Annotated in this window: 47 protein-coding genes; 36 read left to right on the forward strand and 11 right to left on the reverse strand. The window is 63.3% G+C overall.

Features of this window, described 5'->3' with window-relative positions; all coding sequences use genetic code 11:
• The first annotated feature begins 249 nt into the window (after nt 1-249).
• A complete protein-coding gene (locus ABDW57_RS00005) occupies nt 250-1,500 on the forward strand; it encodes a tetratricopeptide repeat protein (protein WP_343728152.1) in 1,251 nt (416 codons plus the stop codon).
• Nucleotides 1,500-2,723: a L,D-transpeptidase family protein gene (locus ABDW57_RS00010; protein ID WP_343728153.1), complete on the forward strand. Its 1,224-nt coding sequence runs from the start codon at nt 1,500-1,502 to the stop codon at nt 2,721-2,723. The genes ABDW57_RS00005 and ABDW57_RS00010 overlap by 1 nt, the downstream gene beginning before the upstream one ends.
• 45 nt (nt 2,724-2,768) lie before the next feature.
• Here ABDW57_RS00010 and ABDW57_RS00015 read toward each other — a convergent pair whose 3' ends face one another.
• A complete protein-coding gene (locus ABDW57_RS00015; protein WP_343728154.1) occupies nt 2,769-3,314 on the reverse strand; it encodes an acyloxyacyl hydrolase in 546 nt (181 codons plus the stop codon).
• 106 nt (nt 3,315-3,420) lie between these two features.
• Here ABDW57_RS00015 and ABDW57_RS00020 point away from each other — a divergent pair, with 106 nt between their 5' ends.
• Nucleotides 3,421-4,305: an NAD(P)-dependent oxidoreductase gene (locus ABDW57_RS00020; protein ID WP_343729094.1), complete on the forward strand. Its 885-nt coding sequence runs from the start codon at nt 3,421-3,423 to the stop codon at nt 4,303-4,305.
• Here ABDW57_RS00020 and ABDW57_RS00025 read toward each other — a convergent pair.
• Nucleotides 4,297-5,490, reverse strand: a complete 1,194-nt coding sequence (locus tag ABDW57_RS00025; protein ID WP_343728155.1) for a M20 aminoacylase family protein — start codon at nt 5,488-5,490, stop codon at nt 4,297-4,299. The genes ABDW57_RS00020 and ABDW57_RS00025 overlap by 9 nt on opposite strands.
• 125 nt (nt 5,491-5,615) lie before the next feature.
• Here ABDW57_RS00025 and ABDW57_RS00030 point away from each other — a divergent pair, with 125 nt between their 5' ends.
• The 4 genes from ABDW57_RS00030 (at nt 5,616) to ABDW57_RS00045 (ending at nt 12,361) form a co-directional block, all read left to right on the forward strand.
• Nucleotides 5,616-7,694 carry a molybdopterin oxidoreductase family protein gene (locus ABDW57_RS00030; RefSeq protein WP_343728156.1) on the forward strand — a complete coding sequence of 693 codons (2,079 nt, stop codon included), beginning with the start codon at nt 5,616-5,618 and terminating at the stop codon, nt 7,692-7,694.
• A 9-nt stretch (nt 7,695-7,703) separates the two neighbouring features.
• Nucleotides 7,704-8,831 carry an aminopeptidase gene (locus tag ABDW57_RS00035; RefSeq protein ID WP_343728157.1) on the forward strand — a complete coding sequence of 376 codons (1,128 nt, stop codon included), beginning with the start codon at nt 7,704-7,706 and terminating at the stop codon, nt 8,829-8,831.
• Nucleotides 8,832-8,996: 165 nt separating this feature from the next.
• The gene (locus tag ABDW57_RS00040) at nt 8,997-10,688 is read left to right on the forward strand and encodes a long-chain fatty acid--CoA ligase (protein WP_343728158.1); all 1,692 of its coding nucleotides are present in this window, start codon (nt 8,997-8,999) and stop codon (nt 10,686-10,688) included.
• A 2-nt stretch (nt 10,689-10,690) separates the two neighbouring features.
• A complete protein-coding gene (locus tag ABDW57_RS00045; protein WP_343728159.1) occupies nt 10,691-12,361 on the forward strand; it encodes a long-chain-fatty-acid--CoA ligase in 1,671 nt (556 codons plus the stop codon).
• Here the strand turns inward: ABDW57_RS00045 and ABDW57_RS00050 are convergent.
• Genes ABDW57_RS00050 through ABDW57_RS00060 form a run of 3 tightly spaced genes read right to left on the reverse strand, consistent with a single transcriptional unit; the run spans nt 12,358 to nt 14,729 of the window.
• Complete coding sequence (locus tag ABDW57_RS00050; protein WP_343728160.1) at nt 12,358-12,636, reverse strand: hypothetical protein; 279 nt, start codon at nt 12,634-12,636, stop codon at nt 12,358-12,360. The two genes, ABDW57_RS00045 and ABDW57_RS00050, sit on opposite strands and share 4 nt — an antisense overlap.
• 43 nt (nt 12,637-12,679) lie before the next feature.
• Nucleotides 12,680-14,269 carry an alkaline phosphatase D family protein gene (locus tag ABDW57_RS00055; RefSeq protein ID WP_343728161.1) on the reverse strand — a complete coding sequence of 530 codons (1,590 nt, stop codon included), beginning with the start codon at nt 14,267-14,269 and terminating at the stop codon, nt 12,680-12,682.
• Nucleotides 14,270-14,282: 13 nt separating this feature from the next.
• Entirely contained in the window at nt 14,283-14,729 is a 447-nt protein-coding gene (locus ABDW57_RS00060) for an acyl-CoA thioesterase (protein WP_343728162.1), read from the reverse strand.
• Nucleotides 14,730-14,790: 61 nt separating this feature from the next.
• On the opposite strand from ABDW57_RS00060, the gene ABDW57_RS00065 reads away from it, so the two are divergent.
• Nucleotides 14,791-16,623, forward strand: coding sequence for an ABC transporter ATP-binding protein/permease (locus tag ABDW57_RS00065; RefSeq protein ID WP_343728163.1), 1,833 nt, complete (start codon nt 14,791-14,793; stop codon nt 16,621-16,623).
• An 18-nt stretch (nt 16,624-16,641) separates the two neighbouring features.
• Nucleotides 16,642-18,063 (forward strand): M20/M25/M40 family metallo-hydrolase, encoded by a 1,422-nt coding sequence (locus tag ABDW57_RS00070; protein WP_343728164.1) that lies wholly within the window; start codon nt 16,642-16,644, stop codon nt 18,061-18,063.
• On the opposite strand, the gene ABDW57_RS00075 is transcribed toward ABDW57_RS00070, so the two are convergent.
• The gene (locus ABDW57_RS00075) at nt 18,060-19,631 is read right to left on the reverse strand and encodes a family 43 glycosylhydrolase (RefSeq protein WP_343728165.1); all 1,572 of its coding nucleotides are present in this window, start codon (nt 19,629-19,631) and stop codon (nt 18,060-18,062) included. The two genes, ABDW57_RS00070 and ABDW57_RS00075, sit on opposite strands and share 4 nt — an antisense overlap.
• 195 nt (nt 19,632-19,826) lie before the next feature.
• On the opposite strand from ABDW57_RS00075, the gene ABDW57_RS00080 reads away from it, so the two are divergent.
• On the forward strand, nt 19,827-20,027 hold the full coding sequence (locus tag ABDW57_RS00080; protein ID WP_343728166.1) for a hypothetical protein: 201 nt from the start codon (nt 19,827-19,829) through the stop codon (nt 20,025-20,027).
• 118 nt (nt 20,028-20,145) lie between these two features.
• A complete protein-coding gene (locus ABDW57_RS00085) occupies nt 20,146-20,340 on the forward strand; it encodes a YqaE/Pmp3 family membrane protein (protein WP_176650061.1) in 195 nt (64 codons plus the stop codon).
• A gap of 67 nt (nt 20,341-20,407) precedes the next feature.
• On the opposite strand, the gene ABDW57_RS00090 is transcribed toward ABDW57_RS00085, so the two are convergent.
• Nucleotides 20,408-21,649 carry a dicarboxylate/amino acid:cation symporter gene (locus ABDW57_RS00090; protein WP_343728167.1) on the reverse strand — a complete coding sequence of 414 codons (1,242 nt, stop codon included), beginning with the start codon at nt 21,647-21,649 and terminating at the stop codon, nt 20,408-20,410.
• 189 nt (nt 21,650-21,838) lie between these two features.
• On the opposite strand from ABDW57_RS00090, the gene ABDW57_RS00095 reads away from it, so the two are divergent.
• The 7 genes from ABDW57_RS00095 to ABDW57_RS00125 are packed head-to-tail and all read left to right on the forward strand — an operon-like array spanning nt 21,839 to nt 29,589.
• On the forward strand, nt 21,839-22,564 hold the full coding sequence (locus ABDW57_RS00095) for an amino acid ABC transporter ATP-binding protein (RefSeq protein WP_343728168.1): 726 nt from the start codon (nt 21,839-21,841) through the stop codon (nt 22,562-22,564).
• Nucleotides 22,564-24,012: an amidohydrolase family protein gene (locus ABDW57_RS00100; protein ID WP_343728169.1), complete on the forward strand. Its 1,449-nt coding sequence runs from the start codon at nt 22,564-22,566 to the stop codon at nt 24,010-24,012. Before ABDW57_RS00095 ends, ABDW57_RS00100 begins: the two co-directional genes overlap by 1 nt.
• 12 nt (nt 24,013-24,024) lie before the next feature.
• Nucleotides 24,025-25,368 carry a DUF2314 domain-containing protein gene (locus ABDW57_RS00105; RefSeq protein WP_343728170.1) on the forward strand — a complete coding sequence of 448 codons (1,344 nt, stop codon included), beginning with the start codon at nt 24,025-24,027 and terminating at the stop codon, nt 25,366-25,368.
• A gap of 46 nt (nt 25,369-25,414) precedes the next feature.
• Nucleotides 25,415-26,467 carry a dihydroorotase gene (gene pyrC, locus ABDW57_RS00110; protein ID WP_343728171.1) on the forward strand — a complete coding sequence of 351 codons (1,053 nt, stop codon included), beginning with the start codon at nt 25,415-25,417 and terminating at the stop codon, nt 26,465-26,467.
• A gap of 3 nt (nt 26,468-26,470) precedes the next feature.
• Complete coding sequence (locus ABDW57_RS00115) at nt 26,471-27,271, forward strand: DUF3025 domain-containing protein (protein WP_343728172.1); 801 nt, start codon at nt 26,471-26,473, stop codon at nt 27,269-27,271.
• Between the two features lie 50 nt (nt 27,272-27,321).
• On the forward strand, nt 27,322-28,317 hold the full coding sequence (locus ABDW57_RS00120) for a Gfo/Idh/MocA family oxidoreductase (protein ID WP_343728173.1): 996 nt from the start codon (nt 27,322-27,324) through the stop codon (nt 28,315-28,317).
• Nucleotides 28,318-28,377: 60 nt separating this feature from the next.
• Nucleotides 28,378-29,589, forward strand: coding sequence for an MFS transporter (locus ABDW57_RS00125; protein ID WP_343728174.1), 1,212 nt, complete (start codon nt 28,378-28,380; stop codon nt 29,587-29,589).
• Nucleotides 29,590-29,761: 172 nt separating this feature from the next.
• Here ABDW57_RS00125 and recG read toward each other — a convergent pair whose 3' ends face one another.
• Complete coding sequence (gene recG / locus ABDW57_RS00130) at nt 29,762-31,828, reverse strand: ATP-dependent DNA helicase RecG (RefSeq protein WP_343728175.1); 2,067 nt, start codon at nt 31,826-31,828, stop codon at nt 29,762-29,764.
• 71 nt (nt 31,829-31,899) lie between these two features.
• On the opposite strand from recG, the gene queA reads away from it, so the two are divergent.
• The 7 genes from queA to ABDW57_RS00165 all read left to right on the forward strand — a co-directional run bounded on the left by queA (nt 31,900) and on the right by ABDW57_RS00165 (nt 39,075).
• Nucleotides 31,900-32,925: a tRNA preQ1(34) S-adenosylmethionine ribosyltransferase-isomerase QueA gene (gene queA / locus ABDW57_RS00135; protein WP_343728176.1), complete on the forward strand. Its 1,026-nt coding sequence runs from the start codon at nt 31,900-31,902 to the stop codon at nt 32,923-32,925.
• A gap of 2 nt (nt 32,926-32,927) precedes the next feature.
• Nucleotides 32,928-34,067 (forward strand): tRNA guanosine(34) transglycosylase Tgt, encoded by a 1,140-nt coding sequence (gene tgt / locus ABDW57_RS00140; RefSeq protein ID WP_343728177.1) that lies wholly within the window; start codon nt 32,928-32,930, stop codon nt 34,065-34,067.
• A 71-nt stretch (nt 34,068-34,138) separates the two neighbouring features.
• Nucleotides 34,139-34,471 (forward strand): preprotein translocase subunit YajC, encoded by a 333-nt coding sequence (gene yajC / locus ABDW57_RS00145; RefSeq protein WP_343728178.1) that lies wholly within the window; start codon nt 34,139-34,141, stop codon nt 34,469-34,471.
• A gap of 60 nt (nt 34,472-34,531) precedes the next feature.
• A complete protein-coding gene (gene secD / locus ABDW57_RS00150) occupies nt 34,532-36,394 on the forward strand; it encodes a protein translocase subunit SecD (RefSeq protein ID WP_343728179.1) in 1,863 nt (620 codons plus the stop codon).
• A gap of 15 nt (nt 36,395-36,409) precedes the next feature.
• The gene (gene secF, locus ABDW57_RS00155) at nt 36,410-37,432 is read left to right on the forward strand and encodes a protein translocase subunit SecF (protein ID WP_343728180.1); all 1,023 of its coding nucleotides are present in this window, start codon (nt 36,410-36,412) and stop codon (nt 37,430-37,432) included.
• 272 nt (nt 37,433-37,704) lie between these two features.
• A complete protein-coding gene (locus ABDW57_RS00160; protein ID WP_343728181.1) occupies nt 37,705-38,400 on the forward strand; it encodes a YafY family protein in 696 nt (231 codons plus the stop codon).
• Between the two features lie 57 nt (nt 38,401-38,457).
• Complete coding sequence (locus ABDW57_RS00165) at nt 38,458-39,075, forward strand: glutathione S-transferase family protein (RefSeq protein ID WP_343728182.1); 618 nt, start codon at nt 38,458-38,460, stop codon at nt 39,073-39,075.
• A gap of 129 nt (nt 39,076-39,204) precedes the next feature.
• On the opposite strand, the gene ABDW57_RS00170 is transcribed toward ABDW57_RS00165, so the two are convergent.
• The 3 genes from ABDW57_RS00170 to ABDW57_RS00180 form a co-directional block, all read right to left on the reverse strand.
• Nucleotides 39,205-40,041, reverse strand: coding sequence for an HDOD domain-containing protein (locus tag ABDW57_RS00170; RefSeq protein WP_343728183.1), 837 nt, complete (start codon nt 40,039-40,041; stop codon nt 39,205-39,207).
• 97 nt (nt 40,042-40,138) lie between these two features.
• Nucleotides 40,139-40,420 carry a hypothetical protein gene (locus ABDW57_RS00175; RefSeq protein WP_343728184.1) on the reverse strand — a complete coding sequence of 94 codons (282 nt, stop codon included), beginning with the start codon at nt 40,418-40,420 and terminating at the stop codon, nt 40,139-40,141.
• Nucleotides 40,421-40,438: 18 nt separating this feature from the next.
• On the reverse strand, nt 40,439-40,900 hold the full coding sequence (locus tag ABDW57_RS00180; RefSeq protein WP_343728185.1) for a MarR family transcriptional regulator: 462 nt from the start codon (nt 40,898-40,900) through the stop codon (nt 40,439-40,441).
• A gap of 75 nt (nt 40,901-40,975) precedes the next feature.
• On the opposite strand from ABDW57_RS00180, the gene ABDW57_RS00185 reads away from it, so the two are divergent.
• The 11 genes from ABDW57_RS00185 (at nt 40,976) to ABDW57_RS00235 (ending at nt 57,657) form a co-directional block, all read left to right on the forward strand.
• Nucleotides 40,976-41,869 (forward strand): DMT family transporter, encoded by an 894-nt coding sequence (locus tag ABDW57_RS00185; protein ID WP_343728186.1) that lies wholly within the window; start codon nt 40,976-40,978, stop codon nt 41,867-41,869.
• A gap of 5 nt (nt 41,870-41,874) precedes the next feature.
• Nucleotides 41,875-42,828 (forward strand): helix-turn-helix domain-containing protein, encoded by a 954-nt coding sequence (locus ABDW57_RS00190; RefSeq protein WP_343728187.1) that lies wholly within the window; start codon nt 41,875-41,877, stop codon nt 42,826-42,828.
• Between the two features lie 239 nt (nt 42,829-43,067).
• Nucleotides 43,068-44,312: an acetylornithine/succinyldiaminopimelate transaminase gene (locus tag ABDW57_RS00195; RefSeq protein WP_343728188.1), complete on the forward strand. Its 1,245-nt coding sequence runs from the start codon at nt 43,068-43,070 to the stop codon at nt 44,310-44,312.
• 149 nt (nt 44,313-44,461) lie between these two features.
• Entirely contained in the window at nt 44,462-45,499 is a 1,038-nt protein-coding gene (locus ABDW57_RS00200; RefSeq protein WP_343728189.1) for an arginine N-succinyltransferase, read from the forward strand.
• A gap of 14 nt (nt 45,500-45,513) precedes the next feature.
• Complete coding sequence (gene astA / locus ABDW57_RS00205) at nt 45,514-46,569, forward strand: arginine N-succinyltransferase (RefSeq protein ID WP_343728190.1); 1,056 nt, start codon at nt 45,514-45,516, stop codon at nt 46,567-46,569.
• The gene (gene astD, locus ABDW57_RS00210) at nt 46,562-48,043 is read left to right on the forward strand and encodes a succinylglutamate-semialdehyde dehydrogenase (protein WP_343728191.1); all 1,482 of its coding nucleotides are present in this window, start codon (nt 46,562-46,564) and stop codon (nt 48,041-48,043) included. The genes astA and astD overlap by 8 nt, the downstream gene beginning before the upstream one ends.
• Before the next feature lie 12 nt (nt 48,044-48,055).
• Complete coding sequence (gene astB, locus ABDW57_RS00215; RefSeq protein WP_343728192.1) at nt 48,056-49,393, forward strand: N-succinylarginine dihydrolase; 1,338 nt, start codon at nt 48,056-48,058, stop codon at nt 49,391-49,393.
• Between the two features lie 70 nt (nt 49,394-49,463).
• Nucleotides 49,464-54,167 (forward strand): NAD-glutamate dehydrogenase domain-containing protein, encoded by a 4,704-nt coding sequence (locus tag ABDW57_RS00220; protein WP_343728193.1) that lies wholly within the window; start codon nt 49,464-49,466, stop codon nt 54,165-54,167.
• 4 nt (nt 54,168-54,171) lie between these two features.
• Nucleotides 54,172-55,206, forward strand: coding sequence for a succinylglutamate desuccinylase (locus ABDW57_RS00225; protein WP_343728194.1), 1,035 nt, complete (start codon nt 54,172-54,174; stop codon nt 55,204-55,206).
• A gap of 92 nt (nt 55,207-55,298) precedes the next feature.
• Entirely contained in the window at nt 55,299-55,814 is a 516-nt protein-coding gene (locus tag ABDW57_RS00230) for an EF-hand domain-containing protein (protein ID WP_343728195.1), read from the forward strand.
• A 382-nt stretch (nt 55,815-56,196) separates the two neighbouring features.
• Nucleotides 56,197-57,657: an amino acid permease gene (locus ABDW57_RS00235; RefSeq protein WP_343728196.1), complete on the forward strand. Its 1,461-nt coding sequence runs from the start codon at nt 56,197-56,199 to the stop codon at nt 57,655-57,657.
• Nucleotides 57,658-57,671: the final 14 nt, after the last annotated feature.

Below are 57,671 nucleotides of genomic sequence, written 5' to 3' on the forward strand. Positions count from 1 at the left end.
GAACAGGACCGTGAAACGACTCTACGCCGATGATAGTGCTGCAACCAGTGTGAAAGTAGGTTATCGTCAAGCTAGTTATTTAGAAAAAGCCCCGTCAGGATAAAATCCGGCGGGGCTTTTTTGCGTTCGGCGCAACAAGCGATTTTGATATGCGGAAACGAAGGTGTACCATGTGTCCTTTCGCGCCAGCTTCAAAACTCAATGAAAAATAAGACAGCCCAAACAATGCTGTATTGCGCATTGGCGTTGATGGCCTGGGGGCCTGCCCGTGCGGATGATTATGCCGATGTCAGCAAGCTGGCCAAGGCCGGCAAGATCGTCGAAGCCCTGAACAAGACCAATGAATACCTGAGCAAACGTCCCAACGATCCGCAGATGCGGTTCATGAAAGGCGTGCTGCTGACTGAGCAGAACAAGTCGGAAGAGGCGATCGCCGTCTTCACCAAGCTAACCGAAGATTACAAGGATCTGCCGGAGCCGTACAACAATCTTGCTGTGCTGTACGCCGCCAATGGTCAGTACGACAAGGCGCGCGTGGCGCTGGAAAAGGCCATCCGCACCAACCCCAGCTATCAGACTGCCTATGAAAATCTGGGCGATATTTACGGCAAGATGGCCAGCCAGGCGTATGACAAGGCGCTGGCATTGGGCTCGACCACGGCGGTGCCGGCCAAGTCCAAGCTGACCATGTTGCGCACGTTCTCGACCAGTACCGGCGGCAAGTTCGTTGGCGGCGAGACTGCGCTCGCGCAAGCGCCCGTTCCAGCGCCAGCACCGGCTGCTGCGCCGGCACGTCCGGCTGCCAGCACGCAGCCGCCTTTGATTTCGCCACTGCCGCCGCAGAATGTTGCGCCGGCTAATGCGCCGCAGCGGATTCCCGCTCTGTCGGTGTCGCCTCCAGCGGCTGCGGCACCTAAAGTCGCGGCTGCGGTGGGACCGATTCCAGTAACGCCGCCGGCGCCAGCGAAGCCTGCCCCGGCCCCTGTCGTTGCGGCCGCGCCGGCGCCGGCCAAGGCTGTACCTGCGGTTGCCGCAGCGGCACCAGTGAAAGTGGCGGCTGTGCCAGCGCCAGCGCCGGTTGCACCGGCGCCGGTCAAGCCGGAACCGCCCAAGCCTGCCAAGCCGGAGCCGGAAAAGGTTGCCGCCAAGCCGGATGCGTCCGAGCATGATGCCGTGATGGCGCAGGTGAATGGCTGGGCCAAGGCCTGGGCCTCGCAGAACGTGGACTCCTACCTCGGCTACTATGCCCAGCAGTTTGAGCCGCCGAAAGGCGTCAGCCGCAAGGCGTGGGCGGACGAGCGCCGCGCCCGTATTGAAGGCAAAGGCCGCATCCGCGTGGAAGTGGCTGCGCCGGAGGTCTCGGTCAACGGTAACACGGCCAGGGTCACTTTCCGCCAGACCTATGAATCCGATCGTTTAACCGCACGCAGCCGCAAGACGCTGGTGATGGTTAAAAATGGCGGAAAATGGCAGATCAAGCAGGAAATTTCGGGTAACTGATGTCACACTCATTTTTGCGTAAATGGCGCACGGGCAGCGTGCTTGGCGCGCTTATCCTCAGCCTGGCGGGAGGGGAGTTCAGCCACGCCGCAAAAAAGCCGGCGCGGGCGCCGGTCGCCCGTAAAGCCAATCCGGAAGAGCTGCTTAACGATATCTATAAAGATCTGGCAGCACATGATCTCGGCGCCGCGCAGAAAAAGGCCGATGCGCTGGTCGAAGCCTATCCCAATTTCCGCCTCGGTCATCTGATCCGCGGCGATATCCTGTTGATGCATACGCGCGCGGTGACCAATCTGGGCGCTGCTGTACCGCCCGGCTCTGAAGCCAGACTGGCCGACCTGCGCCGTGAAGCGGCGGTGCGCCTGCAGGCCGAGCGTCCGGCGCCGACCTTGCTGCCGCGCGCGCTGCTGCAGATGCGCAAGGACCAGAAACATGCGCTGATTGTCGATGCCAGGCATTCGCGCCTGTACCTGTATGAGAACACCAACGCCGGCCTGCGCCTGATGCAGGACTTCTATGTCAGCCAGGGCAAGCTCGGCATCAACAAGCTGAAGGAAGGCGATATGCGCACGCCGGTGGGCGTGTATTACCTGATCGGCCGTCTGCCAGGCGTGAAGCTGCCGGATATGTATGGCAAGGGCGCGCTGCCGCTTGATTATCCGAATGACTGGGACAAGATCAATGGCCGCAGCGGTTCCGGCATCTGGGTGCATGGCACGCCGCCGGAGACGTTCAGCCGGCCGCCGCTGTCGACCGATGGCTGTGTGGTGGTCAGCAATGATGATCTGAATTTCCTGACGCGCACGGTGGAAATCGGCAAGACGCCGATTCTGATTGGCGATCAGGTGGAGTTTGTCAGCAAGGAGCAGCTGGACCAGGATCTGCGTCAGGCGGCCTCGCTGGTGGAGGCATGGCGGCGTGATGTGGAGAACCGCGATGACGCCAGTCTGAAGTCGCTGTATTCGGCGCGCTTCAGGTCAGCGGCGGATGAGGATATCAATACCTGGCTGGACAAGAACCGCTATCTGCCAGGGGCGAAGAAGATCAGTGTGACGGTCAGCGATCCGAGCTACTTCCGCCAGCCCAGCCAGGAAGAGGTCATTGTCAGCAACTTCACCCAGCAGATCGTGATCGGCAAGTTCCGTCACGCGGTGCGCAAGAAGCAATACTGGGCCAAGGAAGGCAAGAACTGGAAGATTGTGGCTGAGTCGAACGTATCGTAACGCCGACTCAGCATGGATTCCGGCTTGCGCCGGAAGGACGTCTTATCAGAAGTGGTATGCCGCCTTGAGTTCGACGAAGTTCACACCCGAGTTCGGCTTCTTGTAGCCGCCGTTCGAGAAGTGTTGCAGCTTCACGCCCACCTCCCAGTTGTTGTCGAACACGTAGCCAGCAGCGATGTGGTCACCGAACTGGAAGTGGGTCGACAGGCGGTTGTCGCTGTTGTTGTACAGCTTCGAGAACATGTGCACGCCGATGCCGCCTTCGTAGTACATGCCCTTCTTGTTGTCGTTCTGGAAGCGGAACACTGGAGTGAAGCCGATATCCCACAGTTTCTGTTCAGCGCCGACCACGTTCTTGTAGCGGTTTTCCTGCCAGATGCCGGTGCTCAGTTCCCAGTAGCCACCCAGGTGGGTGCCGTTCGACTGGAACCATTTGTTGTCCCAATCCTTGGCGGCGTTGAAGCGCACCATTTGTACGTGCTCGCCGGCACCTACGTCGACCGACACGGAGTCGATCAGTTTGTCATCTGCATACGCGCTTTGCGCGGCGATCAGCGCGGCGGCAACCGCGATCATTTTTTTGGTGAACATAGTATCCTTGCAATTATGGAGTGCTGTATCTCAGATTGTTATACGGCTAACCCGTGATTGTACCGGGGTTCGGAAAATAATTCTTGGAGCGAAATTGTCTACGCAAATTACTTTCTTAGGCATAGGCTTGATGGGGGAGCCGATGGTGCGCCGCCTGCTGGCGGCCGGCCACCAGGTCACGGTCTGGAACCGCACGCACGCCAAGGCGCAGGCGCTGGCCGAGGCTGGCGCGCGGCCGGTGGCGCAGCTGGCGGCCGCGGTGCAGGGCGCGCCGATGGTGATTTCCATGCTGGAAGCCGGTCCCACCGTGCAGCTGGTGCTGGACGCCGCTCTGCCAGCGCTGGCGCCGAACGCGCTGTGGATCGACATGAGTTCGACCCAGCAGGCTGAAGCCCAAGGCTTCCACGCGCAGCTGACGGCGGCGGGGCGGCGCTTCCTCGATGCGCCGGTGTCGGGCGGCGTCGGTGGCGCGGCGGCCGGCACGCTGGCCATCATGGCGGGCGGCGCGGTGCAGGATTTTGCCGAGGCCGAACCGGCGTTGTCGGCCATGGGGCGCGCCACGCTGGTCGGTCCGGCCGGCAGCGGTCAGGTCGCCAAGCTGTGCAATCAGCTGATCGTTGGTGCAACCATCAATATCGTTGCGGAAGCCATGTTGCTGGCGCAGGCGGCCGGCGCCGATCCGGCGGCGATGCGCGCGGCCATCCGTGGCGGTTTTGCCGAGTCGAAGATACTGGAGGTGCATGGCCAGCGCATGCTGGAGCGGAATTTTGTCGCCGGCGGCAAGGTCGCCACCCAGCTGAAGGATCAGCGCAATATCCTGGCGGCAGCGGAAGCGGCCGGCATTGTGCTGCCGCTGACCGAGCTGGTCACGGCACGCTATATCACGCTGTCCAGGACCATCCCGCAGGCCGATCACTCAGCCGCGCTGATCGGCCTGGAGCAGCTGAATCCGGGGCAACGCGTCGGCACCGCGCCCGACCAATTAGGCTAGCGGCAGGCTGGCTTCCACCAGCTTGACCCAGAAGCTGGCGCCCACCGGCAGCAGGTTGTCGTTGAAGTCATAGCTGCCGTTGTGCAGCACGCACGGGCCGAGGCCGTGACCGCCGGCGCGGTGGTCACCTTCGCCATTGCCGATGAAGATGTAGCAGCCCGGCCTGGCTTGCAGGAAGTAAGCGAAGTCTTCCGCCGCCATCGATGGTTCGGTCTGGTCGTCCACCTTGTCGGCGCCGACCACGGATTTCATCACTTCCACCGCAAAGCGGGTCGCTTCCGGATGGTTGATCAGCGGCGGGTAGTTGCGGCGGAACTTGAATTCCACTTCCGCATCAAACGCGGCGGCCGTGTTGACGGCGATCTGTTCCATTTTCTTTTCCAGCATGTCCAGCACGTCCCACGACAGGGTGCGCACGGTGCCGGCCATTTTGGCTTCGTCCGGAATGACGTTGGTGGCGGTGCCTGCCTGGATCTGCGTCAGCGACAGTACGGCCGTATCCAGCGGGCTGGTGCGGCGGCTGATGATGGTTTGCCAGCCTTGCGCGATCTGCACCGCGATCATCACCGGGTCGATGCATTTGTGTGGCTGAGCCGCATGCCCGCCCTTGCCCTTGACGGTCACGTAGAACTCGTTACTGGACGCCATCAGCGGGCCTTCGCACACGCTCATGTGGCCGGCGGGGATGCCGGGCCAGTTGTGCATGCCGTAGATGGCATCCATCGGGCATTGCTCGAACAGGCCGTCTTCGATCATGCGCCTGGCGCCGGCGCCGCCTTCTTCGGCAGGCTGAAACACCAGATACACGGTGCCGTCGAAGTTGCGATGCTCGGCCAGGTGCTTGGCCGCGCCCAGCAGCATGGCGGTGTGGCCGTCATGGCCGCAGGCGTGCATCTTGCCGGGGTGAACCGAGGCGTGCGGGAAGGTATTCACTTCCTGCATCGGCAGGGCGTCCATGTCGGCGCGCAGGCCGATGGAACGGCCGGAGCTGCCGTTCTTGATGACGCCGACCACGCCGGTGATGCCCAGGCCGCGAATTACCGGGATGCCCCATGCGGTCAGCCTGGCGGCCACCACGTCCGAGGTGCGTTGTTCTTCATAGCAGAGCTCAGGATGGGCGTGCAGGTCGCGCCGGATCTCCTGTAGCTCGGATTGAAATGCAATGATGGGATCAACCAGTTTCATGCTACTTCTCCACTATTCCGCTATTTCCATTTTTCCAATTGTAGCCCTTGTCCGCGGAGTTAAGCCAGAGCGCACGCAATGGTTTACGATACTGCTTTGAACCAACGCTTTTTGGATTTTCAGACATGACAAGCACACAAGTCCGCGCAGCCTGCCCGCTCGACTGCCCCGACACCTGCGCCCTGCTGGTGACGGTGGAAGACGGCGTCGCCACCGCGGTCAAGGGCGATCCCGACCACCCGACCACGGCCGGCGTGCTGTGCACCAAGGTATCGCGCTATACCGAGCGCACCTATCACGAAGACCGCCTGCTGCATCCGCTGAAACGCGTGGGCAGGAAGGGCGAGGGCAAGTTTGAGCGCATCAGCTGGGACGAGGCGCTGGACACCATCGCAGCCCGCCTCAAGCCGATCGCCGCCCGCGCGCCGGAAGCCATCCTGCCGTACAGCTACTGCGGCACCATGGGGCTGGTGCAGGGCGAGTCCATGTCTTCGCGCTTTTTCAACAAGATCGGCGCGTCGCTGCTGGATCGGACCATTTGCGCGACGGCCGGCTTCACCGGCTACAAGTACACCATCGGCGCTTCGGTCGGCACCGACATGGAGCAGTTCCAGAATGCCAAGCTGCTGATCATCTGGGGCGGCAATCCGATTGCATCCAACCTGCACTTCTGGACCCGCGCGCAGGAAGCCAAGCGCCATGGCGCGAAGCTGATCGCCATTGACCCCTACCGCTCGCTGACGGCGGAGAAGTGCCACCAGCACATCGCCCTGCTGCCAGGCACCGATGCCGCGCTGGCCTTGGGCCTGATGCATGTGCTGATCAAGGAAGACTTGCTGGATCACGATTACATCGCGCAGTACACGCTGGGCTTTGAAGAACTGAAGCAGCGCGCGGCGGAATGGACGCCGGAGCGCGTGGCCGACACTTGCGGCATCACGGTGGATGAAGTGGTCGATCTGGCGCGCCTGTACGGCAGCATGGCCAAGGCCGGCGAGCCGGTGGCGATCCGCACCAACTATGGCGTGCAGCGCGTGCGCGGCGGCGGCATGGCGGTGCGGAACATCGCCTGCCTGCCGGCGCTGGTGGGCGCGTGGCGTCATCCGGCGGGCGGCGTGCAGCTGTCGTCCAGCGGCTCCTTCCCGACCAACAAGCCGAAGCTGCAGCGCCCGGATTTGTTGAAGAAGATCCCGCGCACCATCAACATGACCACCATTGGCGACGACCTGCTGCGGCCTGCTTCGCCAGCGTTTGGGCCACAGGTGGAAGCGGTCATCGTGTACAACTCGAATCCGCTGGCGATTGCGCCTGATTCGGACAAGGTGATGCGCGGCTTTATGCGCGAGGATTTGTTCACGGTGGTGCTGGAGCAGTTCCAGACCGACACCGCGGACTACGCCGACATCGTGCTGCCGGCCACCACGCAACTGGAGCATATTGACGCCCACACGTCCTACGGCCACCTGTACATGATGGCAAATAACGCCGCCATCGCGCCGATGGGCGAGGCCAAGCCGAACACCGAGATCTTCCGCCTGCTGGCGGCGCGCATGGGCTTTGACGACGACTGCTTCAAGGAGTCTGACGATGAATTGGCGGCGCAATCCTTCAACGCCCAGGACGTGCGCGCCATCGGCTTTGACTGGGACGCCTTGAAACAGAAGGGCTGGCAGAAATTGAATATGCCGGCGGCACCGTTTGCGCAGGGCGGCTTCTACACGCCGTCCGGCAAGTGCGAATTCTATTCCGCGCAGATGGCAAAGGACGGTCTCGATCCGCTGCCAACTTATCTGCCGCCATATGAATCGGTGGCCAGCAACCCGGAGTTGGCAAAGCGCTATCCGCTGGCGATGATTTCGCCGCCGGCGCGCAACTTCCTCAACTCCACGTTCGTCAACGTGAAAAGCCTGCGTTCGGCCGAAGGCGAGCCGCATCTGGACATCCATCCGGACGACAGCGCGGCACGCGGCATCGCCGACGGCGACATGGTACGCATCTTCAATGACCGCGGCTCCTTTGTGGCCAAGGCGCGCGTGACCGACAAGGCGCGCGCCGGTCTCGTTGTCGGCTTGTCAGTGTGGTGGAAAAAGCTAGCCACGGATGGTAAAAACGCCAATGAGGTTACCAGCCAACAGCTGACAGATATGGGCCGCGCACCGACTTTTTACGATACACTGGTTCAAGTTGAGAAGGTCTCTGCTTGAAGGTGATGTATGCGCAATATTGCACGTCAAATGCTCCGCGCCAGGTACTGGCTGGCGCCGGCGTGCGTCGCTGCGATGCTGGCCGGTTGCGCGCAATTCAAGTACTACATGCAGGCCGCGCAAGGCCAGTATGCATTGTGGTCGGACGCCCGTCCGATTGACGACTGGCTGGGCGATCCCACCACCGATCCGCAGCTGAAGGCACGTCTCGAAAAAGCCATGTTGATCCGCAAATTCGCGGTCAAGGAACTGGGCCTGCCGGACAACGCCAGCTACAAGAACTATGCCGCGCTATCGCGCCCGTTTGTGCTGTGGAATGTGGTGGCGACGCCGGAGTTGTCGCTGCGGCCGATCCAGTGGTGCTTCCCGATCGCCGGCTGCGTCAGCTACCGCGGCTACTACAGCAAGGAAGACGCCATGGCCTACGCTGACGAGTTGCGCAAGGAGCGCAACGACGTGCAGGTGGGCGGCGTGCCGGCGTACTCCACGCTGGGCTGGTTCAGCGATCCGCTGCTGTCCACCTTCATCAACTATTCCGATGCCGAACTGGCGCGCATGGTGTTCCATGAATTGGCGCACCAGGTGGTGTATGTGCAGGGCGATTCGCAATTCAACGAAGGCTTCGCCACGGCGGTGGAGGAGGCCGGCGTGGCGCGCTGGCTGGAGCTGTATGGCACCGATCCGATGCGCGAAGCCTACACCCGCTACAACGCGCGCCGGCAAGACTTTCTGGCGCTGCTGGTGCGGCACCGCAAAATGCTGGCCGACCTGTACGCCGGCAAAACCAGCACGCGCCACAAGCGCGCCGAAAAAGCACGCATCTTTGCCCACCTTAAATCCGACTACGCCAGGCTGAAGGAAAGCTGGGGGGGGTACGCCGGTTATGACCGCTGGTTTGCCGAGCCGCTGACCAACGCCCACCTCAGCGCGGTGGGAACTTACCACGATTATCTGCCCGCCTTCCGGGTGTTGCTAAAGCAGGAACGAACGTTCGTGCGATTTTATGGTGCGGTGCAAAAAATAGCGACTCTTGATGCAGGTCAACGCCGACAGCAGTTGGAGCTGCTGGGCCGCCCGCCGATGCTCAACGCGGAAAGCGGCAAGGGAGCGCAACCAGACGGCGAAGGCGCGCATTGATGCTGCGTTGCGGCATAAAAAGCCGTTAGAACCTCCGTTCTAATTATGGTTAAATGCGCTTGCGTACGGGCGTCCTGCCCGATAGCATCGCATCATCAGCAAGCTCCCTGACCGGCTCTGTGCGCCGGCCTTACAACGATAAATATTCGAGACAAGAGGCACAGGATGGAGAAAATCTGGTTGAAATCGTATCCACCGGGCATGCAGACCGAAGTTGATACGAGTCAGTACCGTTCGCTGGTGCAGTTGCTGGAAGAATCGTTCCAGAAATATGCAAGCCGTAACGCGTATGTCTGCATGGATAAGTTCCTCACCTATGCCGAAGTCGATGCGTATTCGAAGCGGCTTGGCGCCTGGCTGCAAAGCCGCGGCCTGAAGCCGGGCGCGCGCGTGGCCATCATGATGCCCAACGTGCTGCAGTATCCGATCGCGATTGCGGCGATCCTGCGCGCGGGCTACACGGTGGTCAACGTCAACCCCTTGTACACGCCGCGCGAGCTGGAACATCAGCTGAACGATGCGGGCGCGGAAGCGATCATCATCCTGGAAAACTTTGCCACCACGCTGGAACAGGTGCTGGGCAAGACCCAGGTCAAGCATATCGTGGTGGCCAGCATGGGCGAGATGCTCGGCGGCCTCAAGGGCATGCTGGTGAACTTCGTGGTGCGCAGCGTGAAGAAGCTGGTGCCGGCGTTCTCGCTGCCGAACGCGGTGCGCTTCAAGGATGCGCTGTCGCAGGGCGGCGGCATGAAGCTGACGCCGGTGCAGCTGAAGGACAGCGATCCCGCTTTCCTGCAGTACACCGGCGGCACCACCGGCGTGTCGAAGGGCGCGACGCTGACGCACAAGAATATCGTGGCCAACCTGCTGCAAAGCGAAGCCTGGTCGCAGCCGGCGCTGGGCGGTTCGGACGAGCAGGTGACCATCGTGTGCGCGCTGCCGCTGTACCACATCTTCGCGCTGACGGCGTGCGCGATGTGGGGCACGCGGGTGGGCGCGCTGAACATCCTGATTCCGAATCCGCGCGACATCGGCGGCTTCGTCAAGGAACTGGCCAAGTACAAGTTCAATATGTTCCCTGCGGTGAACACCTTGTACAACGCGCTGCTGAATCATCCGGATTTCGCCCATCTGGATTTCTCGGCGCTGAAGATTTGCAATGGCGGCGGCATGGCGGTGCAGCAGGCCGTCAACGACCGCTGGCTGAAGGTGACGGGCGTGTCCATCATCGAGGGGTATGGCTTGTCCGAAACCTCGCCGGTGGCCACCTGCAACCGTGCGGACAGCAAGGAGTTTACCGCCACCATCGGCCTGCCGGTGCCGTCGACCGACATCGCCATCCTGGATGACGACGGCAAGGAAGTGCCGCTGGGCACGGCCGGCGAGATCGCGATTCGCGGCCCGCAGGTGATGGCCGGCTACTGGAACCGTCCGGACGAAACGGCCAAGGTGATGACGCCCGACGGCTACTTCAAATCGGGCGACGTCGGCGTGATGGACGCCAACGGCTTCGTGAAGATTGTCGACCGCAAGAAGGACATGATTCTGGTGTCCGGCTTCAATGTCTATCCGAACGAGCTGGAAGGCGTGATTGCCGCGCATCCTGGCGTGCTGGAGTGCGCCGCGATCGGCGTGCCGGATGAGCACTCGGGCGAGGCCGTCAAAGTGTTCGTAGTGCGCAAGGACCCGAACCTGACGGAAGCCGACCTGATGGCCTACTGCAAAGAACAATTAACCGGCTATAAAAAGCCGAAATACATTGAGTTCCGCGAGGAGCTACCCAAAACCAATGTCGGGAAAATTCTGCGCCGCATGCTGCGCGACGAAGCAACCGGCGACAAGAAAAAGGCTGCATAAAGATGGAAAAGATTTGGCTGAAGTCGTACCCCGAAGGCGTACCAGCGGAGATTGATAACACCCAATACCGCTCGGTCACCCATTTGCTGGAAGAGTCTTTCCGCAAGTACGCTGACCGCAACGCTTTCGTGTGCATGGACAAGTTCATGACGTACGGCGAGCTGGATCAACTGTCTTCCAAAATGGGCGCCTGGCTGCAGAGCAAAGGCTTGCCGGCCGGCGCGCGCGTCGCCATCATGATGCCGAACGTGCTGCAGTACCCGGTCGCCATGGCGGCCGTGCTGCGCGCCGGCTACACGGTGGTGAATGTCAATCCGCTGTACACGCCGCGCGAGTTGCAGCACCAGCTGGTGGACTCGGGCGCCGAAGCCATCATCGTGCTGGAGAACTTTGCCACCACCGTGCAGCAGGTGGTGGCGCAGACGCCGGTCAAGCATGTGGTGGTGGCCACCATGGGCGACCTGCTGGGCGGCCTGAAAGGCGCACTGGTCAACTTTGTGGTGCGCAAGGTCAAGAAGATGGTGCCGGCGTATTCGCTGCCGGGCGCGGTCTCGTTCAAGCAGGTGCTGGCCGAAGGTTCGGGCATGGTGCTGCAGCCGGTCAAGCTGGGGCATGACGATATCGCCTTCCTGCAATACACCGGCGGCACCACCGGTGTCTCCAAGGGCGCCATCCTGCTGCACCGTAACGTGATTTCCAACGTGCTGCAAAACGAAGCGTGGCTGCAGATGAAAGGCGGCGGCGAACAGATGGTGTTCGTCAGCGCGCTGCCGCTGTATCACATCTACTCGCTGACCATCAGCGCCTTCATGAGCATGCGCACCGGCGGCCTGAGCCTGCTGATTCCGAACCCGCGCGACATTCCCGGCTTTGTGAAAGAGCTGTCCAAGTACAAGGTGACCGTGCTGCCGGCGGTGAATACGCTGTACAACGCGCTGCTGAACAACGCCGATTTCGCCAGGCTGGACTTCTCGTCCTACAAGCTGTGCAACGGCGGCGGCATGGCCGTGCAGAAGAGTGTGGCCGAGCGCTGGCTGAAGGTGACCGGCACCCCGATCATCGAGGGCTATGGCTTGTCCGAAACCTCGCCGGTGGCCACCGCCAACCGCATTGATATCAAGGAATTCACCGGCACCATCGGCCTGCCGATTCCATCGACCGAAGTGGCGATCCTGGACGATGACGGCAACAAGCTGCCGCTGGGTTCGACTGGCGAGATCGCGATCCGCGGCCCGCAGGTGATGGCCGGCTACTGGAACCGTCCGGAAGAAACCGCCAAGTCGATGACGTCGGATGGCTTCTTCAAGACCGGCGATGTTGGCGTGATGGACGAGAACGGCTTCACCCGCATTGTTGATCGCAAGAAGGACATGATTATCGTGTCCGGCTTCAATGTGTATCCGAACGAGGTGGAAGGCGTGGTGGCGGCGCATCCGGGCGTGCTGGAAGTGGCGTGCATCGGCGTGCCGGACAAGAATTCGGGCGAGGCCGTGAAGCTGTTCATCGTGCGCAAGGACCCCAACCTGACCGCCGAGCAGGTGCTGGACTTCTGCAAGCACGAGTTGACCGCTTACAAGAAGCCCAAGTACATCGAATTCCGCGATGAACTGCCGAAAACCAACGTCGGCAAAATCCTGCGCCGCCAGTTGCGCGACGAAAAAGCCGCCGCTTAAGGCTTGCGGACACACGCGAGCCTGCGGGCTCGCATGGCGGTTGCCAGGCGGCTGCGTACCTCATGCTCGCGATTGAGGTAGCCTTCCACATTGGCCTTGCGGGCGGCCTCGGCAAAGTGCAGGTCGTCCACTTCCTGTAGCCGTTCAAATTCGGCTAGCGACAGCACGACCACGGATGCGTGGCCGGCTTGTTCCACTACGACGGTTTGCGTCAGCGCTTGATGCAGATAGCGATCAAGCTCGTGCGCGATTTCCACTTCAGACACTTTCAACATACGGCACCCCCTGCAAGCCAGTATAGAACTTGTCCGCCGCGATTCAAGCGCGGACCGGGCCGGCCTGGCCGTCGCGCACCACGAAGGCGGCGCCGCGTGCGATCGGGCTGGCGCTGTCATGCACGCTGTCCAGAACAAGAAAGTGGGCGGTGGTGTCAGCTGGCGTGACGGTCAGCAGCATGTAGCCGCGCCTGTCGCTGCGGCCATATTTGATGCCGTGGTTCATCGACACATATTGCTCGGTACGTGCTTGCGGGCGTGAGGGCGAGGTGATGGAGGTGCCGCAGAATTCCGTCGCCACCAGCGGATTGGCAGGCGAGGCGGGTCGCGATGGATTGCGCGCCAGCTCGCAGGCGAAGAAGCTGTGCACGTCACCGGACAGGACCAGCGGATTGCGGGCGCGGCTGGTGTGCAGAGTGTCCATCAATTGCTGGCGCGCCATGGGGTAGCCGTCCCAGCCGTCGGTCCAGAAGCGGCCGTCGCCAGCCTTCATGATCGGCAGCTGGCTGTTCTGCGCCATCAGGGTTTGCTGAGCCAGGATGTTCCAGCGCGCCTGCGATGAGGACAGGCCCTGCGCCAGCCATTGCTCCTGTTCCTGACCCAGCATGGTGCGGCTGCGGTCCAGCAGCGTCGGGCAGGCGCGCAGCAGGACGGAGCTGGAGCCGCCGCGTCCCGGCGGCGGGCAGGCCAGGTTGGCGCGGTACTGACGGTCGTCCAGCACGTGGAAGCGTGCCAGCTTGCCCCAGTCGTAGCGCTGGTAGATGCGCAGATGGGCGAAGTCGCGCGGCGTCAGGCGTAGCGGCATGTGTTCGTAGAAGGCCTGGTAGGCGGCGGCCCGCCGTTGCAGGAAGCGCGGGTTGAGGCGTTCATCCTGCTGATTGGCGTAGTCGTTGGCGACTTCGTGATCGTCCCAGGTGACGATCCACGGCGCGGCGTGGTGGGCGGCCTGCAGATGGGCGTCGGTTTTGTACTGGGCGTAGCGGGCGCGGTAATCGGCCAGCGTGAAGCTTTCAGAGGCCCGTACAGCCGCTTTGGGGTGTTGCAACTGGTATGGACCCCACTCGTAGATGTAATCGCCCAGGAAGGCCACCAGATCGGGCGCAGCAGCGGCGATGTGGTGGTGGGCGGCGTAGCTGCCGAATTCCCAGTGCTGGCAGGAGGCCACGGCCAGCTTGAGCTGCTTGGGCATGCTGCCCGCGGCGGGCGCGGTGCGCGTGCGGCCGGTCGGACTGACGGCGTCGCCCAGCATGAAGCGATACCAGTACCAGCGGTCGGGCTGCAGGCCGCTGATATCGACATGGACACTGTGCGCCAGTTCGGGCGCGGCGCCGGCGCTGCCCCTGGCGGCGATGCGGCGGAAGTTTTCGTCTTCCGCCATTTCCCAGCGCACGCTGAAGGCGATGGGCGGGGTGGCCGCGGCGTTGAGCGGGTCATGCAGGATGCGGGTCCAGATGATGACCGCGTCCGGCAGCGGCGAGCCGCTGGCGACGCCAAGGCTGAACGGGTAGGCATTGCGGCTGTCGCGCGCGCCGGCGCGGTTCTGGGCCGCGCCGATGGTGCTGGCGCTGCTCAGCGCTGCCAGCGCGCCAAGGCGGCTGGCGGTATGGAGGAAGATGCGGCGGTGTTCGTCCATGCGCCGCCGGGGCTCAGGGATTGATCAGCGTCTCGATCGACGGCACTTTGCGCGGCTTGCGATCGGAGTCGGTGGCGACGTAAGTCAGCGTGGCTTCGGTCACCTTCACGGTGTTGGTCTGCAGGCGGTTGCGCTCCGCGTACACTTCCACCTGCACGGTAATGGACGTATTGCCAACCTTGACAATATCAGCATAGAACGACAGCAGGTCGCCCACGAACACCGGATTCTTGAACACGAAGGAATTCACCGCAATGGTGGCAACCCGGCCGTTGGCGCGGCGCGTGGCCGGCAGCGAACCGGCGATGTCGACCTGCGCCATGATCCAGCCGCCGAATACGTCGCCATACACATTGGCGTCGGACGGCGCGGGCATCATGCGCAGTTCCGGCATCTTCCCGGCGGGCAGGCCGCGGTTGACAGTGTTGACGTTGGGGACGGGATTTTGGGGCGTGGTCATCGTGATTTCTCTTCTGGGGCTACAATTATCGGGATTGAACCATAAAAAGCCAATATCCGCCATGCGCCGTTACGCCGATTCCCCGCCAGCTCCCGCCAGCACTACCGCTCCTGCCCGCAGCGATACCGCAACAATTAAAACCCTGATCCCGTACTTATGGGTCTACAAATGGCGCGTGCTGCTGGCGCTGGGCTGCCTGGTCGGCGCCAAGCTGGCCAATGTCGGCGTGCCGGTGGTGATGAAGAAGCTGATCGATTCGCTGACCATCACGCCATCGCATCCGCAGGGGCTGCTGGTGCTGCCGCTGGGCGCACTGGTGGCGTATGGCGCGCTGCGCGTATCGACCACGCTGTTCACCGAGCTGCGCGAGTTCCTGTTCGCGCGCGTGACGCAGCGTGCGGTGCGCACCATTGCGCTGAAAGTGTTCCGCCATCTGCACGCGCTGTCGCTGCGCTTCCACCTGAATCGCCAGACCGGCGGCATGACGCGTGATATCGAACGCGGCACGCGCGCGGTCGGGTCGCTGATTTCGTACACGCTGTTTAACATCCTGCCGACGCTGGTCGAGATCACGCTGGTGCTGGGCTATCTGGTCACGCACTACGATATCTGGTTCTCGGTGATTACCTTTGTGGCGCTGGTCTCGTACATCACGTTCACGATTTTGATCACCAACTGGCGCACGCACTTCCGCCGCACCATGAACGAGCTGGACTCCAAGGCCAACACCAAGGCCATCGACTCGCTGCTCAACTACGAAACGGTGAAGTACTTCGGCAACGAGGAGTATGAGGCCAGGCGCTATGACGAGGGCTTGCGGCACTATGAAAGCGCGGCCGTGAAATCGCAGACGTCGCTGTCGCTGCTGAACACCGGGCAGTCGATGATCATTGCGGTTGCGGTGACCTTGATCCTGTGGCGCGCCACCGTCGGCGTCATCGAAGGCAAGATGACGCTGGGTGATCTGGTGCTGGTCAATTCCTTCATGATCCAGCTGTACATTCCGCTGAACTTCCTCGGCGTGATTTATCGCGAGATCAAGCAAAGCCTGGCCGACATGGAAAAGCTGTTCTCGCTGCTGGACCAGAACAAGGAGATTGCCGATACGCCGGATGCGCGTCCGCTGGTCACGCACGGCGCGCAGGTGCGCTTCAATCATGTGGACTTCAGCTACGATCCAAAGCGGCAGATCCTGTTTGATGTGGACTTCACCATCGCACCCGGCACCACCACGGCGGTGGTGGGCCACAGCGGCTCCGGCAAGTCGACCTTATCGCGCCTGCTGTTCCGCTTCTATGAGGTGAACGCGGGCAGTATTACCATCGACGGCCAGGATCTGCGCTCGCTGACGCAGGACTCGGTGCGCCATGCCATCGGCATCGTGCCGCAGGATACGGTGCTGTTCAATGACACCATCGAATACAACATCGCCTACGGCAAGCCAGGCGCTTCGCACGAGGAGATCGTGGCTGCCGCGCGTGCCGCATCGATTCACGATTTCATCGATAGTCTGCCGGACGGTTACAAGACCATGGTGGGTGAGCGCGGCCTGAAACTCTCCGGCGGCGAGAAGCAGCGCGTGGCGATTGCGCGCACGCTGCTGAAGAATCCCGCGATTCTGATTTTCGACGAAGCCACGTCGGCGCTGGACTCGAAAGCGGAGCAGGCGATTCAGGCGCAGCTGAAGGAAATCTCGCGCACGCGCACCACGATGGTGATCGCGCACCGCCTGTCCACCGTGGCCGACGCGCAGCAGATTATCGTGCTGGATCACGGCCGCATCGTCGAGCGCGGCACGCATCAATCGCTATTGGCAGCGGACGGACTGTATGCTCAAATGTGGGAGCGTCAGCAAGCAAGGACTGACGAAGAAGACACTGTGAATATAGTTTAATAAATAAAGGGATCGACCATGAAGTCTCGTTTTGTTCTGGGTGCAGTGACCGCCATGCTGGCATGCGTGCAAAGTGCTTACGCCGCCGATCCAACCGAGCCGCAGTTCCGCGCCCTGTACAAAGAGCTGGTCGAGACCAACACCACGCTGTCGTCCGGCAGTTGCACGCTGGCGGCGGAGCGCATTGCGGCGCGCATGAAGGCGGCCGGTTATCCGGAGTCGGACCTGCACATCTTCACCGCGCCGGAGCATCCGAAAGAGGGCGGTCTGGTGGCCGTGCTGCCAGGGCGTGACCCGAAGGCGAAAGCCATTCTGCTGCTGGCGCATATCGACGTGGTGGAAGCCAAGCGCGAGGACTGGACGCGCGATCCGTTCACGCTGATCGAGGAGGACGGCAAGTTCTATGCGCGCGGCGTGGTGGACGACAAGGCGCAGGCGGCTATCTGGGCCGATTCGCTGATCCGCTTCAAGCAGGAGGGCTACAAACCGCGCCACACGCTGAAGATGGCGCTGACCTGCGGCGAAGAGACGGCCGGCGCCTTCAACGGCGCCGAGTGGCTGACCAAGAATCGCCGTGAGCTGATCGACGCGGCCTATGCGCTGAACGAAGGCGCGGGCGGCGAGCTGAATGCGGCCGGCAAGCGCGTTTCGATGACGGTGCAGGCGGGCGAGAAGGTGGCGCAGAACTATCGCCTGGAAGTGGTCAATCGCGGCGGCCATAGCTCGCGTCCTGTGAAGGACAACGCGATTTACCACCTGGCCGGCGCGCTGTCGAAAGTGCAGGGCTATGAATTCCCGATCCAGCTGACCGATGGCAGCAAGGGCTATCTGAATGCGATGGCCAAGATCCAGCTGGATGCCGGCCACAAGGAAATCGCGGATGCGATGAAGGCCGTGGTAAAAGATCCGCAGAATGCGATGGCGGTAGCGACGGTATCGAACGCAGACGCCAGCTGGGCGGCCATGCTGCACACCACCTGCGTCGCAACCATGCTGGATGGCGGCCACGCCACCAACGCGCTGCCGCAGCGCGCACGCGCCAACGTCAACTGCCGCATCTTCCCTGGCGTGTCACAGGAGACGGTGCGCCAGGCGCTGGTGAAGGCGATCGACGATCCTGCGGTGAAGGTGGAAACGCTGGAGATTCGCGGCGAAAATTCGGCGCCGCCAGTGCTGACGCGCGCCATCATGGAGCCGGTGGAGAAGCTGACCGCGAAGATGTGGCCGGGCGTGCCGGTGATGCCGATCCTGCAGTCCGGCGCCACCGACGGCCAGTTCCTCAACGCGGCCGGCATTCCGACCTATGGCATCAGCGGCATTTTCCTGACGCCGGACCTCGGCAATATCCACGGTCTGAATGAATACATCGGCGTGCAGTCGCTGATGGAAGGGCGCGTATTCCTGCACGAACTGGTGAAGGTCTACGCGGAGCAGATTTAAGCCAGGGCGCGATATTTGAAATCGCGCAGCTTCACCGTGCCTGCACCGGCGCAGTAGACGCCGGGCTGCAGGCTGAGGAAGCCGCCAAACACGTTGTGGTGCAGGCCGGAGACTTCCATCTGCCATGAGTGCTGCACCCAGTTCTTCCCGTCCAACGAATAGTGGAACGTGACGATGTGACGGTCGTTCTTCACGCGGATATGGACGGTGGAGACATCCATCTTCTCCCGCATCCAGCTTTGCTCCTGCGAGTGCGCGAAGGTTTTCATGTGCGTCGGCGTGAAGCCGATGCCGACATAGGCGCGCTCGTTGTAGTGCAGCAGCAGGCCGCCTTCCGCGTCAGCGCCGATGTCGAGCGTGATGGCGGCTTCGTAGGCGCGGTCGCCGGTGATGAAGGTCAGCGGCGACGAGTCGGCCGGGGAGCTGCCTTTGCCTTTGATGGCCAGCACACCGGGCGTGTGCTGGACGCGTTTCATCTCGTCCGGGCCGGGATTGAAGAAGCTCCACTGCACGCCGAACTTTAGCGTTTTGAAATCGTCCGACTTGGCGAAGCTGTGCTGCACGGCCTTGCCTTTTTTCGGCATCGGCAGCGGTGCGGACAGGTCGCCGCCCTTGGCCTTGAACCAGCCGTCTTTGGTCCACTCGATCGGTTCGAGCAGGCATTGACGGCCCAGCGTGCGGTAGCCGTTTTCGTAGCCGTGGTAGACCATCCACCAGTCGCCGGCAGGGCCTTCAATCGGCGTGGCGTGGCCGCGCGACCACCATTTCTCATCGGCGCTTTTGGTGCGCACCAGCGGATTTTGCGGGTGGTTTTCCCATGGGCCGTGGATGGAGCGCGAGCGGGCGGCGATCACCATGTGGCTGGTCGGTGGGCCGGAGGTGCCGCCGACCGCCATGACGAGGTAGAACCATTCGCCGCGCTTGAACAGTTTCGGGCCTTCGGGGGCGAACATCTCGACCACCCAGTCGGACGGATAGCGCCAGGGTTGGTAGACATGTTCCAGCTTGCCGACGGTGGCCAGGCCGTCCTCGGTCAGGCCGATGCGGCGCACGCCGTTGACGAACAGGTAGCGCTTGCCGTCTTCACCGACCGCATGGCCGGGATCGATGGCGCCTTCGATTTTCAGGTCGATCGGATCGCTCCACGGACCGCGGATGTTGTCGGCCCAGATCACGTAGATGCTGGTGCCGGCGGGGATGTAGATGAAGTAGCGGCCGTTGTGCTTGACCAGGTCCATGGCCCAGATGCTGCCGAGCGGCTTGGTGAGGGCCGGGCCGATCGGCTGCCAGTTCACCAGGTCCTGCGAATGCCAGATGATGACGCCGGGGTAGGACAAGAACGACGAAAACGTCATGTAGTAATCGTCGCCGTCCTTGAGGATGGTGGGGTCAGGGTGATCGCCGGCGAGGATAGGGTTGAGGAAGGTGCCGTTGCCGAGATCGGCCTTGCGCTGGCCCTCGATGCCGCGGCCCCATTTCGGTTCCGCGTTAGCGGCCTGCACCAGCTGCGGCGCCACCGCCGCTCCCGCCAGCAAAGTTTTCAGCGCCGTGCGCCGTGTAGCAGTCATATCATCTCCATCCGAGCATTATTATCCCGTGATGGTGCATCACTCCCCTACACCCCGGCAATTACGAAATCTGCCAAAACGCCTAACGATTCCGCACAACAGCGCCGCTTGCTTGCTATGAGCCCCCGCAAGGCGCATTATGTTTTTGCGGACTACCCTCCGGTCACATAATTCTTAACTATGGTGGAGGTATAAATGACAGATAATGTGGCGTTGCTGGTCACCGGCTTGCTTTGCGCCGGCGGTGCCGCGCTGTTTTTCAGGTTCTTCGGCAGCGATGCAATCAACATTATTGTGTTGCTTGCGTTGGTGGGCGCGCTCTTCGACAACGCGCGTTTGCGGCGCAGGCTGAGGCAGCTAGGCGCCAGGCCGGAGGGGAAGCGGACTTGGTTTTGATAGAATGCAGTCGCACTTTCAGGTTGATTTTTGATGTTGCGATGAGCTAACGCTCTTGCCATGGACATACGTCCAAGCGGCGCCCCGCGCAACAGGGGCATAGAGAGAGAAATATCGAATGCGTCTTATCATTGCACTGATCTTACCTTGGCTGACTTTCTTCACCATTGGCCGTCCCATCGCCGGAATTATCTGCCTCATTTTGCAAATTACGCTGATTGGCTGGCTACCAGCGACGATTTGGGCCGTCTATTCCTTGAGCCAGTTCAAGACTGATCAAAAAATCGAGCGCGCGCTTGGCCGGCGAAATTAGTCTGGCGCTTCCGCTGAGGATGCTAACATCCGAAAAAAAAGCCACCGCGAACGGTGGCTTTGTCGTTTCAGGCTTCCGCTGTTTTCGGCGGGTCCATCTCACCTTCCCACTTGGCGACGACGGCGGTGGCGATGCCGTTGCCGATGACGTTGGTGGCGGAGCGCGCCATGTCGAGGAAGTGGTCGATGCCGAGCAACAGCAGCATGCCGGCTTCCGGAATGTTGAACTGGCCCAGCGTGGCGGCGATCACCACCAGCGAGGCGCGCGGCACGCCAGCCATGCCTTTCGAGGTCAGCATCAGCACCGCCATCATGGTCATCTGCTGGCCCAGCGACATCTCAATGCCGTAGGCCTGCGCGATGAACACGGTAGCGAAGGTGCAGTACATCATCGAGCCGTCCAGATTGAACGAGTAGCCGATCGGCAGCACAAACGAGGCAATGCGGTTGCGCACGCCGAAACGCTCCAGGCCTTCCAGCGTTTTCGGATACGCCGCCTCGCTCGACGCGGTCGAGAAGGCCAGCAGCGCCGGGCTGCGCATTTCTTTCATCAGCGCGAACACGCGGCCTTTCAGGAACAGGAAGCCGATGAAGATCAGCAGCGTCCACAGCAGCACGATGCCGAAGTAGAACTCGGCCATGAACACGCCGTAGGTCGACAGCACGCCCAGGCCGCTCTTGGCAATGGTGCCGGCCACCGCCGCAAACACGGCAAACGGCGCAAACTTCATCACATAGCCGGTGACTTTCAGCATGACGTGCGCCACGCCGTCCAGCGCGTCGATCAGCGCATTGGCTTTGGGACCCACCGCTGCCGCGGCCGAGCCGAAGAACAGCGAGAAGATCACGATCTGCAGGATCTCATTCTTGGCCATGCCGTCCACGATCGACGACGGCACCAGGTGGGTGACGAAGTCTTTCAGGGTCAGGCTGGAGGTGGCCAGGTCGGCCTTGGCGGCGGTGGCGGCCATGTGGCCCAGCAGCGCGTCGCCCGGACGGAAGATGTTGACCAGCACCAGGCCCAGGCTGAGCGACATCACCGAGGCGATGAAGAACCAGCCCAGCGTCTTGACGCCGACGCGGCCCACCGCGGTGGCATCGCCCATCTTGGCAATGCCGCACACCAGGGTGGAGAACACCAGCGGCGCGATAATCATCTTGATCAGCCGCAGGAACAGCGTGGTGATCAGCGCCATGGTGTCGGCAAAGCCGGTGGGACTGGCCAGATTGTCGTGGGCGAAATAACCGGTGATGATGCCTAGCACCAGTCCAATCAGGATGTACGTGGTCAATCGGCTTTGTTTGTTCATATTTTGAGGTTTCCTGTGGTAGTGTCTCTCTGAGCCTGCGCAGCGGGATGGGTAGCCGCTGCTTTCTTCTTATGGCGTCAGCCGGTGTTGGGTGCGTCGGCTGCTGAAACTATTGGCAAGTTCCGCAGTATCCTTGTGGGCAGGGACGCTGTCAAGCGCGTGGCTGCGCGCAAAATAATCTACTTTCTTATGATCGAAATCAAAAATATCAGCAAGTGGTATGGCCAGTTCCAGGTGCTCAAGGAATGCAGCACCCGGGTGGAAAAAGGCGATGTGATGGTCATTTGCGGACCGTCCGGTTCCGGCAAGTCCACGCTGATTAAGACCGTCAACGGGCTGGAACCGTTCCAGCAGGGGGAAATTACCGTCGACGGCACCGCGGTCGGCGCCAAGGGCACGGATTTGCCGGCGCTGCGGGCGCGCATCGGCATGGTGTTTCAGAATTTCGAGCTGTTTCCCCATTTGTCGGTGCGCGACAACCTGACACTGGGGCAGATCAAGGTGCTGGGGCGCAGCAGGGACGAGGCGGCCGAGCGTGGCTTGCATTACCTCGACCGGGTTGGCTTGCTGGCCCATCAGGATAAATTCCCGGCCCAGCTGTCGGGCGGCCAGCAGCAGCGGGTGGCGATCGCCCGCGCGCTGGCGATGGACCCGATCGCCATGCTGTTTGACGAGCCGACCTCGGCGCTGGACCCGGAAATGATCAACGAGGTGCTGGACGTGATGGTCGGCCTGGCGCAGGAAGGCATGACCATGATGGTGGTGACCCATGAAATGGGCTTCGCCCGCAAGGTGGCCAACCGGGTGGTGTTCATGGATCAGGGCAGCATATTGGAAGACGCCGGCAAGGAGGAATTTTTCCACGCCCCGCAAACGGAACGCGCGCGCGACTTTCTGGCCCGTATAATTCACTGATGAACATTTCTTTTAAGCAATTAGGTGGCGCGATGCTGGCGCTGGGACTGCTGAGCGCCGCTCATGCAGCGGACAAAATCGCCGCCGATCTGGTGCTGACCAAGGCGACCCTGATCGACGTCGCGGGCGGCAAGGCAGTGACGGGCAAGTCGTTGGTGCTCAAGGGCGACACGATTCTGGCGGTGGTGGACGACCGGCAGTTGTCCAACTACGCGGCCAGCATGACCATCAGCCTGCCGGGCAAGTATCTGATGCCGGGGCTGTGGGATACGCACGTGCACTTCGGCGGCGGTCCGGCGCTGATTGAAGAGAACAAGCATTTGCTGCAGCTGTATCTGGCGTACGGCATCACCGCCGTGCGCGATTGCTCGGGCGATTTGCCGGATACCGTGCTGCAGTGGCGCGACCAGGTGAATCAGCGCAAGCTGGAAGGACCGACCATCTTTACCTCGGCCGCCAAGCTGGAGGGCTACAAGCCGCTGTGGAAGGGCACGATTGAAGTCGGCACGCCGGAAGAGGTGAGCCGCGCGCTGGACAAGCTGCAAGGCCAGAAGGTGGACTTCGTCAAGATCACCGAAAACACCCTGAGGCCGGAGATTTATCTGGAAGCGCTGCGCCAGGCCAGGGAGCGCGGCATGCGCACCTCGGGCCATATTCCGGTGCAACTGACCCTGGCGACCATGTTTGACGCGGGACTGGGCACGGTGGAGCACCAGTCTTACCTGCTGCGCGCTTCGACCCCGCGCGAAAAAGAACTGACCGCTCTGGTGGCGGCCGGCAAGCTGACCGGCAAGGAAGCCGTCAAGCAAAGCCTGGACAGCTACGATGAAGCGACTGCGCGCGCCTCGTTCCGCTACATGGCGGCCAAGGGCACGGCGGTGGTGCCGACCCTGTCGGTGTCGCGCGTGGTGGCGTATCTGGACCAGGACGACCACACGCACGACGAAGCCTTGCAGTACATCGGCAAAGGCCTGCGCGCCACCTATGACTGGCGCGTGCAGCGCGCGGCGCAGGACGACGCGGCAGCGATAGCGCAGCGCAAGGCGGTGTTCGAGAAATCGGCCTCGCTGCTGCCGATCCTGCAGCAGGAAGGCGTCAGCATCATCGCCGGCACCGATGCGGGCTTCCTCAACTCGTATGACTATCCGGGCCAGGCGCTGCACGATGAAATCGGCCTGTACGTGAACTATGGCCTGACGCCGGCGCAGGCGCTGCAAACGGCTGTGATCAACGGCCCGCGCTTCCTCGGCACGCTGGATCGCTACGGTGCGCTGGAAGCCGGCAAGGCGGCCGACGTGCTGGTGCTGGATGCGAATCCGCTGCAAGACATCAGCGCCACGCGCAAGATCCGCAGCGTGATCAGCCACGGCCACGTCTACGACCGCGCCCGCCTCGACAAAATCCTGGCCGACACCAAGGCCTGGGCCGAGAAAACCACTGCGCCATAAGCTGCGATACCCATGCCCTTCATTCGCTCCCTATTCTTTTTGCTGATGTGTTTTGCCCCGGCGGCCTGGGCGCTGGAGGCGTTTCCGGCGGGGGCGCCGATGAACGGGCCGGTCAGTTTTGTGTATGCGATTTATTATTTACAGCCACCGGCGGTGGAGCCGTTGGCGGCCTTGAATGCGACGCTGGCGCAGCTGGGCGGCAAGTTCAAGGTGGTGCAGCAGTTGGCCGACGCGCCCAGCGAGCCGCAGATGGCGCCTACGCTCGACAACGACATCCAGAAAAACTACCCGCCGCCCAGCGTGCGGATGATCGAGTACTTCGGCCGTGGCTTGAGCAAAGCCCAGGCGGAGGCGCTTCAGTTGGCGCAAACGGCGTTGGTGCTGGAATTCCGCGCGCCGGCGTCGCCCACCTATGCCGCGCTTCGTGCTGCAGACAGTCTGCTGCTGCAGGTGGCCGAGCAAACTGGCGGCCTGATCTGGGATGAGGAAACCCGCGAAATCTTCACCACCGCCGAATGGCGCAAGCGCCACGTGGATGGCTGGCAGGGTGATGTGCCCAACATCGTTCGTCATACCGTCATCCATGCGTATCAGGGCGATAAGTTGATACGCGAAATCACGCTCGGCATGGCCAAGTTTGGCCTGCCGGATGTGGTGATCAGCGATGTCGCGCATTCGCAAAACAATCAGGCCGGTAATCTGATCAACATCCTCGCGCAGGCGCTGGTGGAAGGCGCGACCATCGGGCAGAGCGGCGTCATGACGCTGAACCTGAAGACCATCCGTCACGACGCCTTCCGCAACGCCCAACTGCCGTCGCTGACCGACAACGCCAAGGCACAGGCGCAGCTATTGCTTTACAAAGGCCAGCCGGAAGAAGGTGATCCGCGAAACCGCCTGTTGGAGGTGGGTTTCGACCGTTACCCCGGCCCCGACCGCTACGCGCAGCAGACTGCCCTGTTTGCGTCTCTGTTCGGCTTCACGGATACGCTGCAGATGGTCAAGCACACCGATGCCGTCCTGGCTGCAAGCACCGCCGCCAAGACCAGATTGCCGGCCTTGCGCCAGCGCTTCAACGCCGGCCTGAAGCCGGGCGAGTACATCCTGGTGAAAGCACCGTTCGCCACGCCGGAAAAGGGCCGGGAATGGATGTGGGTGGAAGTCACCAAATGGGAAGAGCATGACATCACCGGCCTGCTGAACAACGAGCCGGCCCAGATCCCCACGCTGCACAGCGGCCAGATCGTCAAGGTCAAGGTAGCCGATGTTTTCGACTATCTGCTCTACGACGGCAAGGGCGGCGAGGAGGGCAACGAGTCGGGCAAGCTGATGGCCCGCCAGCGCGCCGGACAGTGAGAACCGGGTAAAATATCGGCTATTCGCATTTTGAAAGCCCGCCGCCATGTCCGACCTCGAACAAACCCCTTCCAGCATCACCATCACCCGCCCAGACGACTGGCATCTGCATTTGCGCGATGGCGCGACGCTGGCCAGCGTGCTGCCGCACAGCGCCCGCCAGTTCGGCCGCGCGATCGTGATGCCGAATTTGAAACCGCCGGTCACCACCACTGCCGCTGCCGTCGCCTACCGCGAGCGCATCCTGGCGGCGCTGCCGGAGGGCATGGACTTCGAGCCGCTGATGACGCTTTATCTCACCAATAACACCCAGCCGGACGAAATCGTGCGCGCGGTGGAGAGCGGCGTGGTGCACGCGGTGAAGCTGTACCCGGCCGGCGCCACCACCAATTCGGACGCCGGCGTGACCGACCTGGCCAACTGCTACAAGACGCTGGAGAAGATGCAGGAACTGGGCCTGCCATTCCTGGTCCACGGCGAAGTGACCGATCAGGATATCGACCTGTTCGACCGCGAAGCGGTGTTCATCGAGCGCGTGATGCGCCCGCTGCGCCGTGATTTCCCGGCGCTGAACATCGTGTTTGAACACATCACCACCAAGCACGCCGCCCAGTACGTGGCGGAGGCGGAAGGCCCGATCGCCGCCACCATTACCGCGCACCACCTGCTGTACAACCGCAATGACATCTTCAAGGGCGGCATTCGTCCTCACTACTACTGCCTGCCGGTGCTGAAGCGTGAAGAGCACCGTCTGGCGCTGGTGACCGCCGCGACCAGCGGCGACGAGCGCTTCTTCCTCGGCACCGACTCGGCGCCGCATGCCAAGGGCGCCAAGGAAGCCGCCTGCGGTTGCGCCGGCTGCTACACCGCGCTGCACGCGATGGAGTTGTACGCCGAAGCCTTCGAACGCGCCGGCGCGCTGGACAAGCTGGAAGCCTTCGCTTCGCTGAACGGCCCGGCGTTCTACAACCTGCCGGTCAACCAGGGCAAGATCACGCTCAAGCGCGAGCAGTGGACGCTGCCGGAAGCGTTGCCGCTGGCGGACCAGCAAGTCATTCCACTCAACGCCGGCGAAACCATCAACTGGAAAATGGTGTAAGCAGTGCTGGATACAATCGACTGGTCGCGTCCTTGGTACGAATCGGTACGCGACGCTGCCGGCCGCTTGTCCCCGCAGTCGCATTTCCGCGACGCGTTCAGCAGGCAGGCTGCGGCGCTGAGCCTGCGCAACCATCTCGGCTTGCCGCTGTCCTTTGTGCCGCAGGAGGATCTGCCGGAAGGCACGGCTTACGAGGAGCACATCGGCGCCACCGGTTGCGTGCCGACGCGCGACAACCTGCATGACTTCTTCAACGGCCTTGTGTGGCTGACCTTCCCGCAGATTAAAGTGCAGCTGAACGCCTTGCAGGCGGCGCAGATCGCGCTGGATGGCGTCGGCAAATCGCGCGGCCCGGCGCGTGACGGCGCCACCATCTTCGATGAAAACGCCGCGCTGCTGGTAGTGCGCGATAACGCGGACGGCCATGCGCTGACCGAAGCGCTGCGCGAGCATCGCTGGCATGAAGCCTTCGTCGGGCGCCGCGCGCAATGGGAGGCGGCGGATGCGCAGACCTGGCTGTTCGGCCACGCGCTGATGGAAAAGCTGGTGGCGCCGCGCAAGGCCATCACCGCGCACACGCGCGTCGTGCTGGCGGACGACACGTTCTTCGCGCTGGATCACGCGGAACGCCGCGCATGGATCGATACCACCGTCGCGCGGCAATTGGCCGATGAAGGCCTGAGCACCGCCGGCTTCACGCCGATGCAGGCGCTGGGCGTGCCGGGCTGGTGGCCAGGGCAGGATGAAGCCTTCTATGCCGATGCAACGGTGTTCCGCCCCAAGCGGGCACCCGCAGTAAAATAATCAACTTCATCTCAATTCCATCGCCGCCGATGCGGCAGAAAGTGCACGCCATGACGCAGCCAATCCGCTGGGGTATTCTGGGCACCGGCAAAATCGCCAAAGCCTTCGCCACTGCTTTGCAGGACACGCCGGACGCAAAACTGGCGGCCGTTGCTTCGCGCTCTGTGGATAGCGCTACCAGCTTTGGCCAGCAGTATGGCGCCGAGCGTTTTCACGGCAGCTATCAGGCGCTGGCCGATGATCCTGGCGTGGATGTGATTTACATCGCCACGCCGCACCCCATGCACCACGAGAACGCGCTGATGTGCCTTAACGGCGGCAAGGCGGTGCTGGTGGAGAAGTCGTTCACCATGAACCGCCGCCAGGCCGAGGACATCATCAATCTGGCGCGCGCGAAGAAGCTGTTCGTGATGGAGGCGATGTGGACGCGCTTCATGCCGTCCGTGGTGGAGGCCAAGCGCATCGTCGACAGCGGCGAGATCGGCAAGCCGGCCAATGTGACCGCCGATTTTGGTTTCACCTCCGACGCCGGCCCGGAGCACCGGCTGTTTGCGCCGGAGCTGGGCGGCGGCGCGCTGCTGGATCTGGGCATCTACCCGCTGTCGATGGCTTCGTTCTTCCTGGGCGGCGTCACCGGCGTGAAGGCGCAGGCGGAGATGACTACCACCGGGGTCGATATGCAAACCGCGTTCACCCTGTCGCACCAGGGCGGCGGCGTGTCGTCCTGCGCGTGCAGCCTGCGTTCGCGCACGCCAACCGAGCTGACGATCTCCGGCGAGAAGGGCTTCGTGCGCCTGCATGACCGCTTCCACAACACCGACAAGATCACTGTCACGCTGGTGAACGGCACCTCGCGCAGCGAGCGCACGCTGGATCTGCCGAAAAGCGGCAACGGCTATACCCATGAAGCGCAGGAAGTGGGCCGCTGCATGCGCGCGGGGCTGATCGAAAGCCCGGTGATGCCGCACGCGGAAACGCTGGCCATCATGGGCACTCTGGACGAGATCCGCGCGCAGATCGGTTTGCGCTATCCGGCCGACGAGTAAGCAAGGCTGCGCCGAACTGGTTACAATCCCCAGATACGAAATAAATAACGGGGAGAGACCATGTTCACGGCAGACCGCGCACCCACCCTCAAGAACGTATTGCTAGCCACCGGCGTGGTCCTGACGCTGGCGATGGGCGTGCGCCACGGCTTCGGCTTCTGGATGCAGCCGATCTCGCAGGCCAACGGCTGGACGCGCGAGACCTACTCGCTGGCGCAGGCCATGCAGAATCTGATGTGGGGCGCTTTCGGCCCGTTCGCCGGCATGGCGGCGGACCGCTTCGGCACCATGCGGGTGGTGCTGGTCGGCGCGCTGTGTTACGCCCTCGGTCTGGTGTGGATGGCGGTGGTGACGCAGCCGACCATGTTCGTGCTGGGCACCGGCGTGCTGGTCGGCCTGGGGCTGGCGTGTACCGCGTTTGGCGCGGTGAGCGGCATCATCGGCCGCGTGGCGCCGCCGGAGAAGCGCTCGTGGGCGTTTGGCATCTCGGGCGCCGCCAGCTCCTTCGGCCAGTTCATGATGATGCCGGTCGAGCAGCAGCTGATTTCCGCGGTCGGCTGGCAGAACGCCTTCTACATCCTGGGCGCCTTGATCGTGCTGCTGATGGTGCCGATGGCGTTCTATCTGCGCGAGCCGTCGGTGGCACATGCGCATGGTCCGCAGCAAAGCATCCGCGAGGCGGCCAGCGAGGCGCTGGGCAACCGTTCCTTCCTGTTCCTGGTGGCCGGCTATTTCGTGTGCGGCTTCCAGGTGGTGTTCATCGGCGTGCACTTGCCGGCGTACCTGAAGGATCAGGGCATCGGCAACCCCAGCGTGGCGGTGCTGGCGCTGGCGCTGATCGGCTTGTTCAACATCTTCGGCTCCTACTATGCGGGCAAGCTGGGTGGACGCTTCCCGAAACGCTATTTGCTGTCGACCATATATTTCTCGCGTTCGGTGGTGATTTCGCTGTTCCTGCTGGCGCCATTGATGCCGCTGACGGTGTATCTGTTTGCGGCGGCGATGGGCGTGTTGTGGCTGTCCACCGTGCCGCTGACGAATGGCATCATCGCCGGCGTGTTTGGCGTCAAGCATATGTCGATGCTGGCGGGGATCGTGTTCTTTTCGCACCAGCTGGGCAGCTTCCTGGGCGTGTGGCTGGGCGGTTATCTGTACACCAGCACCGGCAGCTATGACATTGTGTGGGGCATCGCGATTGCGCTGGGCGTGATGTCCGGCCTGATCAACCTGCCGATCAACGAGCGCCCGCTGGTCCGCGCGCAGGCGGCATGATGAAAACCTGGCTGCTGCGCGCCGCCTTCGCCGTTGTGCTGGCGCTGGGCTTCGCGGCGTATTTGCAGCCGGATTTTGTGGTTGATATCGCCAACCGGATTTATTTGTGCTTCTGAGCTGAGGTTCCATGGAGCGCAGCGGCGGACTGTCCGGCTGCGCCGGGGTGACAGGCTCAGACTTTGAGGAATTCCTCGCGGCCGCCCAGCCAGCGGGCGAGGTGGGCTTCGACGGTGGCGGCTTTTTCCGGGGTGTTGGCGTGCAGCAGGTCGTGGGCGACGTCGCGCGCCTGGTCGACCAGCCAGCCGTCGGTTTCCAGATCCGCGAAGCGCAGCATGGCCTGGCCGGACTGGCGCGCGCCGAGGAATTCGCCGGGGCCGCGGATTTCCAGGTCGCGGCGGGCGATTTCGAAACCGTCGGTGGTTTCGCGCATGGTCATCAGGCGTTGTTTGGCGATCTGGCCGAGCGGGCTTTGATAGAGCAGCAGGCATACTGACGCTGCCGAGCCGCGGCCGACGCGCCCGCGCAGCTGGTGCAGCTGCGACAGGCCGAAACGCTCGGCGTGTTCGATCACCATCAGCGAGGCGTTCGGCACGTCGACCCCGACTTCGATCACGGTGGTGGCCACCAGCACCTGCATTTCGTTGGCGCTGAAGGCGTCCATCACCACCTGTTTTTCAGCGGGCTTCATGCGGCCATGCACCAGGCCGACATGCAGGTCGGGCAGGGCTTCGGCCAGCAGGGCGTGCGTTTCGGTGGCGGTTTGCAGTTGCAGCGCCTCCGATTCTTCGATCAGCGGGCAGACCCAGTAGATCTGGCGGCCTTCCAGCGCGGCGGCGTGTACCCGTTCGATCACTTCGTCGCGGCGGTTCTGGTCGATGGCGCGCGTGACGATCGGGCTGCGGCCCGGCGGCAGTTCGTCGATCACCGACACTTCCAGGTCGGCGTAGTAGGTCATGGCCAGCGTGCGCGGAATCGGCGTGGCCGACATCATCAGCTGGTGCGGCACGGCGCCTTCCACACCCTTGTTGCGCAAGGTGAGGCGCTGGCCGACGCCAAAGCGGTGCTGTTCGTCGACGATGGACAGGCCGAGGTTTTCAAACGTCACCACGTCCTGCAGCAGCGCGTGGGTGCCGACCACCAGCCGTGCCTCGCCGGATTCGATCATGTCGTAGGCAGCCTGCTTTTCCTTTTTCTTCAGGCTGCCGGTCAGCCAGGCGACCTTGACGCCCAAGGGTTCCATCCAGGCGGCGATCTTGCGGAAGTGTTGCTCGGCCAGGATTTCGGTCGGCGCCATCAGCGCGGCCTGGTAGCCGCTGTCGATGGCCTGGGCGGCGGCCAGCGCCGACACCACGGTCTTGCCGCTGCCGACGTCGCCCTGCAGCAGGCGCTGCATCGGATACGGCTGGCGCAGGTCGGCGCTGATTTCGGCCAGCACGCGTTTTTGCGCGCCGGTCAGCTTGAAGGGCAGGGCGGCTTCCAGATCGCGCGACAAGGCGCCGACCTTGGTCAGCGCCGGCGACCCCTTGGCGCGGCGCGCGCGCTGGGCGCGTTTCAGCGACAGCTGCTGCGCCAGCAGCTCGTCGAACTTGACCCGCGTCCAGGCGGGATGCGAGCGGTCGGCCAGCGCGTGTTCGTCCACCTGCTGCGGCGGATAGTGCAGCAGCTTGACGGCCGGCTCCAGGTCGGACAGCTGCAGCTGGCGGCGCACGTCGGCCGGGATGGTGTCGGTCCAGTCGACCCGCTTCATCGCTTCGCCGATCGCGCGCCGCAGCACCGGCTGCGACAGGCCTTCGCCGGCCGGGTACACCGGCGTCAGGGAGGTTGGCAGCGGCGCGCCCTCGTTCACCACCTTGTAGGCCGGGTGCACCATCTCTGCGCCGAAGAAGCCGTGTTTCAATTCGCCGCGCACGCGCACCCGCGTGCCCTCGGCCAGCTGCTTGACCTGGCTGCCGTAGAAATTCATGAAGCGCAGCTGCAGATCGCCGGTGCCGTCGCTGATGTGCACCAATAATTGGCGGCGCGGCTTGTAGGCGATCTCGTTTTTTGTGACGATGCCCTCAACTTGGGAGGTGTCGCCGCCATGCAGCCGGGCCTCTTCGATGGTGATGACCTGTGTTTCGTCTTCGTAGCGCATGGGCAGGTGCAGCACCAGGTCCATATCGGTGTGCAAGCCCAATTTGGCCAGTTTGGCCTCTGCGCTGACGGTTTTTTTGGCAGTTTTCGACGGTGAAACAGGCATATGGCGTAAAATAGAGGGTTGGCCGCCGGTATTGTAAGGCCTACCGTATTTTTGTTTAACAGAGTCCGACCATGTATTCGCTTTCCGATTTCGATTTTAACTTGCCGCAAGAGCGTATTGCGCAATTCCCGCTGCCAGACCGCAGCGCCTCCCGTCTGCTGCATCTGGACGGCGCGCAGATTATCGACCGCCAGTTCGCCGATATCGTCGACCTGCTGCAGCCGGGCGACCTGCTGGTGATGAACAATACCCGCGTGCTGAAAGCCCGCTTCTTCGGCATGAAGGAGAGCGGCGGCAAGGTGGAGGCGCTGGTCGAGCGCGTGCTGGATAACCGCACGGTGCTGGCCCAGGTGCGCGCTTCGCGTTCGCCGCTGGCGGGCACCAGAATGCGGCTGGCCGATGCCTTTGACGTCACGGTGGGCGAGCGCGCCGGCGAATTCTTCACGCTGCACTTCGATGCCGACGTGTTCGACCTGATCGAAGCCCACGGCCGCCTGCCGCTGCCGCCCTATATCGAGCACGATGCGGATTCGTTCGACGAAAACCGCTATCAGACGGTCTTCAACAAGGTGCCGGGCGCGGTGGCCGCGCCGACCGCCGGCCTGCATTTCGACGAGCCGCTGCTGGCGAAGCTGAAAGCCAAGGGCGTCAACTTCGCCTACGTCACGCTGCACGTGGGCGCCGGCACCTTCCAGCCGGTGCGCCACGAGAACCTGGCCGAGCACCAGATGCACACCGAGTGGTACACCATGCCGCAGGAGACGGTGGACGCGGTGCGCGCCGCCCGCGGGGCCGGCCGTGATGTGGTGGCGGTCGGCACGACCTCGCTGCGCGCGCTGGAATCGGCCTCGCAGGGCGGCCAGCTGGAAGCCGGCAGCGCCGATACCGCGCTGTTCATCACGCCGGGCTACCGGTTCAAGACGGTGACGCGCCTGATCACCAATTTCCACCTGCCCAAGTCGACCCTGCTGATGCTGGTGTCGGCCTTTGCCGGTTTTGAAGAGATCCGCAAGGCCTACGCCCACGCGATCGCCAGTGAATACCGCTTCTTCAGCTATGGCGACGCCATGCTGCTGACGACGCAGAACAAGGAATAAGCATGCTGGAATTTAAATTACACAAAACCGACACCACCGGCGTGACCAAGGCCCGTCGTGGCGAGGTCAAGCTGAACCACGGCGTGGTGCAAACGCCAATCTTCATGCCGGTCGGCACCTATGGCTCGGTGAAAGCCATGTCGCCGCTGGAGCTGAAGGAAATCGGCGCCCAGATCATCCTCGGCAACACTTTCCACCTGTGGCTGCGTCCGGGCAATGACATCATGGCCAAGTTCGGCGGTCTGCACGACTTCATGGGCTGGGACAAGCCGATCCTGACCGATTCCGGCGGCTTCCAGGTGTTTTCGCTGGGCGCGATGCGCAAGATCACGGAAGAGGGCGTGCATTTCAATTCGCCCATCAACGGCGACAAGCTGTTCCTGTCGCCGGAAATCTCGATGCAGATCCAGCGCGTGCTGAATTCGGACATCGTGATGCAGTTCGACGAGTGCACCCCTTATGAAATTGACAATCGCCCGGCCACGCTGGACGAGGCGGCCAAGTCGATGCGCATGTCGCTGCGCTGGGCGCAACGCTCGCACGATGAATTCCAGCGCGGCGCAAACCCGAACGCGCTGTTCGGCATCGTTCAGGGCGGCATGTTCGAGAAGCTGCGCGATGAATCGCTGGAAGGCCTGGAAAAGATCGATTTCCCGGGCCTGGCCATCGGCGGCCTGTCGGTGGGCGAGCCGAAGGAAGACATGATGCGCATCCTGCAACACGTCGGCCCGAAACTGCCGGCCAACAAGCCGCACTACCTGATGGGCGTGGGCACGCCGGAAGACCTGGTGGCGGGCGTGTCCAACGGGGTTGACATGTTCGACTGCGTGATGCCGACCCGTAATGCCCGCAACGGCTGGATCTTCACCCGCTTTGGCGACATCAAGATCAAGAACGCCCGTTACAAGGATGACAAGGAGCCGTACGACAGCACCTGCTGCTGCTATGCCTGCAAGAACTTCTCGCGCGCTTATCTGCACCACCTGAACCGCACCCAGGAAATCCTCGGCGCGCGCCTGAATACCATCCACAATCTGCACTATTACCTGGACCTCATGCAGCAGATGCGCGATGCGCTGGATGCGGACCGGTTCCCGGCCTGGGTGCAGCAATTCCACGCCGATCGCGCGCGCGGGGTGTAAAAGTCCTAACGCCGTGCGGCCAGTGCTAGAATACAGCGCTGTTTTTTAAACTATAGATATCGGAGTCACCTGTGTTCTTCATTTCCAATGCTTACGCCCAATCCTCGACCGACGTTCTGGGCTCGTCCAGCTTCCTGGGCCAATATGGTTTCCTGATTCTGATGTTCGTGGCCATGTACTTCCTGATGATCCGTCCTCAGCAGAAGCGCGCCAAGGAGCAAAAGGCCATGATGGAAGCGCTGGCCAAGGGCAATGAAGTGGTCACCGCCGGTGGCGTGCTGGGCAAGATCACCAAGATTTCCGACCTGTACGTGACGCTGGAAATTTCCAGCGGCGCGGAGCTGGTGGTGCAAAAGAACTCGATCACGATGGTGCTGCCGAACGGCACGCTGAAGAGCCTGTAATTCCCCCCGGCCCGCACGCGCTGCGGGCCGTTTGACGTCTACACTGAACGTTAGAGCTATATGAATCGTTATCCAGTCTGGAAATATATCCTTATTGTCGTGGCCATCCTGTTGGGCGCGCTGTTCACGGTGCCGAACTTCTTCGGCCAATCGCCGGCAGTGCAGGTCACCAGCGGCAAGTCGACCGTCAAGATGACCGCCGACATGACGGCCAAGGTGGCCGACGTGCTGGCCAAGGCCGGCATTGCCAACAATGGCCTGACCTTTGACGGCAGCGGCAATTACGCCTCGGTGCGGGTGCGCTTCGCCACCCCGGACATTCAGTTCCAGGCCAAGTCGGTGCTGGAAAAAGGCCTGAACGCCGATCCGGAAGATCCGACCTATCTGGTGGCGCTGAACCTGCAGGAAAACACCCCGCAGTGGATGCAGAGCCTGCACGCGCTGCCGATGTACCTCGGCCTCGACTTGCGCGGCGGCGTGCACTTCCTGATGCAGGTGGACAGCAAGGCCGTGCTGGCCAAGCGCATCCAGGGCATCCAGGCGGCCGCGCGCGCTTCGCTGCGCGACAAGAATGTGCGCCACGCCGGCATCGAGCTGGTCGGCAATACCGTGGAAATCAAATTCCGCGACGACGCCACCCGCCAGAAAGCCAAGGATGTGCTGTCCGGCCAGATCGCCGACCTGAACTTCGTTGACGCCGGCGAAGGCAGCGAGCTGAAAACCGTGGTCAGCCTGAAGCCGGCCGCGCTCAAGCAAACCATCGACGATGGCGTGAAGCAGAATATCTCGACCCTGTCCAAGCGCGTGAACGAGCTGGGCGTGGCTGAGCCGGTGATCCAGCAGCAAGGGCCGGACCGCATCGTGGTCCAGTTGCCGGGCGTGCAGGACGTGGCGCGCGCGCGCGCCGTGATCGGCCGCACCGCCACCCTGGAAGTGCGCATGGTGGATGAATCGATCACCCCGGGCACCGAGCTGACCGCGGCGATTCCCTTCAATTCGGAACTGTTCACCGTCGGCAAAGGCGTGCCGGTGGTGCTGCTGAAAGATGTGGTGCTGAGCGGCGAGTACATTTCCAGCGCGGTGGCCAGCTTTGACCAGAACCAGCAGCCGGCCGTGGGCATTGACCTGAACGGCGATGGCGGCCGCCGCATGCGCGACGCCACCCGCGACCGCGTGGGCAAGAAGATGGCCATCGTGCTGAAGGAGAAGGGCAAGCCGGAAGTGCTGTCGGTGGCCACCATCCAGAGCGAGCTGGGCAGCCGTTTCCAGATCACCGGCATGGGCAACGCCGAGAACTCGGCCGAGCTGGCGCTGCTGCTGCGTTCGGGCGCGCTGTCGGCGCCGATGGAAGTGATCGAGGAACGCACCATCGGTCCGGCGCTGGGCGCCGAGAACATCAGCAAGGGCATCCACTCGACGCTGTACGGCTTTGCCGCGATCGCGATCTTCATGATTGCCTACTACATGATCTTTGGCTTCTTCAGCGTGTTTGCGCTGGCGTGCAACCTGCTGTTCCTGCTGGCCATCCTGTCGCAGCTGCAAGTGACCCTGACCCTGCCGGGCATGGCCGCGATCGCGCTGGCGCTCGGTATGGCAATTGACTCGAACGTGCTGATTAACGAGCGTATCCGCGAGGAATTGCGTGCCGGCGCCACGCCGCAGGCGGCGATTGCGGCCGGCTTCGAGCGCGCCTGGGCGACCATTATCGACTCCAACGTCACCACGCTGATCGTCGGTGTGGCGCTGTGGGTGTTCGGTTCCGGTCCGATCCGCGGCTTTGCCGTGGTGCACACGCTGGGTATTCTGACCTCGATGTTCTCCGCCGTGTTTGTCTCGCGCGGCGTGGTCAACCTCTGGTACGGCCGCAAGAAGAAACTGCAATCGATCGCTATTGGTACCGTCTGGGTACCAGGCCAGAAATAACCAGGGGTACTGACGATGGAATTTTTCCGCATTAAAAAAGACATCCCGTTCATGCGCCACGCGCTGGTGTTCAACGTCGTTTCGGCGTTGACCTTCGTCGCGGCCGTGTTCTTCCTGCTGCACCGCGGCCTGCACTTCTCGGTGGAATTCACCGGCGGCACGGTGATGGAGTTGCGCTACCAGCAGGCGGCCAATCTGGAACGGATCCGCCACACGCTGGAAAGCATCGGCTACGAACAGCCTGAAGCGACCGGCTTCGGCACCGCGCACGACGTCATGCTGCGTCTGCCGGTGGTGAAGGGCATCACGCCGAAGGATGCGTCGGCGCAGGTGTTTGACGCGCTGTGCAAAGCTGAAAGCGGCAGCCTGAAGCAGATTGACACCGTGACCGCCAAGGGCGAGCACGTGGTCAAGCAATCGTGCGCCGGCGCCGGCGATGCCGAGCTGGTGTCGCTGCAGAAGGTGGAGTTCGTCGGCCCGCAGGTGGGCGACGAGCTGGCGCAGAATGGCCTGAACGCGCTGGTGATGGTGGTGATCGGCGTGATGATCTACCTGGCCGTGCGCTTCGAGTGGAAGTTTGCAGTGGCGGCGATTATCGCCAACCTGCACGACGTGGTGATCATTCTGGGCTTCTTTGCCTTCTTCCAGTGGGAATTCTCGCTGACGGTGCTGGCCGGTATTCTGGCGGTGCTGGGCTACTCGGTCAATGAGTCGGTGGTGATCTTTGACCGTATCCGCGAAAACTTCCGCAAGCAGCGCAAGGCCTCGGTGCAGGAAGTGATGAACAACGCGATCACCTCGACCATCTCGCGTACCATCATCACCCACGGCTGTACGCAGATGATGGTGCTGTCGATGCTGTTCTTGGGCGGCCCGACCCTGCACTACTTCGCCATGGCGCTGACCATTGGTATTTGCTTCGGTATTTATTCGTCGGTGTTCGTGGCCGCCGCGGTCGCCATGTGGCTGGGCGTGAAGCGCGAAGACCTGATCAAGCCGGTCAAGGAAAAAGACGAAACCGACGGCGCCGTCGTCTGAGTCTGGCGCGTCCCACAGAATCCCTCCCGCGCGGAGGGATTTTTTTTTAGCTATCGCGTGGTCGATATGCATAGGGTTTGCACCTTCTACCAGATGCCTATTTTTGCCTGAAATCGCCTGCAGATTGCCTATTTTTTTAAGCGTCTTTTAGCGGTTTTCCCTCTGGGAGGCGCTCCGACGCTGTTACAAATACAGGCATTGAGCAGGCAATTTCAGGCGAAAATAGGCATCCACTGGAACTGAAGAACACCATCTACACGGGAGACAAGATCATGAGCCGGACCGGCCGCTTATTCATGCTGATGGACGCCATGCGCGGCTATCGCCGTCCCGTCACGGCCGCCAGGCTGGCGGAACAGCTGGGCGTTTCGGAGCGCACCATTTATCGCGATATCCAGACCCTGTCCGGCCTCGGCGCGCCGCTCGAAGGCGAGGCCGGCGTCGGCTATATGCTGAAGACCGGTTTCTTCCTGCCGCCGCTGATGTTTGGTGCGGACGAGCTGGAAGCGCTGGTGCTGGGCGCGCGCTGGGTGCGCCGGCAGGGCGATGAAGCGCTGGCCGCCGCCGCCAGCAATGCCCTGGCCAAGATCGCCGCCGCCACACCGAAAGACTTGCGCGACGACATGGCCGAAACCAGCTTGTGGGTGCCCTTGTGGCAGGACGAGAAAGACGCCAGCGATGTCCACGTGCGCCCGGTGCGCGAGGCGATCCGCTACCAGCACCGCCTGCGCATGTCCTACTGCGATGAGCAGGGCACGGCCTCCGACCGCATCGTCTGGCCGTTCGCGCTGGCCTTCTTTGATAACAAGCGCCTGCTGGCCGCGTGGTGCGAGATGCGCATGGCCTTCCGCCACTTCCGGGTCGACCGCATCGCCGCGGTGGAGTCGCTACAACAACGCTATCCAGCGCGGCGCCACGACCTGCTGAAGACCTGGCGCCAGCAGCACAACATCCGCGAAGACTCCTGACAAAAACTGTCGCAACCCGGTTCTACGATGGAGACATCAACCCACCGGAGATACCAAATGCGACTCTACTACCATCCTGCTTCCACCTGCTCGCGCCGTGTCATGCTGGCTGCCATCCACATGGGCACGCCGCTGGAACTGACTGAAGTAAACCTGATGAGCGAGGAAGACCGCCGCCGGCTGGTCGCGCTCAATCCCAACAGCAAGCTGCCGGTGCTGCAGGACGGCGAGTTCACGCTGTGGGAATCGTGCGCCATCATGCAGTACCTGGCGGACCGCACCCATGGCCAGACCCTGTACCCCGACAACATCATGGCGCGGGCCGACATCAACCGCTGGATGCTGTGGTCGGCCCAGCACTTTGCGCCGGCGCTGGGCGTGCTGGTCTATGAGCACATCTGGAAAGGCCTGATCGGCAATGGCGGCCCGGACCCGACGGAAATCGACCGCGCCAGCCGCCTGATCGCCCAGTTTGCCGGCGTGCTGGAGCAGCATCTGGCCGGCCGCGACTGGATCGTCGGCGAGCAGCTCACGCTGGCCGACTTCGCCACTGCCGCGCCGCTGACCTACATCGGGCAGGCCCGGCTGCCGGTGACCCAGTATCCCAAGCTGATGGCCTGGCTGGCGCGGGTGGCCGAACTGGACGCATGGAAACAGACCGTGCCGGCCTGGTAAATTGCATAAATACCATGCTTATGTGAAGTACCGCACAGAACGCAAGGGCGGGGCGGGGTATTCTGGACGCGTCTCCTCTGGAGGAGATCCCTAGTTTTGGACTTTGCCCGCTGCCCAGCGGGCTTTTTTTTACAGCATCAGCACCGCGTACAGCGATTGCACCTCATCCGCGGACTCGCTCATGATGGCGTGCAGCGTGCCTTCGCCCACCACGAAGTCGATGGTGCGCGCCCCTTGCAAGGTGGTCGCGCCCGGCCGCTGGTGCAGCGGCGAATGCACCGGCGCCAGATCATTGGCCAGCAGCAGGGTGTCGCCCAGCGTCTCCGGCGGCAGCGCACGCAGTCCGATCCACATCGATTCGATCGCCTTGAACACACCCTCCGGCACGCCCAGATGCGCCATCACGCCGCGCCCGATCTCCAGTTCCCCATGCTCGACCCAGTCTTCCGGCTCGCCGTCCATCACTTCGGGAAAGTCGCCGGCGCTGGCCAGCATGTAGAAACCAGCCACCTCGTGCATGATGCCGGCAAACAGCGCGGTATCGGGATCGACGTGGGTAACCCGGCGCGCAATCACCTGCGCCAGTGCCGCCACATGGGCGGTGTGCTCCCATAACTGTTGGATCTTGGCCGCCAGCGACGGCTCGGTCACCTGGCTGCCGATCTGGCGCACGATCACCGCCGCCACCAGCGATTGCAGGGTGCGGATGCCCAGCCGCTGCACCGCCGCGCGCACGCTGGAGATTTCAGTGCCGGAACGGTTGTAGGCCACCGAGTTGGCGATCGCCACGCTGCGCGCAGCCAGCAAGGGATCTGCCTGGATCAGCCTGGCGGCTGCCTCGATGTGGCAGTCAGGATCGTTCAGCGCGTGCTGCAGGCGCAGCGAGGCGTTGACGTTGGCCGGGAACGTGAGTTCTCCCCGGCTCGCCTGAGCAGCAATGGTCTTGAAGGCGTCGAGTCTGTCCATGCTCAAAAATTATACTCAAAATATTGCCTTGCGGCACTTTTTCTGAAAATACTTTTTGCGGCGTGGATTTCACCCAACAGCGCTTGTCAGTGGGCGCTTACTGCTGGCTGAAGATGGCGTCGCAGCCTTCCACCGGTTCATCGGTGTCCTGCAGCTCGTCGACCAGGTCGAGGTCGAACAATTCTTCCACCGCGTTCATGAAGCTGTTGTGGGTGCTGGCGCCGATCAGGCGATAGATTTCACCGTCCTCGTTGCGCACGCCGACGATCAGCGCTTCCTGGCGCACTTCGTCGGCCGGCGCCACGTCCAGCAGCAGGTTACCGATAATGTGTTTGTCGAATTTGGCAGGCTTTTTGCCTTCCAGCAGAGAGGTTTTCAAATCTGTTTCCTTGGTGTTTTAATCGCAGTCATGGGTGGACGGCGTTCCCGTCTGGCCGGCCATGATGACAGTTTTAAGCGCGGACAGGGTTTTTTCAAGCTGCGCGAAGTCGTCCTCGGTGTAACTGGCGAACACTTTGCCGCTTTGCGAAATGACTTCCGGGAACACCGTGCAGAAGGTCTGCTCGCCGGCCTTGGTCAGCTTCACAAAGAAGGAACGCTTGTCGCAGTCATTGCGCTGACGTTCCACCAGCCCTTTTTGCTCCAGCCGCTCGATCACCCCGGTGAGGGTGCCCTTGGTGATCAGCGTCTTGTCGCCCAGCTCCTTGTAGGACATGCCGGGCGTGTTGCCCAGCGTGGCGATGATGTCGAACTGGGCGTGCGTCAAACCGCTCCGGCGCACGTACTCGCCGGAGAGCCGTTCATAGCCCTGCATGCACTCGGCCAGCAGCCGGATGCTTTTCAAGAATCGTTCACCCATAGGACGTGATTATAGCCGCTTCGCATCGCGCTTTCCGGCGGGTACACTATGCGGACTCTGACGATAATAACAACCATGCCTGTACACCTGCGCGGCATTGCCGCATTGCTGCTCGTGACCCTGGTCTGGGGCACGACCTTTCCTGCGATGAAGAACATGACCGGCTACCTGTCGGCCAGCTGGATCGTGCTGTGCCGCTTTGCGCTGGCCAGCGTGCTGCTGTTGCCCTTTCTGTGGGGCGTGCGCTGGCGCGACCTGCGCTGGGGCATCCTGGCCGGCGTGGTGTTGTTCCTGTGCTACGTGTTTCAGATCGAGGGGCTGGCGCTGACCAGCTCCAACCGCAATGCCTTCATCTGCGGCCTCAACGTGCTGGTGCCGCCGTTGCTGGGCGTGCTGCTGGGCGCCAGGCTGGAGCGGCGTATCGTGGTCGCCCTGTGCCTGTCGGTGGCCGGTCTGTTCGCGCTGTGCTGGGAAGGCAGCTTCAGCTGGGGACGCGGCGACACCCTGGCGCTGCTGTGCGCGCTGTTCTTTGGCGTCTACATCAAGCTGATGGAATCGCTCACGCGCAAGGTGGACAAGCTGATGGCGCTGACCGCCTCGCAGATCCTGACGGTGGCCGTGTGCGCGGCGCTGTGGTTGCTGATGACCGAGCTGCCGCAGGATGTGCCGGCCTACGCCGCCTACATCCGCAAGGGACTGGAGATGTACAGCCTCAACCTGATTTACCTGGGCGTGATCGCCACCGCCGCCATCATCTCGCTGCAAACCTGGGGGCAGAGCCACAGCAGCGCCAACGAGGCGGCCGTGATCTATGCTTTCGAGCCGGGCTGCGCCGCCATCTTTGCCTACCTCTGGCTGGGCGAGACGCTGGCATGGAGCGGCTTGCTCGGCGCGGCACTGTTGATCTCCGGTATGATAGTGAGCCAATGGAGTACCGAGCGTCCCGCCACGGTCCTGGCGCCGGAGTAGCCCCGATGTCTTTCGATACCCTGTCCAGTCTCGCCCGGCAGCAGCCCCTGCGCCTGCTGCTGGTCAACGCCGGCGAGGCGGACGCCATCACCTGGGCCGGGCTGGTGCAGCCGCTGCGCCTGGCCGCCGCCGCGCTCGGCCGCGACGTGCTGCAGCTGGACACCATGACGCCGGCCCAACTGATGCTGGCCCAGCCGGGCTGGCCGCATTTACCTCACCATCTGGCCCTGCTGGTGGCCGACGAGCAGCAGGCCGCGCTGCCGCCCGAGCAGACGCGCGCCGTGATCGAACGCTGCCGCACGGCCGACTACTGGGGCGGGGTCGGCGCCGGCGTGCTGTGGCTGGCCAAAGCCGGCCTGATGGCGGGCGTGCGCATCGCCCTGCCGTGGGCGCTGTACGCCGACACCGAAGACATCACCGAGCGCGCCATCCTGACGCCCCATCTGTTCGAACTGGACGGCCGCCACCTCAGCTGCTGCGGCGGCGCCGCCTCGATCGACTTTGCGCTGACCCTGATCGAGCACCTGTTCGGCGCCGGCGCCCAGGCCAACGTCAAGGAAACCCTGTGCGTGGAACGCGTGCGCGGCCCGGAAGAGCGCCAGCGGGTGGCGCTGCAGGCGCGCTTTGGCGCCTTGCAGCCGCGCCTGTCGGAAGCGGTGACGCTGATGGAAACCAATATCGAGGAACCGCTCTCCACCGACGACATCGCCAACCTGGTCGGCTTGTCGCGCCGCCAGCTGGAGCGCCTGTTCAAGCAATACCTGGGCAGCCTGCCCTCGCGCTACTACCTGGAGCTGCGCCTGCAGCGGGCGCGCCAGCTGTTGCTGGAGACCAATCACTCGATCGTGCAGGTGGGGCTGATGTGCGGCTTCTCGTCCGGCTCGCACTTCTCCACCGCCTTTGGCGCCCTGTTCGGCAACACCCCGCGCGAGGAACGCCAGCGCAAATTACAGTCCTAACTCCGGGGTCAGGTCCGCCATTTCTACACGAGCACAGCAGTAGGCGCGCCTACTGCTGTGCTCGTGTAGAAATGGCGGACCTGACCCCGGAGTTGCAAATTGCAGTCCTGATAAGTTTACTTTGCGGCCAAAAGTAAAAATTCTTGTCGCCATTTGAAAAGAACTTTAGCATCCCCGCTTTTACAATGGGTCCACGCGGCGCTGTGCCGCGCATGACCCACATCTTGATAGGGAATGCCATGAATGCCAAAGTAGATACGACCGCCCTCAACCGTCCTGTGACCCGTCAGACTTTTGACGAGGTACTGGTGCCGACTTATGCACCGGCAGCGATGGTGCCGGTCCGCGGCGCGGGCCTGGACCTGTGGGACCAGGCCGGCAAACACTACCTGGACTTCACCTCCGGCATCGCCGTGGCCGCGCTGGGCCACTGCCACCCGATCGTGGTGGAAGCGCTGACCCGTCAGGCCAACACCCTGTGGCACCTCGGTAACGGCTACACCAACGAGCCGGTGCTGCGCCTGGCGCTGGCCCTGACCGAAGCCACCTTTGCCGACCGCGCCTTCTTCTGCAACTCCGGCGCCGAAGCCAACGAAGCCGCCCTCAAGCTGGCGCGCAAGCACGCGCACGCCAAATTCGGTCCGCACAAATCGCGCATCATCTCGTGCTACCAGTCGTTCCACGGCCGCACCCTGTTTACCGTGTCGGTCGGCGGCCAGTCGAAATACACCGAAGGCTTCGAGCCGCTGCCGCCGATGATCAACCACATCATCTACAACGACATCGAATCGGCGCGCGCCGCCATCGACGATGACGTCTGCGCCGTGATCGTGGAGCCGCTGCAGGGCGAGGGTGGTGTGGTGCCTGGCAATAAGGCCTTCCTGCAAGAACTGCGCGACCTGTGCACCAGGACCGGCGCCCTGCTGATCTTTGACGAAGTGCAGTCCGGCATGGGCCGCACCGGCGAGCTGTTCCACTACATGAGCTACGGCATCACCCCCGACATCCTGACCTCGGCCAAGGCGCTGGGCAACGGCTTCCCGGTGGCCGCCATGCTGACCACCCACGAACTGGCCGCCACCCTGGGCGTCGGCTCGCACGGCACCACCTACGGCGGCAACCCGATGGCCGCCACCGTGGCGCTGACCGTGCTGGAAACCATCAACCAGCCGGCCTTCCTGGCGCGCGTGAAAGAGGCCGGCGCCAAGCTGCGCGCCACCATGGAAAAACTGATCGGCGACTACCCGCAGGTGTTCCGCGAAGTGCGCGGCGCCGGCCTGTTGCTGGGCCTGGTGGTGGCGGACGCCTGGACCGGCCGCTCCAAGGATATCCAGAAAGCCGCGGAAGCCAACGGCATGATGGTGCTGATCGCCGGCATGGACGTGGTACGCCTGGCGCCGGCGCTGATCGTCTCGGACCAGCAGATCGCTGAAGCCGACCGCATCCTGCGCCTGTCGCTGGACGGCCTGCTGAAAGCAGCCTGAGGCATCAACCCGTCATTCCGGCGCAAGCCGGAATCCATACGCCCTTTCCGAAGCCGGGCACGCAACATGGATTCCGGCCTTCGCCGGAATGACATTCTGGCGCCCGGCTTGTCGCGCGGGCGTGCATGCATTCACAGTAAGGAGTTCTCATGTATGTAGTCCGTCCGGTTGAACTTGCGGATATTGCAGCCCTGGAAGCGCTGGCCGCGGTGCCCATGCCGGGAGTGCATACCCTGCCCAAGACGCGCGAGAAAATCCGCGCCATGGTCGAACTGTCGATCGCCTCGTTCGCCGCGCACGTCGACATCCCGAGCGAAGAGGGCTACCTGCTGGTGCTGGAGTCGCCCGCCACCGGCGCCATCGTCGGCACCGCCGCCATGTTTGCCGCGGCCGGCTCCAACGGCACCTACTTCTCCTTCCGCAACGACGTCATCCAGCAGGTCTCGCGCGACCTCAACATCAGCCACAGCGTGCACGCGCTGACCCTGTGCTCCGAACTGACCGGCTACTCGCAGCTGTCGTCGTTCTACGTCGGTGAGCGCGAACACGGCACGCCGGAAGCGGCGCTGCTGTCGCGCGCGCGCCTGATGTTTGCCGTGCTGGCGCCGCACCGCTTCTCGGACCGCTTCTTCGTGCCGCTGGCCGGCGTGACCGACAGCGAAGGCGGTTCGCCGTTCTGGGACGCGCTGGGCCGCAAATTCTTCAAGATGGATTTCCTCGACGCCGAGCGCACCATCGGCGGCGCCCGCAACCGCACCCTGATCGTCGAGCTGATGCCGCACTACCCGGTCTACGTGCCGCTGCTGCCGGGCGACGCCCAGGCGGCCATGGGCCAGATCCATCCCTCGGGCGAACTGGCGTTCAATCTGCTGACCGCCGAAGGCTTCGAAGCCGACGACTACATCGACATCTTCGACGGCGGCCCGATCCTGCAGGCACACAAGAATTCGCTGCGCACCTTCACCGGCGCGCTGCAACGCCGCGCTGCCACCTCGGTGGAGCAGCCGGACCGCGGCCGCGAGCCGCAGCTGCGCTACGCCGTGTCGTCCGGCTCGGAGCACGACTTCCGCGCCGTGATCACCCATTGCCCGGCGCTGGAATCGCAACTCAGCGTGGCGCTGTCCGCAGAGGTGCAGGAAGCGCTCAAGGTCGCCGAAGGCGACACCGTCATCTGCGTCAGAATATAAAAACGAGAATACCTATGCTAGTTGTACGCGCAATCCAAGCCGAAGACCTCGACGCCCTGTACGTCATGGCCACGCAAGTGGGCAGCGGCATGACCACGCTCAAGCCGGACATGAAGATGATGGGCGACCGCCTCAACATCGCCGTCGCCTCGTTTGCCGAAACCATCGCGCCCGAACAGCGCGACTACATGTTCGTGATGGAGGACACCGACAGCGGCCGCCTGGCCGGCGTGTGCGCCATCAAGGGCTCGGTGGGCCTGACCGAACCGTTCTACAACTACCGCATCGGCACCCTGGTGCACTCCAGCCGCGAGCTGAATGTGTTCACCCGCATGGACACCCTCTACCTGTCGAACGACCTGACCGGCAGCACCGAACTGTGCTCGCTGTTCCTGCACCCCGACTACCGCAGCGGCAACAACGGCAAGCTGCTGTCCAAGAGCCGCTTCCTGTTCATCGCCCAGTTCCCGCACCTGTTCACCGAAAAGCTGATCGCGGAAATGCGCGGCTACCAGGAGGAGAGCGGCCGTTCGCCGTTCTACGAAGGGCTGGGCCGCCATTTCTTCAAGATGGACTTCGACCACGTCGATGCCCTCACCGCAGTCGGCAAGAAGTCCTTCATTGCGGAACTGATGCCGCGCCAGCCGCTGTACGTCGACTACCTGCCGCAGGACGCGCAGGACGTGATCGGCAAGGTGCACACCTCCACCGCGCCGGCGCGCCGCCTGCTGGAGCAGGAGGGCATGTACTTCGAAGGCTATGTCGACATCTTCGACGCCGGCCCGGTGCTGCAGGCGCGCGTGTCCGAACTGCGCGCCATGCGTGACAGCGCGCTGGCCGAAATCGGCCTGACCACCGACTGGGATTCCGCCTGCGCGCCGGAGAGCGCGGCGGCCGAGCCCATGCTGGTCTCCAACACCAACATGAAAGACTTCCGCATGATCCTGTCGCAGGCGGTGCCGGTCAACGGCGCCATCGCCCTGCCGGAGGCGGAGCAGAAGCTCCTGCACTGCCGCACCGGCGACACCGTGCGCACCCTGACTCTCAATCCGAGGAAGAACAATGGCTAATTCAGTGGCAAACATCAGTAACTTCATCAACGGCGAATGGCTGCACGGCAGCGGCGCCGAACTGGTCACCATCAACCCGGCCACCGGCAAGCAAACCTGGAGCAGCAAGGAATCCACCGCGCAGGACGTGGCGCAAGCCACCACCGCCGCCCGCGCCGCGTTTGACGCCTGGGCCCTGACGCCGCTAGCGCAGCGCATCGCCGTCTGCACCCGCTTCCGCGATCTGCTCAAGCAGGACGCCGAGGAGCTGGCGCTGCTGATCTCCGAAGAAGTCGGCAAGCCGCTGTGGGAGGCGCGCACCGAAGTCACCACCATGGCCAACAAGATCGACATCTCGGTGCAGGCCTACGATGCGCGCACCGGCGAAACCCACAACAAGGTGGCCGATGGCGAAGCCGTGCTGCGCCACCGTCCGCACGGCGTGTTTGGCGTGTTCGGTCCTTACAACTTCCCCGGCCACCTGCCCAACGGCCATATCGTGCCGGCCCTGATCGCCGGTAACACCCTGGTGTTCAAGCCCAGCGAATACGCGCCGCGCACCGCCATCAAGACCGTGCAGCTGTGGGAGAAGGCCGGCCTGCCCTACGGCGTGCTCAATCTGGTCAACGGCGGCCGCGACACCGGCATCGCGCTGGGCCAGAGCAAGCTGCTGGACGGCGTGCTGTTCACCGGCAGCTGCCAGACCGGCACCGCGCTGCACAAACAATTCGGCGGCCAGCCGGGCAAGATGCTGGCGCTGGAAATGGGCGGCAACAACCCGCTCGTCATCTGGGACGCCAAGGAAATCGACGCCGCCGTGTTCATGGCGGTTTCGTCGGCCTTCATCTCGGCCGGCCAGCGCTGCACCTGCGCGCGCCGCCTGATCCTGCCGGCCGGCGCGGCCGGCGACGCCATCGTCGCGCGTCTGATCGACGTCGCCAGCCGCCTGACCATCGGCGCCGCCGACGCCGAACCGGCGCCGTTCATGGGCCCGGTGGTGTCGGCCGCCGTCGCCAGGCGCCTGGTGCAGGCGCAGGCCGACATGGTCGCGCGCGGCGGCAAGCTGCTGCTGGAGATGAAACACCTGGACGCCAACACCGGCTTCGTCTCGGCCGGCATCGTCGACGTCACCGACGCCAAGGGCATTCCGGACGAAGAGTGGTTCGGCCCTCTGCTGCAGATCATCCGCGTGGCCGACTTCGACGCCGCCATCGACGCCGCCAACAACACCGCCTTCGGCCTGGCCTCGGCGCTGATCTCCAACGACGAAAAACTGTGGCAGATTTTCCAGGTGCGCGCCCGCGCCGGCATCGTCAACTGGAACCGTCCGACCACCGGCGCCGCCAGCAGCGCGCCGTTCGGCGGCGTTGGCCAGTCGGGCAACCACCGCCCCAGCGCCTACTACGCGGCCGACTACTGCGCCTATCCGGTCGCATCGATTGAAAACCCGGTCCTCGAAATGCCTGCGAAGCTGTCGCCGGGCATGCACTTCTAAAAGGTAGCTTCAATGTCCGCACGCGAATTCAATTTCGACGGCCTGGTTGGCCCATCGCACAACTACGCCGGCCTGTCGTTCGGTAACGTGGCCTCGTTCAACAACGTCAAAAGCGCATCCAATCCCAAACTGGCCGCGCTGCAAGGCCTGGCCAAGATGCGCGCGCTGGCCGCGCGCGGCTTCGGCCAGGCGCTGCTGCCGCCGCAGGACCGGCCCAACTTCCGCCTGCTGCGCAGCGTCGGCTTCAGCGGCAGCGATGCCGAGGTGCTGGCCAAGGCGGCCAAGGAATCGCCGGTGATTCTGGCGTGTGCCTATTCGGCCTCGCCGATGTGGACCGCGAATGCTGCGACGGTCAGCCCGTCGCCCGACAGCGCCGACGGCCGCCTGCACTTCACTGCCGCCAATCTGAACAACAAACTGCACCGTGCCTTTGAGCACGCGCAGTCGACCCGCGCGCTGCGCGCCATCTTCAAGGACGATCAGCACTTTGCCGTGCATGACGCGCTGCCTGGCACGCCGGCCTTTGGCGATGAAGGCGCGGCCAACCACACCCGTTTGTGCAAGGACCACGGCAGCGCCGGCGTCGAAATGTTCGTCTACGGCCGCACCGAGTTTGATGCCTCCGCTTCGGCGCCGAAAAAGTACCCGGCACGCCAGACGCTGGAAGCCTCGCAAGCGGTGGCGCGCCTGCACGGCCTGTCGGCCGGGCGCACGGTCTACATCCAGCAGAATCCCGACGTCATCGATCAAGGCGTGTTCCATAACGACGTGATCGCGGTAGGTAACGCCAATGCCCTGTTCTACCACGAGCAGGCATTCGCCGACGAAGCAGGCGCGCTCGATCAGCTGCGCCGCGCACTCGCCGGCGTGGGCGCGGACCTGAACGCGATCCGTGTCGATACCGCCAGGGTGCCGGTGGCCGACGCGGTTGCCAGCTATCTGTTCAATAGCCAGCTGCTGAGCAAGGCCGATGGCAAGATGGCGCTGGTGATTCCGCACGAATGCCAGGAAGTCGCTTCTGTGGCCTCGTATCTGCAAGACCTGGTGGCCGGCGGCAGCGTGATCGACGAACTGATTCACTTCGATCTGCGCCAGTCGATGCGCAACGGCGGCGGCCCTGCATGCCTGCGCTTGCGCGTGGCCCTGACCGACGCCGAAGCGGCCGCCATGCACCAGGGCGTGGTCATGACCGAGACGCTGTACCATACGCTGGTGGCGTGGGTGGAAAAACACTACCGTGACCGCCTGGAGCCGGCCGATCTGGCGGACCCGCAACTGGCAATTGAAGTGCATAATGCGCTGGAGGCGCTGAGCCACATACTCGGACTCCCCGGACTGTACGACTACTAAGGCAGCGCAGCCACAAGCCGGCGCGGCCTTCTGCAACACAAGATACCTATAACGTATTTGGAGAAGCAAGATGAAACAAATGCCACAAGACCTGCGTCAGCAAACGCTGGATCTGGTCAACGCAAACAAGCCCGCCACCGAAGTCGCTGCACTGGTCAGCGCCTGGCTCGGCTCCCTGGATGACGAAGACCTGGCGGGCACCGCGCCCGATAGTCTGGCCCCGGTGTTGTGGGATGGTTTCACCCAAGCTTCCAGGCGCAGCGGCAGTGGCGCGCAAATCGCCACCCTGCGCTACGACGATGGCCGCGGCGGCAAGGCCACCGCGCTGCTGATCCTCAACGACGACATGCCGTATCTGGTGGACTCGATCGTGATGGCGATGCGCAAACTGCGCGTCACCGCCAACGGCGTGCTGAATGCCGTGCTGCCGGTCAGCCGCAACGCCGACGGCGTGGTCACCGCGGTCGGCGCGAGCGGCGCCAAGCTGGAATCGTATGTGCTGGTGCTGCTGTCGGAAGATCTGCCGCAGGCCGAACTGGGCGTGCTGGTCGAGCGCATTGTGATGGTCTCGCGCGACGCCGCCGTGGTGCGCCGCGACCGTGCCGCCATGCTGGAGCACTTCAGCCGCATCGGCGCCGAAGCCGCATCGCATAACGAAGAAGGCAAGGAAGTCGCCGCCTTCCTGGAGTGGGCCCGGACCGAAGGCTTCGAGCCGTTCGGCTACGCCTACTACGCCGTCAAGCCTGGCGTGCGCGAGCTGGAACGCGACATCCCCAGCCGCATCGGCGTGCTGCAGGACACCTCGCATCCGGTGTACGGCACCTGCCTGGCCAACATTCCGGGCGACTTTGATACCTTGTCCAAGCGCGGCCACACCCTGTCCATCGTCAAGGCGGACGTGGAAGGCACGCTGCACCGCGACCAGCAGCTGGACTTCATCGGCATCCGCCACACCGACGCCCAAGGCGCCATCCTCGGTGAATACTGCTTCGTCGGCCTGTTCACCCGCGCCGCCACTGCCACCCCGCTGAACCGCCTGCCGTTCGCGCGCGGCCGCGTGGCGCGCGTGCTGAGCATCGCCGGCGTGCGCCAGGAAGGCTTCCGCGCCGAGAAATTCGTCGAGATCCTTGAATCGCTGCCGCGCACCGAAGCGCTGGAAGCGGAGCCGGAATGGCTGGCCGAAGTGTGCGGCGCCGTGGTCTCGCTGTACAAGCAGCCGCGCGCCAAAGTGTTCGCCCGCCGCGACGTCTACGCGCGCCACCTGAACGTGCTGGTCTACCTGCCGCGCGAGCGTTACAGCGCAAGCGTCGCTTCCGCGCTGGCGAAAGCGCTGCAGGCCAGCTCCGGCGCCCACCACGTCAGCTCGCAGACACTGGTGGCCGACGGCCCGCTGGCGCGCGTGTACCTGATCGCGCATGGCGCGCGCTACCCGCTGGACCTGGAAACCGACATCCAGCAGCCGCTGTTGTCGGTGCTGGACGGCTGGCATGACCAGTTCTCCGTGCTGGCCGACGCCGTGGCCGACGTGCCGCTGCGCGCCAGTCTGCGCAAGATGTGCGCCACGCTGCCGCCCGATTACGTCGCCGCCACCACGCCGTCCGCCGCCTTCCACGACCTGGGCGCCATCCTGCGCAACCCGGACCCTGCGCGCGTCAACGTGCGCGTGGACGCCGACAACGGCCACACCACCATCCGCCTGTACTCGGTGGACCGCGTGCCATCGTTGTCGACCATCCTGCCGGCGCTGCACAACGCCGGCGTGGCGATCGACCGCGAGCAGGCCCACTCGCTGCGCGTGAACGGCGAGCGTCATTACGTCACCAGCCTGGCGGTGGATGCCGCCAGCGCGGCCAAGCTGGCCAAGGCCGAAATCGTGCCGGTGGCGGAAGAGCTGTTCGCCGCCCTGTTCAACAACGAAGCCGAAGACGGCCGCCTGAATGGCCTGGTGATCGAAGGCGGCCTGAGTGTGCGCGAAGTGCAGCTGGTGCGCGCCTACATGAGCTACTGGCGCCAGACCGGCACCAACTTCTCGGTGCGCTACATGGCCGAAACGCTGCGCACGCAACCGGCGCTGGTCAAGGAACTGGTGGACGCCTTCCTGCAGCGCTTCGACCCAGCGCTGGACGACGCCACGCGCGCCGCCTCGCTGGACAAGCTGGCCGACATCAAGAGCCGCCTGCCGGCCATCAACCACGCCGACAGCGAAGCAGTGCTGGGCGCCATGGCGACCCTGATCGGCGCCACCCTGCGCACCAACTACTTCCAGAACAACCAGCAGGGCGACAAGATCATTTTCAAATTCGACACCAGCAATCTGTCGCTGGTGCCGGAGCCGCGTCCGTTCCGCGAAATCTTCGTGTTCTCGCGCCGCTTCGAGGGCGTGCACCTGCGCGGCGGCCCGGTCGCGCGCGGCGGCTTGCGCTGGTCGGACCGCATGGAAGACTACCGCACCGAGGTGCTGGGCCTGGTGAAAGCGCAGATGGTGAAGAACGCCGTTATCGTGCCGGCCGGCGCCAAGGGCGGCTTTGTCTGCAAGCAGATGCCGAAAGACGCCGTGCGCGAGACCATCGCGGCGGAAGGCGAAGCAGTCTACCGCCTGTTCATTTCCAGCCTGCTGGAAGTGACCGATAACCGCGTGCTGGGCAAGATCGTTTCGCCAACCGACACCGTCTGCTACGACGGCAACGACCCGTACCTGGTGGTGGCGGCCGACAAGGGCACCGCCACCTTCTCCGACATCGCCAACAGCATCGCCGTGCAGCGCGGCTTCTGGCTGGGCGACGCGTTTGCGTCGGGCGGCTCCAACGGCTACGACCACAAGAAGATGGGCATCACCGCCAAGGGCGCGTTTGAAGCGGTCAAGCGCCACTTCTACGAAATGGACCACGACATCCACGCGCAGCCTGTGACCATGGTTGGCGTCGGCGACATGTCGGGCGACGTGTTCGGCAACGGCGCGCTGTTGTCGCGCAAATTGAAAATTGTGGCCGCCTTCGACCACCGCCACATCTTCCTCGATCCGAATCCGGACATGGAAGTATCGTTCAAGGAGCGCGAGCGCATGTTCGCGCTGCCGCGCTCCTCGTGGGACGACTACAACAAGGAGCTGATCTCGAAAGGCGGCGGCGTGTTCCCGCGCAGCGCGCGCTCGATCGAACTGTCGCCGGAAATCCGGGCCGTGCTGGATATCGAGGAAACCGCGCTGACGCCGGAAGAACTGATGCACCGCATCCTGCTGGCCCCTGTGGACCTGTTCTACAACGGCGGCATCGGCACCTACATCAAGGCGTCCACCGAAACCCACGCGCAAGTGAAGGACCGCGCCAACGACAACATCCGCGTCAACGGCAACGAGCTGCGCTGCAAGGTGGTGACCGAAGGCGGCAACCTCGGTGCGACGCAGGCCGGCCGTATCGAGTTTGCGCTGTCCGGTGGCCGCATCTTCACCGATGCGATCGACAACTCGGCCGGCGTGGACTGCTCGGACCATGAAGTGAACGCGAAGATGTGGCTGGACGTGGAAATGAACGCCGGCCAGCTGAGCGAGGCAGACCGCAACCGCATCCTGAACGAGATGACGCAGGATATCGAACGCCTGGTCCTGCGCGACAACACGCTGCAAACGCAGCTGCTGGTGCGCGAGCTGCAGGCGCAGGGCGACGCCGCCGTGCAGGATGGCTATGCCGCGCTGATCGCGTCACTGGAAGAAGAGGGCGCGCTGTCGCGTGAACTGGAGCAGTTGCCGTCGGTGGCTGAACTGGCGCGCCGCAAGGCCGACGGCCGCGGCCTGACCACGCCGGAACTGGCGGTGGTGATCGCCAACGTCAAGAACCGCTACAAGCGCATCCTGTCGGCGTTGCCGCTGACGGACCACAGCTGGGCCGAGTCGGTGCTCAAGCCCTACTTCCCGGATCTGCTGGTGGCCACCCGTCCAGCGCTGGCGCACCCGCTGGCGAACGCCATCCTGGCCACCGTGCTGGCCAACGAATCGGTCAACCGTTGCGGTCCGCTGATGCTGCGCCAGCTGGCCGGCGAGCATGGCGTGGATGAAGCGGACGTGATCCTGGCGTGGGGCCAGGCATGGTCGGCGCTGAACCTGGCGCCGGTGTTCAACGCACTGGATGCGGATGCGCTGAAGGTGCCGCGCGCGGTCTCGATCAAGGTCGATGCGCACACCCGCGTGCTGCAAAAAGCCGTCATTGAAGGCGCGCTGTCGGTGCCTGCCGATCAGCTGCGCAACGGGGTCGCCGAGTTGACGCGCCTGTTCGCCAATCCGGAAACGCTGGCGCAGCTGACGCCTGTCAGCGGCCAGTCGGAAGCCGAGCTGACCACCGGCCTGCGTCCGGAGTTTGTGCGTGCCTGGATGGCGGTCGATGCGATCGAGGCGGTGGCGGCGTTTGTGTTTGCGGCGCTGTCGGTGCAGCGTCCTGCCGGCATGGACTTGCCGGCCTTCCTGCAGGTCGGCCTGGCGCTGCGCGCACAAGTTGGCATCGATACGCTGGAACGCGGCCTGAAACTGCCGGCCACCAGCCGTTCGCAGGAACAGCTGCGCAGCTACGCGCAAAACGCGCTGCGCCGCACCCAGCAACGCCTGCTGTCGCAGGTGCTGAAGCATGCGACCGGCAATCACTCGGCGGTGGAGGCAGTGGAAGTCGTCGCCAACACCCTGGGCTTGTCGGGCTATGCGCCGGCCTCGGATCTGGAGCAGGCCATGCTGGATGTGTGGGCCTTGTCGGAGGCGGTCAACGCCAGCACCATGGCATTGGCGGCGTAACACGATGAGCGATTTGCCAGCAGCGTTGCCGCCTGCGGTCCGAGCCCTCGCGGAAGCGGATTTCAGCGCCATCGCGCCGCGCTTCATGGCCGCCGGCTTCACGGTTGCGGAGCCGGCGGACGGCATCATCACGATCCGCGCCGCCGACGGCGTGGCGCAGGCCGGTGCGGCCATCGCCGGTGCGCGTGGCGCCGCCCGGCCGGCGGTGCTGATCTCGGTCGGCGTGCACGGCGACGAGACCGGCCCGATCGAAGTGGTGGCCTATCTGCTGGACGCCTTGTCGCATCAGGCCTCCGCGCTGGCGGTGGACCTGATGCTCTGCGTCGGCAACATCGGCGCCATCCGCGCCGGGAAGCGCTTCATCGATGCGGACCTGAACCGCATGTTCCGCGAACAGCGCGGCACGCTGGAGGGCACGGCGGAAGCGGCGCGCGCCGACGTGATGATCGCGGCTACCACCGCCTTCTTCAGGGACGCCGGTCCGCTGCGCTGGCACCTCGACCTGCACACCGCCATCCGTCCATCGGTGTATCCAACCTTCGCCATCGTGCCGGAGCTGATACCCGATGAACCGCGCGGCGCCCTGATCGACTGGCTGGGACTGGCGGGCATCGGCGCCATCATCATGAATCCGGCCTCGGTGGGAACGTATAGCTACTACTCGGCCGAACATCACGCGGCGGCCGGCACCACGATAGAACTGGGCCGCATCGGCACGCTGGGGCAGAACGACCTGGCGCAATTCGCCGATGCGTCGCAGGCGCTGGACGATCTGCTGCGCGGCGCACCCCAGCGTGCGGGCACGCAGCGTCCGCACATCTTCAACACCGCGCGCCAGATCATCAAGTTGAGCGACCAGTTCCAGATGGCGTTCGGCAAAGAGACGCACAACTTCACCGCCATGAAACAAGGTGAGGAGATCGCACGCGATGGCGACACGATTTACACCGTGCAGTTCCCCGAGGAGCTGGTGGTGTTCCCGAATCCCGATGTGCGGGTGGGGTTGCGCGCCGGCCTGATGGTGGTGCGGGTCGGCTGATCTTTACCCGCCTTTACACTTTGCGGGGTCATAGATACATGGATTAGTTCGTTAACAGGAGCAGCATTGTCCTTAACTACGGAGTAAGAGCCATGACCGCAATCAGCAGCATTTCCAACAGCAGCACCAGCGCCGCCACCTTTGACCCATCGAAAGGCGCGGCGCGTTTCGCCTCCAAAGTCTTCAAAGACATGGATGCCGACACCGACGGCAAAGTCAGCAAAGACGAATTCGTCAAAGGGCTGGAATCCAAAGGCGTCTCGGCCGACGACGCGACCAGGCAATACGAGGCGATCGACAAGGAAGGCACCGGCTCGATCACGAAAGACGACCTCGAATCGGCCATCAAGAGCGGCGACTTCAAACCCCCACGTCCGCAAGGCGGCGCAGAGGGCGCGCAAGGCGGCGGCGCTGCGCGCGCTGCGGGCGGTGGCGGCACGGTCAGCGCCGGCAGTTCGACTAAAACCTACGAAGCCGCCGACAAAAACCAAGACGGCACCGTCACCCAGCAAGAGCAACTGGTCTACGACATGGCCCAAGCCGCCAAGTCCGCCGCTGCCTCCACCAGCGCCGACAAGCTCGGCACCAACATCGACGCCCTGGCTTGAGATGGAAAAGCGGCAGCGCGTCTGGCTGCCGCTTGCTACAGGATCAGGCGCGGACGATCAGGGCAGTCACAGTGATGGCCAGACCGACCAGTACCATGGCGGCGCCGGTCACGGCGGCGGGATGGAAGCGGCGGGAGACGGTCGGGATTTTTTTGATCGGCATGGCTGGCTCTCTTTCTTGGCTCTGGAGTAACACTTAACACAAGAGTAACCTGCGCCCGGTTTCCAATCTATACATGCCGCTGTATCAAAAGTAAGCACATGTAACGCCAGGGCGAAAGGGGTTGTATTTCTGGCACAAAATACCTGTAGGGGCCGCGCACCGGTAGGCCCTATAATCGCTGTGTTTTTGCCTGAATATAGACTCCCACAAGGATTGCCTGTGAACCAAACGCTGGTCCAGAAACTGACCCGTACCAAGCCGGTCGACAATAAAAACACCGAACAAGCTCCAGGCAGCAGTAACAGTCTGCACCGCTCCATAGGCCTGTTTCCCCTGACGATGATCGGCGTCGGCGCCACCATCGGCACCGGTATCTTCTTCACCATGGTCGAAGCCGTACCCAAGGCTGGCCCGTCGGTGATCCTGTCCTTCCTGATCGCTGCGATTACCGCCGGCCTGACCGCGCTGTGCTATGCCGAACTGTCGTTCCGCATTCCCGCCTCCGGCTCCTCGTATTCGTTTGCCTACGCCACCGTGGGCGAGTTCCTGGCCTTCATCATGGCCGCCTGTCTGCTGCTGGAATACGGCCTGGCCGCCAGCGCCACCGCCATCGGCTGGTCGGATTATCTGAACAACTTCCTCAACAACGCCTTTGGCTGGCACATCCCCGAGCTGCTGCGCTCGCCGATGATCGTCTCCACCGCGCACGGCATCGAGATTCATGGCGGCCACATCAACCTGCCGCCGATCATCCTGGTTTGCCTGTGCTGTCTGCTGCTGGTGCGCGGCGCCAAGGAATCGGCCACCACCAATGCCATCATGGTGCTGGTCAAGCTGGCGATCCTGATCTTCTTCGTGGTGATTGCCTTCAGCGGGTTTGACATCAACAACTTCCATCCATTCTTCAGCCCGGACGGCGGCGTGCATTACACCGGCATGGCTGGCGTGACGGCGGCGGCGGCCACCGTGTTCTTCTCCTTCATTGGCCTGGACACGGTGGCCACCGCCGGCGAAGAAGTGCGCAACCCGACCCGCAACGTGCCGATCGGCATTCTGGCCGCGCTCGGCATCGTGACTTTGTTCTACATGCTGGTGGCGGTAGCCGCCATGGGCGCGCAGCCGGCCTCGAAGTTCGCCGGCCAGGAAGCCGGCCTTGCCGTGATCCTGCAAAACGTCACCGGCCAGACCTGGCCGGCGCTGGTGCTGGCGGCGGGCGCGGTGATCTCGGTATTCAGCGTGACCCTGGTGACCATCTACGGCCAGACCCGCATCCTGTACGCCATCGCCAAGGACGGCCTGATTTCGAAGTCGTTCCAGAAGGTCAGCCCGCGCACGGGCTCGCCGGTGCAAAACACCCTGATCGTCTGCATCGTGGTCGGTCTGGTGGCCGGCTTCGTGGACGCCACCTTCCTGTGGGACATGGTCAGCATGGGCACGCTGACCGCCTTCATCGTGGTGTCGCTGGCGGTGCCGGTGATGCGCCGCAAGGAAGGCGTGTCGGCGGTGAAGGGCTTCCGCGTGCCGGGCGGTCCTTACCTTGTGCCGGGCCTGAGTATTGCGGCTTGCCTGTATCTGATGTTTGGGCTGTCGATGACGACCTACACCGTGTTTGTCATCTGGATGAGCGCGGCGATCCTGACCTACTTCCTGTACGGGATGCGCCACTCCCGACTCAACTAAAAAAGCCCCGGCCG

It is taken from the genome of Duganella sp. (assembly GCF_039595735.1).
GTDB lineage: Bacteria > Pseudomonadota > Gammaproteobacteria > Burkholderiales > Burkholderiaceae_D > Rugamonas.

Coding starts and splice junctions, on each gene's coding strand:
- astB (WP_343728192.1), top strand. CDS start 48,056: ATGTCCGCACGCGAATTCAATTTCGACGGCCTGGTTGGCCCATCGCAC.
- ABDW57_RS00100 (WP_343728169.1), top strand. CDS start 22,564: ATGAACATTTCTTTTAAGCAATTAGGTGGCGCGATGCTGGCGCTGGGA.
- ABDW57_RS00085 (WP_176650061.1), top strand. CDS start 20,146: ATGCGTCTTATCATTGCACTGATCTTACCTTGGCTGACTTTCTTCACC.
- ABDW57_RS00120 (WP_343728173.1), top strand. CDS start 27,322: ATGACGCAGCCAATCCGCTGGGGTATTCTGGGCACCGGCAAAATCGCC.
- ABDW57_RS00045 (WP_343728159.1), top strand. CDS start 10,691: ATGGAAAAGATTTGGCTGAAGTCGTACCCCGAAGGCGTACCAGCGGAG.
- secD (WP_343728179.1), top strand. CDS start 34,532: ATGAATCGTTATCCAGTCTGGAAATATATCCTTATTGTCGTGGCCATC.
- ABDW57_RS00065 (WP_343728163.1), top strand. CDS start 14,791: ATGCGCCGTTACGCCGATTCCCCGCCAGCTCCCGCCAGCACTACCGCT.
- secF (WP_343728180.1), top strand. CDS start 36,410: ATGGAATTTTTCCGCATTAAAAAAGACATCCCGTTCATGCGCCACGCG.
- ABDW57_RS00080 (WP_343728166.1), top strand. CDS start 19,827: ATGACAGATAATGTGGCGTTGCTGGTCACCGGCTTGCTTTGCGCCGGC.
- astA (WP_343728190.1), top strand. CDS start 45,514: ATGCTAGTTGTACGCGCAATCCAAGCCGAAGACCTCGACGCCCTGTAC.
- queA (WP_343728176.1), top strand. CDS start 31,900: ATGTATTCGCTTTCCGATTTCGATTTTAACTTGCCGCAAGAGCGTATT.
- ABDW57_RS00105 (WP_343728170.1), top strand. CDS start 24,025: ATGCCCTTCATTCGCTCCCTATTCTTTTTGCTGATGTGTTTTGCCCCG.
- ABDW57_RS00185 (WP_343728186.1), top strand. CDS start 40,976: ATGCCTGTACACCTGCGCGGCATTGCCGCATTGCTGCTCGTGACCCTG.
- ABDW57_RS00095 (WP_343728168.1), top strand. CDS start 21,839: ATGATCGAAATCAAAAATATCAGCAAGTGGTATGGCCAGTTCCAGGTG.
- ABDW57_RS00200 (WP_343728189.1), top strand. CDS start 44,462: ATGTATGTAGTCCGTCCGGTTGAACTTGCGGATATTGCAGCCCTGGAA.
- ABDW57_RS00055 (WP_343728161.1), bottom strand. CDS start 14,269: ATGGACGAACACCGCCGCATCTTCCTCCATACCGCCAGCCGCCTTGGC.
- ABDW57_RS00165 (WP_343728182.1), top strand. CDS start 38,458: ATGCGACTCTACTACCATCCTGCTTCCACCTGCTCGCGCCGTGTCATG.
- ABDW57_RS00220 (WP_343728193.1), top strand. CDS start 49,464: ATGAAACAAATGCCACAAGACCTGCGTCAGCAAACGCTGGATCTGGTC.
- ABDW57_RS00040 (WP_343728158.1), top strand. CDS start 8,997: ATGGAGAAAATCTGGTTGAAATCGTATCCACCGGGCATGCAGACCGAA.
- ABDW57_RS00170 (WP_343728183.1), bottom strand. CDS start 40,041: ATGGACAGACTCGACGCCTTCAAGACCATTGCTGCTCAGGCGAGCCGG.
- ABDW57_RS00070 (WP_343728164.1), top strand. CDS start 16,642: ATGAAGTCTCGTTTTGTTCTGGGTGCAGTGACCGCCATGCTGGCATGC.
- pyrC (WP_343728171.1), top strand. CDS start 25,415: ATGTCCGACCTCGAACAAACCCCTTCCAGCATCACCATCACCCGCCCA.
- ABDW57_RS00060 (WP_343728162.1), bottom strand. CDS start 14,729: ATGACCACGCCCCAAAATCCCGTCCCCAACGTCAACACTGTCAACCGC.
- ABDW57_RS00195 (WP_343728188.1), top strand. CDS start 43,068: ATGAATGCCAAAGTAGATACGACCGCCCTCAACCGTCCTGTGACCCGT.
- ABDW57_RS00050 (WP_343728160.1), bottom strand. CDS start 12,636: ATGTTGAAAGTGTCTGAAGTGGAAATCGCGCACGAGCTTGATCGCTAT.
- astD (WP_343728191.1), top strand. CDS start 46,562: ATGGCTAATTCAGTGGCAAACATCAGTAACTTCATCAACGGCGAATGG.
- ABDW57_RS00015 (WP_343728154.1), bottom strand. CDS start 3,314: ATGTTCACCAAAAAAATGATCGCGGTTGCCGCCGCGCTGATCGCCGCG.
- ABDW57_RS00125 (WP_343728174.1), top strand. CDS start 28,378: ATGTTCACGGCAGACCGCGCACCCACCCTCAAGAACGTATTGCTAGCC.
- ABDW57_RS00230 (WP_343728195.1), top strand. CDS start 55,299: ATGACCGCAATCAGCAGCATTTCCAACAGCAGCACCAGCGCCGCCACC.
- ABDW57_RS00005 (WP_343728152.1), top strand. CDS start 250: ATGGCCTGGGGGCCTGCCCGTGCGGATGATTATGCCGATGTCAGCAAG.
- ABDW57_RS00225 (WP_343728194.1), top strand. CDS start 54,172: ATGAGCGATTTGCCAGCAGCGTTGCCGCCTGCGGTCCGAGCCCTCGCG.
- ABDW57_RS00090 (WP_343728167.1), bottom strand. CDS start 21,649: ATGAACAAACAAAGCCGATTGACCACGTACATCCTGATTGGACTGGTG.
- ABDW57_RS00075 (WP_343728165.1), bottom strand. CDS start 19,631: ATGACTGCTACACGGCGCACGGCGCTGAAAACTTTGCTGGCGGGAGCG.
- ABDW57_RS00030 (WP_343728156.1), top strand. CDS start 5,616: ATGACAAGCACACAAGTCCGCGCAGCCTGCCCGCTCGACTGCCCCGAC.
- ABDW57_RS00180 (WP_343728185.1), bottom strand. CDS start 40,900: ATGGGTGAACGATTCTTGAAAAGCATCCGGCTGCTGGCCGAGTGCATG.
- tgt (WP_343728177.1), top strand. CDS start 32,928: ATGCTGGAATTTAAATTACACAAAACCGACACCACCGGCGTGACCAAG.
- ABDW57_RS00190 (WP_343728187.1), top strand. CDS start 41,875: ATGTCTTTCGATACCCTGTCCAGTCTCGCCCGGCAGCAGCCCCTGCGC.
- ABDW57_RS00010 (WP_343728153.1), top strand. CDS start 1,500: ATGTCACACTCATTTTTGCGTAAATGGCGCACGGGCAGCGTGCTTGGC.
- ABDW57_RS00035 (WP_343728157.1), top strand. CDS start 7,704: ATGCGCAATATTGCACGTCAAATGCTCCGCGCCAGGTACTGGCTGGCG.
- ABDW57_RS00025 (WP_343728155.1), bottom strand. CDS start 5,490: ATGAAACTGGTTGATCCCATCATTGCATTTCAATCCGAGCTACAGGAG.
- ABDW57_RS00160 (WP_343728181.1), top strand. CDS start 37,705: ATGAGCCGGACCGGCCGCTTATTCATGCTGATGGACGCCATGCGCGGC.
- recG (WP_343728175.1), bottom strand. CDS start 31,828: ATGCCTGTTTCACCGTCGAAAACTGCCAAAAAAACCGTCAGCGCAGAG.